At 45.5% G+C, this 55,781-nt stretch carries 41 protein-coding genes, 1 tRNA gene and 1 pseudogene; 20 read left to right on the top strand and 23 right to left on the bottom strand.

What is annotated here, in order from left to right:
• Positions 1-205: 205 nt before the first annotated feature.
• Positions 206-2,098, bottom strand: a complete 1,893-nt coding sequence (locus tag QT973_RS19965; RefSeq protein ID WP_333392035.1) for a PAS domain S-box protein — start codon at positions 2,096-2,098, stop codon at positions 206-208.
• Between the two features lie 474 nt (positions 2,099-2,572).
• Between QT973_RS19965 and purH the strand changes: the two genes are divergently transcribed.
• Both purH and QT973_RS19955 read left to right on the top strand, forming a co-directional pair.
• Entirely contained in the window at positions 2,573-4,120 is a 1,548-nt protein-coding gene (gene purH / locus QT973_RS19960) for a bifunctional phosphoribosylaminoimidazolecarboxamide formyltransferase/IMP cyclohydrolase (protein WP_333054049.1), read from the top strand.
• Positions 4,121-4,453: 333 nt separating this feature from the next.
• Positions 4,454-5,398 (top strand): 2OG-Fe(II) oxygenase, encoded by a 945-nt coding sequence (locus QT973_RS19955; RefSeq protein ID WP_333054048.1) that lies wholly within the window; start codon positions 4,454-4,456, stop codon positions 5,396-5,398.
• A 412-nt stretch (positions 5,399-5,810) separates the two neighbouring features.
• Here the strand turns inward: QT973_RS19955 and QT973_RS19950 are convergent, their stop codons facing one another.
• Complete coding sequence (locus QT973_RS19950) at positions 5,811-7,292, bottom strand: ankyrin repeat domain-containing protein (RefSeq protein ID WP_333054047.1); 1,482 nt, start codon at positions 7,290-7,292, stop codon at positions 5,811-5,813.
• 96 nt (positions 7,293-7,388) lie between these two features.
• On the opposite strand from QT973_RS19950, the gene QT973_RS19945 reads away from it, so the two are divergent.
• Positions 7,389-7,859 (top strand): DUF4079 domain-containing protein, encoded by a 471-nt coding sequence (locus QT973_RS19945; RefSeq protein ID WP_333054092.1) that lies wholly within the window; start codon positions 7,389-7,391, stop codon positions 7,857-7,859.
• Positions 7,860-8,139: 280 nt separating this feature from the next.
• Here QT973_RS19945 and QT973_RS19940 read toward each other — a convergent pair whose 3' ends face one another.
• Together QT973_RS19940 and gltD are read right to left on the bottom strand one after the other, a co-directional pair.
• Entirely contained in the window at positions 8,140-8,370 is a 231-nt protein-coding gene (locus QT973_RS19940; protein ID WP_333054046.1) for a transposase, read from the bottom strand.
• Between the two features lie 674 nt (positions 8,371-9,044).
• On the bottom strand, positions 9,045-10,529 hold the full coding sequence (gene gltD, locus QT973_RS19935; RefSeq protein WP_333054045.1) for a glutamate synthase small subunit: 1,485 nt from the start codon (positions 10,527-10,529) through the stop codon (positions 9,045-9,047).
• A 123-nt stretch (positions 10,530-10,652) separates the two neighbouring features.
• On the opposite strand from gltD, the gene QT973_RS19930 reads away from it, so the two are divergent.
• Positions 10,653-10,877, top strand: coding sequence for a hypothetical protein (locus tag QT973_RS19930; protein ID WP_333054044.1), 225 nt, complete (start codon positions 10,653-10,655; stop codon positions 10,875-10,877).
• Positions 10,878-11,049: 172 nt separating this feature from the next.
• A complete protein-coding gene (locus QT973_RS19925) occupies positions 11,050-12,081 on the top strand; it encodes a sulfate ABC transporter ATP-binding protein (RefSeq protein WP_333054043.1) in 1,032 nt (343 codons plus the stop codon).
• Positions 12,082-12,774: 693 nt separating this feature from the next.
• Here the strand turns inward: QT973_RS19925 and QT973_RS19920 are convergent.
• Complete coding sequence (locus QT973_RS19920; RefSeq protein WP_333054041.1) at positions 12,775-13,980, bottom strand: EAL domain-containing response regulator; 1,206 nt, start codon at positions 13,978-13,980, stop codon at positions 12,775-12,777.
• Between the two features lie 421 nt (positions 13,981-14,401).
• Here QT973_RS19920 and QT973_RS19915 point away from each other — a divergent pair, with 421 nt between their 5' ends.
• Positions 14,402-14,917: a heme-binding protein gene (locus QT973_RS19915; RefSeq protein WP_333054040.1), complete on the top strand. Its 516-nt coding sequence runs from the start codon at positions 14,402-14,404 to the stop codon at positions 14,915-14,917.
• On the opposite strand, the gene QT973_RS19910 is transcribed toward QT973_RS19915, so the two are convergent.
• The 3 genes from QT973_RS19910 to QT973_RS19900 form a co-directional block, all read right to left on the bottom strand.
• A complete protein-coding gene (locus QT973_RS19910; RefSeq protein WP_006631723.1) occupies positions 14,904-15,320 on the bottom strand; it encodes a secondary thiamine-phosphate synthase enzyme YjbQ in 417 nt (138 codons plus the stop codon). The two genes, QT973_RS19915 and QT973_RS19910, sit on opposite strands and share 14 nt — an antisense overlap.
• Before the next feature lie 110 nt (positions 15,321-15,430).
• The gene (locus tag QT973_RS19905; RefSeq protein WP_333392032.1) at positions 15,431-16,531 is read right to left on the bottom strand and encodes a glycosyl transferase; all 1,101 of its coding nucleotides are present in this window, start codon (positions 16,529-16,531) and stop codon (positions 15,431-15,433) included.
• A gap of 150 nt (positions 16,532-16,681) precedes the next feature.
• Positions 16,682-17,695, bottom strand: a complete 1,014-nt coding sequence (locus QT973_RS19900; protein WP_333054038.1) for a hypothetical protein — start codon at positions 17,693-17,695, stop codon at positions 16,682-16,684.
• A 122-nt stretch (positions 17,696-17,817) separates the two neighbouring features.
• On the opposite strand from QT973_RS19900, the gene QT973_RS19895 reads away from it, so the two are divergent.
• Positions 17,818-18,384: a hypothetical protein gene (locus QT973_RS19895; protein WP_333054037.1), complete on the top strand. Its 567-nt coding sequence runs from the start codon at positions 17,818-17,820 to the stop codon at positions 18,382-18,384.
• Positions 18,385-18,397: 13 nt separating this feature from the next.
• On the opposite strand, the gene QT973_RS19890 is transcribed toward QT973_RS19895, so the two are convergent.
• Positions 18,398-19,831: a transposase gene (locus tag QT973_RS19890; RefSeq protein WP_333209454.1), complete on the bottom strand. Its 1,434-nt coding sequence runs from the start codon at positions 19,829-19,831 to the stop codon at positions 18,398-18,400.
• A gap of 626 nt (positions 19,832-20,457) precedes the next feature.
• Here QT973_RS19890 and QT973_RS19885 point away from each other — a divergent pair.
• Positions 20,458-22,926: an ATP-dependent Clp protease ATP-binding subunit gene (locus tag QT973_RS19885; RefSeq protein ID WP_333054035.1), complete on the top strand. Its 2,469-nt coding sequence runs from the start codon at positions 20,458-20,460 to the stop codon at positions 22,924-22,926.
• Between the two features lie 301 nt (positions 22,927-23,227).
• Here the strand turns inward: QT973_RS19885 and QT973_RS19880 are convergent, their stop codons facing one another.
• From QT973_RS19880 to gshA, 8 genes are all read right to left on the bottom strand, one after another.
• Positions 23,228-23,788, bottom strand: a complete 561-nt coding sequence (locus tag QT973_RS19880; RefSeq protein ID WP_333054034.1) for a Uma2 family endonuclease — start codon at positions 23,786-23,788, stop codon at positions 23,228-23,230.
• A gap of 334 nt (positions 23,789-24,122) precedes the next feature.
• Entirely contained in the window at positions 24,123-28,196 is a 4,074-nt protein-coding gene (locus QT973_RS19875) for a hypothetical protein (RefSeq protein WP_333392031.1), read from the bottom strand.
• 333 nt (positions 28,197-28,529) lie between these two features.
• Entirely contained in the window at positions 28,530-29,087 is a 558-nt protein-coding gene (locus tag QT973_RS19870) for a redoxin domain-containing protein (RefSeq protein ID WP_333054032.1), read from the bottom strand.
• Between the two features lie 244 nt (positions 29,088-29,331).
• Complete coding sequence (locus tag QT973_RS19865; RefSeq protein ID WP_015178160.1) at positions 29,332-29,931, bottom strand: peroxiredoxin; 600 nt, start codon at positions 29,929-29,931, stop codon at positions 29,332-29,334.
• 126 nt (positions 29,932-30,057) lie between these two features.
• A tRNA-Met gene (locus tag QT973_RS19860) sits at positions 30,058-30,130 on the bottom strand.
• Positions 30,131-30,268: 138 nt separating this feature from the next.
• Complete coding sequence (locus QT973_RS19855; protein ID WP_333054031.1) at positions 30,269-32,740, bottom strand: peptidoglycan DD-metalloendopeptidase family protein; 2,472 nt, start codon at positions 32,738-32,740, stop codon at positions 30,269-30,271.
• 583 nt (positions 32,741-33,323) lie between these two features.
• Positions 33,324-33,785 (bottom strand): tRNA (cytidine(34)-2'-O)-methyltransferase, encoded by a 462-nt coding sequence (locus QT973_RS19850; protein WP_333054030.1) that lies wholly within the window; start codon positions 33,783-33,785, stop codon positions 33,324-33,326.
• Between the two features lie 393 nt (positions 33,786-34,178).
• Positions 34,179-35,330 carry a glutamate--cysteine ligase gene (gene gshA / locus QT973_RS19845; RefSeq protein ID WP_333054029.1) on the bottom strand — a complete coding sequence of 384 codons (1,152 nt, stop codon included), beginning with the start codon at positions 35,328-35,330 and terminating at the stop codon, positions 34,179-34,181.
• A gap of 416 nt (positions 35,331-35,746) precedes the next feature.
• Here gshA and QT973_RS19840 point away from each other — a divergent pair, with 416 nt between their 5' ends.
• Complete coding sequence (locus tag QT973_RS19840; protein WP_333054028.1) at positions 35,747-36,790, top strand: AI-2E family transporter; 1,044 nt, start codon at positions 35,747-35,749, stop codon at positions 36,788-36,790.
• 154 nt (positions 36,791-36,944) lie between these two features.
• Here the strand turns inward: QT973_RS19840 and QT973_RS19835 are convergent, their stop codons facing one another.
• Positions 36,945-37,760 (bottom strand): cobyrinic acid a,c-diamide synthase, encoded by an 816-nt coding sequence (locus QT973_RS19835; RefSeq protein ID WP_333054027.1) that lies wholly within the window; start codon positions 37,758-37,760, stop codon positions 36,945-36,947.
• A gap of 502 nt (positions 37,761-38,262) precedes the next feature.
• On the opposite strand from QT973_RS19835, the gene QT973_RS27095 reads away from it, so the two are divergent.
• Positions 38,263-38,421: a Mo-dependent nitrogenase C-terminal domain-containing protein gene (locus tag QT973_RS27095; protein WP_445243025.1), complete on the top strand. Its 159-nt coding sequence runs from the start codon at positions 38,263-38,265 to the stop codon at positions 38,419-38,421.
• A 330-nt stretch (positions 38,422-38,751) separates the two neighbouring features.
• The gene (locus tag QT973_RS19830) at positions 38,752-39,615 is read left to right on the top strand and encodes an Npun_R2479 family HD domain-containing metalloprotein (protein ID WP_333392029.1); all 864 of its coding nucleotides are present in this window, start codon (positions 38,752-38,754) and stop codon (positions 39,613-39,615) included.
• Positions 39,616-39,640: 25 nt separating this feature from the next.
• Here QT973_RS19830 and QT973_RS19825 read toward each other — a convergent pair whose 3' ends face one another.
• Positions 39,641-40,645: an MvdC/MvdD family ATP grasp protein gene (locus tag QT973_RS19825; protein ID WP_333054025.1), complete on the bottom strand. Its 1,005-nt coding sequence runs from the start codon at positions 40,643-40,645 to the stop codon at positions 39,641-39,643.
• A 216-nt stretch (positions 40,646-40,861) separates the two neighbouring features.
• A complete protein-coding gene (locus QT973_RS19820; RefSeq protein ID WP_333054024.1) occupies positions 40,862-41,083 on the bottom strand; it encodes a hypothetical protein in 222 nt (73 codons plus the stop codon).
• 199 nt (positions 41,084-41,282) lie between these two features.
• On the opposite strand from QT973_RS19820, the gene QT973_RS19815 reads away from it, so the two are divergent.
• The 3 genes and pseudogenes from QT973_RS19815 to QT973_RS19805 all read left to right on the top strand — a co-directional run bounded on the left by QT973_RS19815 (position 41,283) and on the right by QT973_RS19805 (position 44,942).
• On the top strand, positions 41,283-41,636 hold the full coding sequence (locus QT973_RS19815; protein ID WP_333271128.1) for a hypothetical protein: 354 nt from the start codon (positions 41,283-41,285) through the stop codon (positions 41,634-41,636).
• Positions 41,637-41,843: 207 nt separating this feature from the next.
• A pseudogene (locus QT973_RS19810) lies at positions 41,844-42,719 on the top strand (Rpn family recombination-promoting nuclease/putative transposase).
• Between the two features lie 297 nt (positions 42,720-43,016).
• Complete coding sequence (locus QT973_RS19805; protein ID WP_333054022.1) at positions 43,017-44,942, top strand: alpha-amylase family glycosyl hydrolase; 1,926 nt, start codon at positions 43,017-43,019, stop codon at positions 44,940-44,942.
• 125 nt (positions 44,943-45,067) lie between these two features.
• Here the strand turns inward: QT973_RS19805 and QT973_RS19800 are convergent, their stop codons facing one another.
• On the bottom strand, positions 45,068-46,120 hold the full coding sequence (locus QT973_RS19800; protein ID WP_333054021.1) for a glycosyltransferase family 4 protein: 1,053 nt from the start codon (positions 46,118-46,120) through the stop codon (positions 45,068-45,070).
• A 611-nt stretch (positions 46,121-46,731) separates the two neighbouring features.
• Between QT973_RS19800 and QT973_RS19795 the strand changes: the two genes are divergently transcribed.
• From QT973_RS19795 to QT973_RS19780, 4 genes are all read left to right on the top strand, one after another.
• A complete protein-coding gene (locus QT973_RS19795) occupies positions 46,732-47,592 on the top strand; it encodes an inositol monophosphatase family protein (RefSeq protein WP_333054020.1) in 861 nt (286 codons plus the stop codon).
• Between the two features lie 160 nt (positions 47,593-47,752).
• The gene (locus tag QT973_RS19790; RefSeq protein ID WP_333054019.1) at positions 47,753-48,433 is read left to right on the top strand and encodes a Crp/Fnr family transcriptional regulator; all 681 of its coding nucleotides are present in this window, start codon (positions 47,753-47,755) and stop codon (positions 48,431-48,433) included.
• On the top strand, positions 48,430-50,331 hold the full coding sequence (locus tag QT973_RS19785; RefSeq protein WP_333392028.1) for a M61 family metallopeptidase: 1,902 nt from the start codon (positions 48,430-48,432) through the stop codon (positions 50,329-50,331). The genes QT973_RS19790 and QT973_RS19785 overlap by 4 nt, the downstream gene beginning before the upstream one ends.
• A 228-nt stretch (positions 50,332-50,559) precedes the next feature.
• Positions 50,560-51,033 (top strand): TerB family tellurite resistance protein, encoded by a 474-nt coding sequence (locus QT973_RS19780; protein WP_333392026.1) that lies wholly within the window; start codon positions 50,560-50,562, stop codon positions 51,031-51,033.
• A 505-nt stretch (positions 51,034-51,538) separates the two neighbouring features.
• On the opposite strand, the gene QT973_RS19775 is transcribed toward QT973_RS19780, so the two are convergent.
• Both QT973_RS19775 and QT973_RS19770 read right to left on the bottom strand, forming a co-directional pair.
• The gene (locus QT973_RS19775) at positions 51,539-52,069 is read right to left on the bottom strand and encodes a peptidoglycan-binding protein (protein ID WP_333209438.1); all 531 of its coding nucleotides are present in this window, start codon (positions 52,067-52,069) and stop codon (positions 51,539-51,541) included.
• Positions 52,070-52,586: 517 nt separating this feature from the next.
• Positions 52,587-54,272, bottom strand: coding sequence for an NAD(P)H-hydrate dehydratase (locus tag QT973_RS19770; RefSeq protein ID WP_333054015.1), 1,686 nt, complete (start codon positions 54,270-54,272; stop codon positions 52,587-52,589).
• A gap of 114 nt (positions 54,273-54,386) precedes the next feature.
• Between QT973_RS19770 and mnmA the strand changes: the two genes are divergently transcribed.
• Positions 54,387-55,478, top strand: a complete 1,092-nt coding sequence (gene mnmA, locus QT973_RS19765; RefSeq protein WP_333231961.1) for a tRNA 2-thiouridine(34) synthase MnmA — start codon at positions 54,387-54,389, stop codon at positions 55,476-55,478.
• Positions 55,479-55,548: 70 nt separating this feature from the next.
• Positions 55,549-55,781 (top strand): hypothetical protein (locus tag QT973_RS19760; protein ID WP_333392024.1); only part of this gene is annotated, 233 nt, incomplete at its 3' end.

Below are 55,781 nucleotides of genomic sequence, written 5' to 3'. Positions count from 1 at the left end.
GCCCGTCCAAAAAGGACGGGCGGGACGCCCATCCCACAATAACAATTAAAATTGTAAGTTATTTAATTCGCGATCCTAAGTATGCGTTCCCAGCCAGAGTCTGGGAACGAGAAAAAACGATTTTTCTCGTTTTGTAGGAGTGCGAGTCCCCCTCGCTTGTTTGCCTATATATCAAGTTGGTAACGTGTAGATTGCACATTCCGCGCTAAGGTGCGATCGGAATTCTGATAGCAAATTCCGTGCCCTTGCCCAATTCCGAATTACAATATAATTCGCCTTTGTGTCTTTCTACAATAATTTGATAGCTAATTGACAAACCCATTCCCGTGCCTTTGCCAATGGGCTTGGTAGTAAAAAATGTATCGAATATCTGCTGTTTGACTTCCTCAGTTATTCCAGGGCCGTTGTCGGCAATTTTAATTTCTACAAAATTGCCGACAACTTCCGTACCAATCATAATCTGGCTGGGATTTTCTAGCATTTCTCGACAAGTTTGCCTACTGTTGGCATCTTCTAAAGCATCGATCGCATTGCTGAGGATATTCATAAAAACTTGATTGATCGGCCCAGCGAAACACTCAACGGTTGGCAATTTTCCGTAGTGTTTTACAATTTGAATTGGCTGCTTTTCTCCGTTCCCTTTCAAACGGTGATTGAGAATTAACAGCGTGCTGTCGATACCTTCGTGGAGGTTAACGGGTTTCATCTGTGAATCGTCATGCCGCGAAAAGTTCCGCAGCGACTGCACAATCTGGCAAATGCGATCGACACCAACGCTCATTGAAGATAGTATTTTAGGTAAATCTTCAGCTAAAAAATCTAGATCATTTTTTTCTCTTTGCTCTTGAATTTCTGCGACTGGATTAGGATAGTGTTGTTGATAGAGTTCGAGGTGATCGAACAAGTCTTGAGTATAATTGGTCAGATGAGCGAGATTGCCGTAAATGAAGCTGACTGGGTTGTTAATTTCGTGAGCGACGCCGGCAAGTAGCAATCCCAAACTAGACATTTTTTCGCTTTGAACTAATTGGGAATTAGTGGCTTTTAGTTGCTCCAGTGTGGCTCCTAGTTGAGCTGCTTGTTCTCGGCTTTGTGCTTCGGAATTATGCAAGGCTTCTTCGGCTTGTTTGCGCTCCGTGATGTCTCTCTGTACGCCAATAAAATGAGTTAATTGGCCCATTCGATCGCGCACGGGAGATATGGAGAAACAATTCCAGAAAGCGGTTCCGTCTTTGCGGTAATTCTTTAATATTACCTTGCATTCGCTTTCTGCTTGCAAGGCTTGGCGAATTATTTCTACTGCCGCCGGATCCGTATCGCTTCCGTGCAAAAATCGGCCGTTTTTTCCGATAATTTCCTGCCGCCGATAACCTGTCATGCTTTCAAATGCTGGATTGCAATAAATAATTGGATTTTCGGGGTCAGTGGCGTCAGAAATCGTAACTCCGGTGCTAGTAGCTGCGATAGCTCGATCGTACAACCAAAGCATTTCTTCTGCGCGCTTGCGATCGGTAATGTCCCGCAGCGTAGCTAAATAAGCCATTTCTCCGTCCCATTCCGTTTCCACCACCCGCATTTCTACTACAGCATTTGCTTTTTGCTTGCGAATAGCTTCAACTTCTGTTTGCACGACGCGAGTTCCTGGTGCTTCTGTTTTTCCAACTTGGGGAATAATATCCGTCGCCATCTCAAGGTCACAAGCGGAAACTTCTACTACTAAATTGCCAAAAAATGCTTGCCCTAAAAGTTCCTCTGCGGTGCAGTTAAACAGCGCTTCTGCTGACTGGTTGGCAAAACAGACAAGTCCTAGCTTGTTAACGATTGCGATGCCGTCGGCATTTTTTTCGATCACATTCCTAAACCGAGATTCGCTAGCTTTCAAATCCTGCTTTAGCTGTTCCATTGCTCGCTCCATCTGCTGCAATTCGCACAAACTAACACTATAAGCTTCGGAAATATTGGTCTCTGGTGAATTCTGGATTCTTTTTTTTGAAATCTGTTGGTAGCTTGTTCTATTAGTCAGATTGGGAGCAGTTTGTTTATGATTCCTGCTAATATTACTGAGCTTATTTTCTGGATCTGCTTCTTGAAAAAACATATGTTAACCCTACCAAATTATTGTTTAGATTAATGTGTGGCGATCGCCCTATTTTTCGGGAAATTTAGGGAGAGAGCAATTTACACCCGATGCTAGCACATTACTTTTAGAATTCATCATAAAACATCGTTAAAATTCAAGAGCGATCGCCCTATAATTATCTATTAAGTTTTATTAAGTAATTTCAACAACATTGACACTTACGTAGCGACACGAACTGTGGAAGCTGGATATGGCTTCAATCCCCCTCGCACTCACAAAATAATCAGTTCCACGCGCAAGTTCTAGATATCTAGAAACCACTGGTCAGTATAAAATATTATATAAATTTGACAAAAAATATGGTCACAAATAAGCGAACTCATCTTTGATTATTAAAAATAATCATAATTAGCCATGACCAAATCATCTCCCTGCGGGCCGATTTGGTATAGAATATAACCTATCTATTTTTGCGATCGCAACTTCAAACCAATGGCACGTCTAGCACTTCTGAGCACATCCAATAAAACCGGACTAATCGACTTAGCGCGCAGTCTAGTAGAAGAATTTGAATTTGACATAATTAGTAGTGGCGGGACAGCAACGGCTCTCAAAGAAGCAGGCATCCCAGTCACCAAAGTTGCAGAATATACTGGTTCCCCCGAAATTTTGGGAGGGCGAGTCAAAACACTTCACCCACGAATCCACGGTGGCATTTTAGCACGCCGCGACGTACCGGAAGACCTCGCAGATTTAACCGCAAATCAAATTCGGGCGATCGATCTAGTTGTAGTCAATCTGTATCCCTTTGAAGAGACAATTTCTAAACCAGGAGTTACTCTAGCAGACGCAATTGAGCAGATAGATATCGGCGGGCCGGCAATGTTGAGAGCTTCCGCCAAAAACCATGCTCATTTGACAGTTTTGTGCGACCCAGAACAGTACAATACTTATTTAAAAGAACTGCGGGAAAATGGTGGCGAAGCATCCTTAGAGTTTCGGCAAAAATGCGCTCTAGAAACCTTTAAACATACAGCCAACTACGATCGCGCGATCGCAACTTATCTCAGCAGCAGCCAATCCGCTGAAAAATCTTCGCTACCAGACGAGTTTAATTTATCAGGAAAAGAGTTGCAAACTCTCCGCTACGGCGAAAATCCCCATCAAGCCGCCACCTGGTATCAAAGCGGAACTACACCGACAGGCTGGACGACTAGCACCATCCTGCAAGGCAAAGAATTAAGCTACAATAATTTAGTAGATTTAGAAGCAGCAAGGCGGCTAATCGTAGAATTCCCCGACACACCTGCCGCCGCTATTCTGAAGCACACAAATCCTTGCGGTACAGCCTTGGGAACAACTATTTCTGAAGCTTATCAAAAAGCCTTCGACACCGATTCAGTCTCAGCTTTCGGCGGAATTGTCGCCCTCAATCGCCCGATTGATGCTGCTACCGCAACGGCGTTAACTCAAACATTTTTAGAATGTATTGTCGCGCCGGGGTGCGAGCCAGAAGCAGAAGAAATTATCAAAAAAAAGGCGAAAGTTCGAGTATTAATTTTGCCAGATTTGACTCAAGGGCCGCCACAAACTGTTAAAGTTATTGCAGGCGGTTTGCTGGTGCAAGACTCAGATAATATAGTAGAAGAAACTAGCAAATGGCGGGTTGTTACTGAGAAACAGCCGACGGCGGGAGAGTTGGAAGAATTGCTGTTTGCTTGGAAAGTAGCGAAACACGTCAAATCTAATGCGATCGTTGTGACGCGCGATCGCACTACAATCGGTGTCGGCGCCGGACAAATGAATCGCGTGGGTTCGGTTAAACTAGCATTGGAACAAGCAGGAGAAAAGAGCAAAGGAGCGATTTTGGCTAGCGACGGTTTCTTCCCCTTCGACGATTCCGTAAAAACGGCGGCTGAGGCGGGCATAATTGCGATCGTCCAACCGGGAGGAAGTATGCGCGATCGAGATTCCATTGAAGCCGCCAACCAACTCGGAATCACAATGGTTTTCACTGATATCCGCCACTTCTTGCATTAGGAATAAGACCTAAAGCAATTTTCAATTGTGTGCCATATTGTAGGGATACAATAGTGTTTATTGGTCTTAACTTAAGTCGGAAATTATTTGTATCTCTGGTTTTACTCTAAGTCTCGATCCCCCTAAATCCCCCTTAAGAAGGGGGACTTTGAGAAGAATCCTTTCCCGTCTTAAGACGGGAGACTTTGACACTCTTGTCTCCCCCTTAACAAGGGGAACTTTTACACTCTTGTCCCCCCCTTTTTAAGGGGGGTTAGGGGGGATCGGGAAGGCTATGACACCAATCAACACTGTTATGTCGTACCAAATTCCCAGTTGCGTCCTTCAAAAATTATGACTAGCACAATTCAACCGCAAATTAAACCCCAAGACATAAAAGTCAAAATCCTGCTCACCGGGGGACATCAATGCACCGTCACCCTCAAATCTGATACACCATTATTGCACAGCCTGATCAAAACATTAGTCGATCGCACCCAACAAACACTGGGTTTTTCGCCCTTATTTCAAATCCCCATAGACGACGGGCGTTCCGCCCTTTCTTTTCCCGGCGAACACCTAGTCGGATTAGTCACAGAACCCCCAATTTACTTGCAGCAACTGCAACCGCAGCAGCCTGCAACTCCTGTAGAAATTCCCGCCGAAATTCCCGCCGAAATTCCCGCCCCTGCGCCGCCTGTAAATGACGACTTAATATCTCGCTACGCCCAAATAGACAACTTTTTGACCCCTGCCGAAAAAAACAAACTCCTTAAATATGTCTTAGCAAAAGAATCAGAATTTGTGACAACCAGCACCTCAACTAATGCCGAAGACTACCGCCGTTCGATGGTACTCCACTCGTTCCCCGAATTTTCCGAACTGATGGTTAATCGCATCAAAGCAATTCTCCCCGACGTGCTGCAAAAATTAAATATTCCCTCATTTCCGCTTGGTGAAATAGAAGCTCAGTTAACCATGCACAATGACAACAACTTTTATAAGCTTCACAACGACAGCGGCTCTCCAGATACCGCCACCCGGTTTTTCACTTACGTTTACTATTTCTATCGAGAACCCAAAGCTTTTTCAGGTGGCGAATTGCAAATTTACGACAGCAAAATTGAGAACAATTTTTATGTTGCAGACAAGACATTCAGAACTGTTGAACCTCGCAATAACAGCATAGTATTTTTTCTGAGTCGCTATATGCACGAAGTTTTGCGAGTTAGCTGTCCCTCAAAAGCTTTTGCTGATAGCCGATTTACTATTAACGGCTGGGTACGTAAAGCAAATTGAGGTTAATATCATGTCGGGTCGAGCTACCGCGATTTTTGTAGGGGCGGGTTCCACCAACCATAATCGCCAATAATTGACAATCTCAAAAACCCGCCCCGACCGGGATATTATGGTTAATCGATCGGACATGATATAATTCATTGTCCGGGACGCACTAATCACCTAATTATGTCATTCTGAGTGAAGCGAAGAATCTCAAATTATTGCCACACCATTACAATGGGTAAGTCCCGATATCTGATACCAATTTCATAAAGTTATGCTACATAGAAAGTTTTACTCCCCCCCTTAATAAGGGGGGGTTGGGGGGGTAGATATGTAGCGCTATTTTATGAATTTGGTAGGAGATTCTTCACTTCCCAAAGCCTACCCTCAGAATGACAGAATTATCTTACTCAAAACTATTTCATTCTTACTCCAGTGCTCCAGCACTTTTGAGCAATTTTACCACACTGGAATAACCCTTAAACTCAGCCAGCATTAAAGCTGTATAATTTCCCGGATTTTTGTGGTTTAGTTCTGAACCAGCATCAATTAAAATCTTTACTGCATCAGGATAACCCCGATGTGCGGCCCACATTAAAGCAGTTGCGCCCGAATCATCCAGCACGTTGACATCGGCACCTTTTTCGACTAATAATTGGACGATCGCCATATAACCGCGATCGCACGCCTTCATTAAAGCCGTTTTCCCCAAATCCGCCGGGACATTCGGATCAGCACCGCCCTCAAGCAAAGCCTTCACAGTCTCGGTATGTCCGTGAAACGCAGCCAGCGTCAAAGCCGTCTCCCCAAAGTTTTTCGCATTCAGAAACTCATCCCGATTTGAGTTTACTTTTTGCAGCAAAGCCGATACGATCGCACTGTGGCCGTGAACAGCCGCCACCAGTAAAGGCGTATCGCCCAACCTATTTCTAGCACCGACACTAGCACCTCGGTTTAAGAGCAATTCCACCACATCTTCGCAGCCTTCAACCACCGCAAAATTCAAAGCAGTTTCATCATCTTTATCCTTAGCGTTGATATCCGCGCCAGCATCGAGTAAGATATGGGCGATCGGCGCATTTCCCCCAGCAGCAGCCGCCATCAAAGCCGTGCCCCCATCTCCATTTTTTACATTCGCATTAGCACCCGCACCAAGCAAAGTTTGCACCACATCAGTATTGCCAGAATCCGCAGCCAAAGTTAAAGCAGTTTCTCCGTTTTTGTCGGGAATTTCGACATCAGCACCAGCAGCCAACAGCGCCTCGACAACAGCCAAATTTCCCGCCGTCGCAGCCAGCATCAAAGCAGTTTTGCTCTCTAGATTTTTAACATTAGCATCCGCCCCACACTTGAGCAAAATTCGCACAATTTCAGCGCTACCTTGACGGACAGCTAAAAACAGCATAGAATTCTCAGCAACCGCACCCGCATCCACCAAAGCTTTGACAACAGCTTCGTGACCCGATAAAGCAGCTATTTTCAGAGCAGAATCTCCATCTTTATCTCGGACATTTACATCAGCATTAGCATCAAGTAACATCCGCACAACATTGATATCTCCTTTGAGAGAAGCCGCCATCAAAGCCGTACTTCCATCATCATTTTTAGCATTAACATCAGCACCCGCCGCCAGCAACAGTCGCACAGAGTCAGCCTGTTTGTGAGCCGCCGCCAGCATCAAAGCCGTTAGCCCAAAACGCCTGCTCACCTGGTTGACATTAGCGTCATTGTTTAGTAAACTACGCACGATTTCTGTATAGCCCTTTTGGGCAGCAAACATCAAAGCCGTCGTCCCCTCAGAGTCTTTGGCGTTAGCGTTAACACCCTTAGCGAGTAAAGCTTGGACGTGAATAATGTTGCCAGTCTTGGCGGCTTGAATCAATACAGCGTCTTGTTTAGTGGCAGCCATAATAGTCTCTCATACCGTATATTTTTACCGTCGCACGAGACGGCCTGACTGGTATGCTAAGTTTTATGAAGTATGTTTGCTAATCCTCAGAACACCATGAATCTCGAAATTCCTCAGTCAGTGAAAGTTTGGAGCCAATTCTTCCACCCAGTTTTAATGTGGGTACTGCTGGCCATCTCATTTTATGCTTTGTATCTCGGCTTGCAAATCCGCCGTACCAGAAGTGCGGAAGGCGAAGTCAAAAAAGAGTTAATTAAGGGTAAATTCAACATCAAGCATCACCAGATGGGTTCTTTGCTGCTAGCCTTGATGGTAACGGGTGCAGTCGGCGGAATGGCCGTCACCTACATCAACAACGGCAAACTATTTGTCGGCCCGCACTTGCTAGCAGGGTTGGGAATGACGGCAATAATTGCGATCGCAGCATCGCTGACTCCTTTGATGCAAAAAGGCAATGATTTGGCCAGAAACACTCACATCTTTCTGAATATTGTGCTCTTGGGGCTGTTTGGCTGGCAAGCGGTATCAGGCGTAGAAATCCTGCAAAGAATTATCAGCAAAATGTGATAATTTGAGTAAAATTGCTAATTGCTAATTGCTTTGGGGCGATTAGCGATTAGCAAGTAAATTATCTTATTTTAGTAGTTTAATAGCCCAAATTTTTTTGATATTTTAATATATTAAAATTAAATTTATCAAAAATTTATAAAATTAATTAGGTAATTTTTTGAATCCACAATAAGAAAACACCTGCTATTAAACCTGATAAAACGCTTTGTCTACCCAACAATAATCACGGCTATTTCATTATAAATAATTCCGGTTCTTCTTTACTTAGTATGCCAAACTAATAATTAAAATGCCAAGTAAGCAAACATCTATTTTTGTAGCTTGCAAAATTTATAAAGCGATAGGCAGAACGTTTTATTAACTTAAGCTTTTTGTTAATACCTTCAACAATACCACTTGTTGTCCTATTATCAAAGTAAGCAATTATCTCGTCAAACCAATTAGTAAGAGTCTTAACAGTATCTGGAAAATATTGTTGAGTTCTTTCCTGGCAGATACCAATTCTCAACAATGCCCTCAACCAATTTGTTTTTTTTACTCAAATATTTGTCGGAAATTTTCTTGTAATTTATGCCTTTCTGCAAGATTGGGACACATATTTTTAACCTCAATTTATTTGACTGATTTAGCTATTGATTTAGCATACCAAGTAAGGAAGAACCGTTTTTCATTTCTGACTCAAGTGAATTAGAATCAGACATCGATTTAAAAGTAAATTAGAATAGTTAAAGAGAAAAATCAGTTGTAAGTTGATCTCTGTAGGAGTAAAGATTGTAATCTTAAAATTTTTTCCTTATAACCGATAACTCATCAACTTATTTATTTTTGATTCCTAAGATACAAGGGGCGGGTTTCACCAACAATATTTGCCTAAAATCCATAATTTCGTAAACCCGCCCCCACCCAACGGTAAATCGCAATCTACCTATTTCAAGGTACAAAGGGCGGGTTTACAACATTTTGGGTTTTTAAATCAAAATCTTGGCGAATCCGCCCCTACGGGCTTAATACAGCGTATTCCAGGTTTATGAAGTACACCGCGCTCTCACGGGGTTTCTTTACAGTTCTCGCCTCATTACTGATTCTGTTGCTCGAAACCCGGTCGATCGCGATCTACATCTACATGGAATAAGCTGTAAATTATGGGAAATTAAACAATCTCGATCGACCCACACCTACCAACTAAGGCAAATCAGTGCTCCCCATCAGATAAAGGTCGCACTCCCGGGCCACGCCCCGCCCTTCGTTAATCGCCCAAACCACCAAACTTTGTCCCCGGCGACAATCACCAGCCGCGAAAACTCCCGGAATGCTGGTTGTATATTTTTCGTGCTCGGCTTTCACGTTGCTGCGGGCGTCACGTTCCAATCCCAAGTCATCCAGCAAGGGCTGTTCCGGGCCGAGGAAGCCCATCGCTAACAAAACAAGCTGTGCCGGCAACACTTTTTCGGTGCCGGGGATGTGGTTCGGAATAAACTGCCCTTTCTCGTTTTTCGCCCACTCCACCTCAACGGTGTGCACAGCTTTGACATTGCCGTTTTCGTCGCCCTCGAACTTTGTCGCCGTGGTGAGATAGCCGCGGGGGTCATCGCCGAATTTGGCTGCGGCTTCTTCTTGGCCGTAGTCGAGACGGTAGACTTTTGGCCATTCAGGCCAGGGATTGTTGGCCGCGCGTTCCGAGGGCGGTTTGGGCAGGATTTCTAGCTGTACGAGGCTTTTGCAGCCGTGGCGGATGGAGGTGCCCACGCAGTCGGTGCCGGTGTCGCCACCGCCGATGATCACGATATCTTTGCCTTCGGCGGAGATGAAGTTGCCGTTGGTGCTCTTGTCGAGAACTGCTTTGGTGTTCGCAGTCAGGAAGTCCATTGCGAAGTGGATGCCTTTTAATTCCCGGCCGGGGATGCCCAAGTCGCGGGGTTTTGTCGCGCCGGTACAGAGCACAACGGAGTCGTATTCTTTTAGCAGTTGTTCTGCTGGTAAGTCTTTGCCGACTTCGGTGTTGCAGACGAATGTCACGCCTTCGTCTTCGAGGACTTTGAGGCGGCGCATCACGACTTGTTCTTTGTCTAGCTTCATGTTGGGGATGCCATACATTAGCAGGCCGCCTGGTCGATCGGCTCTTTCGTATACTGTTACCCAATGACCGGCTTTATTTAGTTGCGCGGCGGCGGACAAACCGGCGGGCCCGGAACCGATGACGGCGATTTTTTTGCCGGTGCGTTTGGCGGGTGGTTCGGCGGCAATCCAGCCTTCATCCCAGCCTTTATCGATAATCGAGGCTTCGATGTTTTTAATCGTCACCGGCGGATTGTTGATGCCGAGCACGCAAGCGCCTTCGCAGGGGGCGGGACAGACGCGGCCGGTGAATTCAGGGAAGTTGTTGGTTTTGTGGAGTCTGTCAAGGGCTTCTTTCCACAGTCCGCGATATACTAGGTCGTTCCATTCCGGGATGAGGTTGTTAATCGGGCAGCCGCTTGCCATGCCGCTGATAATTGTCCCCGTGTGGCAAAACGGAATGCCGCAATCCATGCAGCGCGCTCCTTGGCTGCGGAGTTTGTCCTCATCCATCGGTAGGTGAAATTCGTCCCAGTTGTGGACTCTCTCGACTGGTGAGAGTTCGGAGGGCAGTTCGCGCAAGAATTCGATAAAGCCTGTTGGTTTTCCCATAGTGGTGTTCTGGTTAGAATTTACTATTCTGTCCGTTTCTCAAAGGTGAAGCTGGCGGGCTTCTGAATTAACTATTGTGATCTAAATTGTGTGCGATCGCACCTCAGATTGAGCAATTTGTACATGAAATCTTTAATATCGCCGGGAGTCGGGGAATTGTCGGCAGCGGTAAAATATAGATATATCGACAGCAAAGAAACCGGGTTTTTTACGGGAATTAAAGGTTTTAAAGGTTTTGATGCAGTATTTTCGTCCATCAAACCCGGTTTCTACGTAATTTCAGCATGGCTTATTCTGGGACGATCGCATTTACGGCTACAGCCACATCTGAAAACCCTCGCGGGTTAACTCAGACGGCCCGCCAGCGTCAACTTCCAAGCGCCGTCCCCATCAGGATGGCTCGAAATACAATACAAAAAGTTACAGACCTTGCAAAATATTAATTTCAGGATATACTACTGTAAATCGGTCAGATATATGGAGTTAATACCATCAACTCCTAAAATAGGTACACAAAGTCATGAGCATTACAATTGAGAACGTATCGAAACACTTCGGCTCCTTCCACGCGATTGACAACGTGAGTTTGAAAATAAAAAACGGCTCTCTAGTCGCGCTTTTAGGGCCTTCCGGTTCGGGGAAATCGACTCTGCTGAGGATGATTGCTGGACTAGAACCGCCGGACACGGGTCATATTTACCTGATCGGCGAGGATGCTACCCACCAGTCGGTGCAGGAACGGAATATTGGTTTTGTGTTTCAGCACTATGCTTTGTTCAAACACATGACTATTCGGAAAAATATTGCTTTTGCGATGGAAATTCGCAAAGTTCCTAAAGACTCTATTCGCAGGCGGGTTGATGAACTTTTGGATTTAGTTCAGTTGAAAGGTTTGGGCGATCGCTATCCTTCGCAACTTTCCGGCGGCCAGCGGCAGCGGGTGGCTTTAGCCAGATCTCTAGCAGTTCAACCGAAAGTGCTGCTGCTAGACGAACCTTTTGGAGCATTAGATGCTAAAGTTCGCAAAGAATTGCGATCGTGGCTGCACAACCTTCACAAAGAAGTTAACATCACCACAGTTTTTGTGACTCATGACCAAGAAGAAGCTATGGAAGTAGCCGATGAAATTGTGGTGATGAACCAAGGTAGAGTCGAACAAGTTGGCACTCCTGCTGAAATTTACGACAAACCGGCAACAGCTTTTGTGATGACTTTTATTGGGCCTGTCAATGTGTTGCCCAATGCTGCGGGTTTGTTCGCGAGCAACGGTACAACGCCTCAAAATAGTGGAGCGGCTCATTGTGAATTAGTATTTTGGCGCCCCCATGACGTGGAAATTCAAACTAAGCCGGAGTCTGGTTTTGCATTAGCAAAAGTCAGCCGCATCATTCATGTAGGACGCGAAATTCAAACCCAGTTATTGTTAGAATCGGGTCAGGTAGTAACAGCTTACGTAAGTCGCGATCGCTTCGATTATCTACAGCTCAAGCAAGATCAGCAAGTTTACGTCAAGGCCAAACACGCGATGACTTTCCCTGCTTATTCAGCTTAAATCCGTGGCTGCATCTTACTCAAAATACTATCGAGGATCTCCTACAAAACACTGTTGCCACATCGTTACCAGGCTTGTGCCTGGTAATGCTGTCTTGTGGATATAAATCGGAGGAGCGGTTCTTCCTTCCGTAGGTCAAAAAAATATCAACTCCGGCTTTAAGTTCTCCCCCTTAGTAATAATTTCTTCAGCCGTGTATTTGGCCATGACTCCTTTTAATACTTCTTCAACCGCCGGATATATAATGCGAGCAATGACTTATTCTTCGTCATCTATTTGTTTAAAAATAGCTGGGACTTCTTCTAATAGAATGTGCCTGTTGAGCGCTACATATGTGAAAAAATCTTGCAAATATTTTGAGGAAGCTTCAGCGGAACTTTCCTGTTTTTCCACCCTGACGCTCAACTTTTTTACAGTATAAACTGTGGGGGTTATTACGTGATTTTCTTCTCCTACTAACTGTTATTGCACTTTACCAAACTGCATCAGCACGCCCAGTTCTCCGAGGTTGACAATGACAAGCAATTTGGACAAAATAGCTAAAAATACTATCGAGCTAGTTTAACAGCTATGTAAACATCCTTATTGTATTGCTTGACTTGATTTACTCAACGTTACTGGTAGATTATAAAAACATATTTTACCCCAACTATGGCACTTAATTATCTGCTCTATATTGACTTTATAGATATTTTATTTTCCTGCCATTAACAACTGTTCAAAATCCGCTGCAGCCAAAGGAGGACTAAACAAATATCCTTGCATTATATCGCACTTATAGCGCCATAGAAAATCTTTTTCGGCTTCCGTTTCAACTCCTTCGGCAATTACCTCAAGACAGAGACTGTGCGCCATTTCAATAATAGCTTTCACAATCGCTGCATTTGTGCAACCATCGGTTATATTGCTGATAAAACATCGGTCTATTTTTAAAGTATCGAAGGGGTATTGCGTCAGATAGCTTAAAGAAGAATACCCAGTGCCGAAATCGTCAAGAGATATACAAACTCCCAAATTTTTCAAATGTTGCAAAGTCGCGATCGCACTTTCGGCATCCTCTACCATCAAACTTTCTGTCAGCTCTAATTCTAAACTGCTCGCTTCCAAACCAGTTTCTGCTAAAATTTGGGCAACTCTGCTGCTGAGATCCGGTTGGTGAAATTGGCGCGGCGACAGATTCACCGCTACCCGCAGCCCCGAAAAACCAGCATTTTGCCAAACTTGCATTTGCTTGCAAGCTGTCTGCAAAACCCACTCACCTAACTCTACAATGAACCCAGTTTCTTCGGCATGGGGAATAAATTCTGCGGGCGAAATCAGCCCTTTTTCTGGATGTACCCAGCGCACTAAAGCTTCTGCGCTCATAATTTTACCAGTCTGGACATTGACCTGCGGCTGATAGTAAACTTGGAATTCTTCTCGTTCCAGTGCGTTGCACAAACGAGTTTTGATCTGCTCTAGTTTGTCGGCAGTCTTTTGGATAAATTCGCTGCTTTGCGATCGCAAAGTATTGTACTGTTCAGCAACAGCTTCTTGTTTTTTCAAGCGGCTCGATATCGCGCCCACAAGTTCAGCTTTACTAAAAGGTTTAGTCAGGTAATCATCTGCCCCCAATTCCATACCTTGCCGCATTTCAGAGCGATCGGCTTTACCGGTGAGAAAAACAAAAGGTACTGTAGCAGTAACAGGATTAGAGCGCAAGGCCATCAGCACCCCATACCCGTCAAGTTCTGGCATCATCACGTCGCAAATAATCACGTCGGGAAGATTTGACACCGCCGCATATAAACCTTGCGATCCATTTTCTGCACCCGTCACGTCGAAACCTTCAGCTTTGAGGAGTTTGAGAATATTCTCCCGAATTACTTGCTCGTCCTCAATCACTAGAATCTTTTTCATACGTCATTCCCTGAAAGCGGTATAATTGATAGGCGTTACTGAACGCGATAAGCGTCCCAATAACTGAGAACGCACAGATCGATGGGCCCAACAGCCGAATATTTTCCGACACAAATAGCAAACACCTGAAAAACGCTAATTTTTCAAGCACAACTAGATTAATGTTTCTCTGCTTAGTCAGTGCCGTCCGTATTATTACGAGGTTAATTAATAATCTCTCAACTAATTCTAGGCGATCGATAGTTAGCAGCGCCTTAAATAACTGCTAAACTAATTGTGCCACCTGAACGATTGTCTGCAAACAATCTCAGCCTATTTATATCAGTTGCCAAAAACCATGCAACTGCAAGCAAGTTCCAAACCCTTGCGGAGTCAGTCTTTCCCCATTCTTCAATGTAAAATCTCAACTTTTAAATCTCAAATGGTATTACCTACTGGATTCCCTGAACCCGCACAGATTGGGGTGATAGAAGTGAAGCAATATCCTCAGTACCGCGCTGTCACCTACACCCACGCGGGCGATTTGCGACAAGCAACTGGCATCGCCTTCAATCCCTTATTTCAACACATCAGCAACAACCAAATTGCGATGACAACGCCAGTAGAAGCGCGCTATACGGAAACTTCCGAGGCAATCGATGCTGTTCCCCAAGCTGAAGTTTCGTTCCTCTATCCCACACCAAATATCGCCCCCAGCAGCGTTAACTCCGCTGTAGAAATCACGGATACTTCGCCGATGACGGTTGTCAGCATTGGCGTGGGCGGGGCCTACACTTGGGAAAGCTACGAAAATAACCTCCAGAAACTCAAAGATTGGCTTCAAGAACATCCTGAATACGAAATAGTCGGGCCGCCGCGCCGTTTTTTTTACAATTCCCCGATGACGCCGGAAGCAACTAAAATCAGCGAGGTACAAATTCCGATCAAGTGCCGCTGACGTGAACAACTAATTCGCGAATGTGACCCCGCTGGCGGTGTTCCCACAGGTAAATTCCCTGCCAAGTTCCTAACAGCAACCTGCCGCGATCGATCGGGATTTGTTCAGAAGTATGAGTCAGCGCAGTGCGAATGTGCGCCGGCATATCGTCTGGGCCTTCGGCATCGTGAATGTAGCGATCGTCCTCCGGTACCAGTTTAGCCAAAAAGTTAGCCAAATCCTTAAGTACATCCGGGTCAGCATTTTCTTGAATCACCAAACTAGCAGAAGTATGGCGCAAAAATAAGCTGCAAAGTCCCGTTTTAATACCTGAATTCGCCACCGCATCTTCTATCTTAGGAGTGATTTTGGACAGAGATTTCCCGGTAGTTTGAATCTTGAGTATCTGTTGATAGTGATTCATTCGATTTTAGATTTTAGATTTTAGATTTTAGATTTTGGATGAGACTGATGCCAAACTCTTCTGTTGGCGGAGGTAGACTTTGTTTGTGTAAGATCGATTTCTAATCGGACTTATGAAAAATAGTCTACAACAGCTTGGGCGATCGCCTCCGTACCATTTTTATCCAATTTATCCGACAAACGCGGCGGATGCAGCGGTTGTCGCAAAAACTCCCAATCCCCCTCAAAAAACTCCGCCGCCGTCACAATTTGATGTTCCGCATAATTTTGAAGCCATTCCAGCAACACCGCAGCTTCTGCAAAACCTTCTCTCATGATAGAAACAACAGGTATTTCCAAGCGAAAAGCTTCCGCAAAAGTGCTGTATCCGGGTTTAGAAACTAAGCGCCCGCAGACAGGCATAATATCAACCGGACGCGGTAAAATCGGGAAAGATTGTGTAAACTCTTCATTTTTGACATAAATCAAATTTGGCAAATCGGGTGCTCCCGCATCAAAAGTAATAAATTGCCAGTCGCTAAATTGCTGTAAATTTTGATAAGGAATTTCCTCTAAACCCAATCCGCCGAACGTCAGCAATACAGTTTTTTCCAGCGGTGTTTCGATGCCGAATGCTTCCCGAACTTTATCGTTACTGTAGCGAGGATTGCCGCCAGTCAAGCCCACATCTTGAATATTTGGGAAAGCTGCCATCGGTTCGTGCAAAGGAAGACGAAAAAGCCGATCGCACATTCCGAAACACTCACCAATCCAATCTGCCATTTCTACAAATTCCCCGCCCCAATCGCGATAGATAAAATCCCACCCAAAATTGCTCATCATCCAGCAAGGAACCCCAGCCGCTGCCGCCATTCGCGTTGCCAAAGGAGGAATATCTGCCAGCACCAAACCCACCCGATTTTGCTTGATAAAATTAACTTCGCTGGCAATTAGGGAATTTTGCTTTTTCCGAATTTCCCGCAATTTTTCCAGCGTCGCGTCTTTATCCATATTCAAACTGTCAGCTTGCACGACTCCGACATCAAAAGCGCGGGGACGGTGGATAAAGTCGCCACCAATGTAAGATTCTAGCAGCCAGCGAGGTGCTGTTGTTGTGATAATTAGTAAGATATCTGGATTTAATTCTTGAATTTTTGCAGCTACCGAGGAGACTCGGACAGCGTGGCCGAATCCGTGATTTGTGATGGCAATATATAATGTTGGTCGAGACATTGATAATAGGGAATTGGGAATTGGGAATTGGGAATTGGGAATTGCGAATTGGAGGTAGAGACTGGAAGGCAACAAGGCCAAGCTTCAAGCAACGCACAACCAACAATGACACAATTAATAACTAATGACTATCGAATACGCAAGAATTTATCAATCAGACGCGCCCTCAGACCAAACAGGCAATTGATTAATCTTGTCCAGGGTTATATCTACATACTTTTTGCCGTCCGCTGCTAGATTTTCCCCAAAATATCCCTCATCGCCGTCGTGCTTGTGAGGGCCGCTCAAAGCTGCTGCATAGCGGCCTTGCAAACGAGCTTGGTTGAAAGGAGAAGTCGCGTACCAGTACCAGCGACTGGGAAAAACTATGCCGCCAATATCCTCAACTGAATCGCGAGTGCCGCGAAAGTGGAAAATGCGATCGGCTTCTGCAAAACCATTTTCTCCCGAAAACACGCCCCCAACCGAAACAACCGTAATTTCTGCCTTCAGCCATTCTTTAAGATAGCGAGTAGCACCCAAAGCAACTTGTGCTCCGCCGCTAGTGCCAATTAAAATAACTTTCACAGGTTTTTGAGAATTAACTGAAATGGGAGATTGAGCATTCATGCGATCGATAATTGCCTTAGCCAATCCCTGATTATATGCAAAGCCGTAGCGATAATCTAGAGAAATTGCAAATCTCCAGAGATTGCGAATTTTAATTAATATATCTCCCGCAATCGGCCCGCTTTTTGCCTGTTCTGCAAACCGCCAAAAAGGAGCTAGCCAGCGCTCTCCTCCTAAACTTTTGTTAGAAGCTGAATAAGGAAAAACATCGCCCACTGCTACGCACTGCGGGTGACTTTTAACTAAACGCTTGAGAAACAACTCTTCACCTGGGGTTAATTCGTCCCCGGAAAAATCGCCAACTCCCGATAAAAAGATGATATAACAATTGAGTGGCGAAGACTTGCGGGCTTCTAGATTGCCCTTGTTTGAGGGCAGTATCTCCGGCGGATTTTTCTTGATACCAAAAGTTTCAGCACTTTGATTCAGCCACCATATAACAGTTCCCACCGGCGAAAGAATGCCCCAAATTATCAGGATTACACCTGCGATGAGCAACAAATTTAAACTTCCCCCGCGCAGCCATGCAAGTATCCGTAAAATCAATCTTAGCATTTAATAAAATCTGGTAGAATGCCAATTAATTACTTAATTACCTAGAAATACTTCGGTGATTCTGCTGTATTAGAGCTTATTTTGTAAAAGTTGTCAACTATCTTGAGGAGCAGGAGTTCAACGTGAAGGGAGAAGATTCAATTGCAAGTTTGGGGGCAACCCTTTGGAACGCACTTTCATTGAACGGCAATTTTTACGAAAAAACTCCCTACACTCGCAGAACTAAGCGAATAGCTTTAACAATTGTAATTTTAGCTGCGCTGTCCCGCGTGTTGGGCAGTGCTGCGATCTTGTTAATCAACCGAACTGAGCCATCAGTATTATTTCTAGGACTTTTGATAGAGGGTTTGGCAGTCGCGGGGGGTTATTATTTTTGGACTTTCACTATCTTTAAAATCGGGGAGTGGCTGAAGCCGGGACACGTAACTTATGGGGAGTTGCTGGTTCCGATCGGCTTTGCCTACGCCCCCCAAGTGCTGAATTTCTTAACGTTGATTCCTTTGCTGGGAGAAGGAATTGAGCGGATATTAGCTGTGTGGAGTTTGCTAGCTGTAATTGTGGCGGTTCGCCAAGGTTTGGATATTAAAACTCGCTGGGCGGTGTTAATTTGTTTGGTGGGTTGGCCATTGATCCAAATTGCGATCGGCTTTGTGGAAGTAATTGAACAGTTGCTTTCACGATGGCTGTGAACTAACCTGACGGTCAACTGGGTACAGTTAGACCGCAGGCTTCTTTTTCCTTTTTTGCAAAGGCTTTTTTGAGTGACGGAGTTCCCCCGCCACTTTTGTAACTCAGACCAATCTTTCTAATAAGTTTAGCTGAATTTTCATCTCGATCCAAAGATTCTCCGCACTGACAGGAATGCCAGCGTTCCGATAATTCTTTCGGGACTTTATTGATACATTTCCAGCAATGTTGAGAAGTTCCTTTCGGGTCAACAAACAAAACGCTTTTACCTAGCTTCCAGGCGACATATTTTAGGACGCTAGCAAATTGCCCGTGAGCAGCATCAAGCATTGATTTATTCAAACCGCTCTTAGCTGACTGACCGTTCGGCAAGTAAACCAAATTACCATCCTCAATATCGGTCTTGGGCTTGGCACGTCTAGTTAGATTTTTGACGCTCAAGTCTTCAACAACTAAAACATCGCATTTACTGAATAGCTCATGTGCTGTTTTGAACTGAAAATCTAATCTAGTTCTAGCTACAAACTGATGGAGTCTGGAAATCTTGCCCTTGATAATCTTCCAAGGTTTAGAACCCTTTACTCTACCAGCTAACTTCGCTTGAAGCCTTGCTAACTTCTGGGCCGACTTCCTCAAGAATCTAGGATTCTCAACTCTTCTGCCATTGGAAAGATAGACGTAATGGGTTATCCCCATATCTATACCAACAGTATTTTCGACCGTCGGTTGAATTTCTGTAACCGTTACGGGAACCGTCTTATCTTCTAGCGTCAAGGAAATATACCACCCATCTGCTTCTCTGATAACACTGCCCGTCTTAACTTTGAACCCTGTTGGTATTGGACGATGGAATACCATCGGCACTTGACCTATCTTTGCTAGGTCAATACAAATCCTGTTTTGCTCGTCCTTAACGATATGTAAATTATCTAGTTGAGGGTATGTGAAGGATTTGTAGTAATGAAGCCCCTTGAATTTGGGCTTACCTCTACGATTACCATTCTTGTCGGGCGTGGTAAAGTTTGAAAAGGAAGTTTCAACTCTGTTAACGACATCTTGTAAGACCTGAGAATCTAACACTTTATAATCAGGAAACAGCTTCTTAGTGTTTTTCAGGTCGGCAAGTTGTATCGTCTGCCACTGTACATATCCGCCTTCAAGGTTCGAGAAAACGTCGCCTTTCCTGGTTAAAGGATTGCCTAATTCATCCTTCTTCCTACCATCCCTAGTCTGCACTCTCGTCAAAGGAATATTTCGATAAATCTCCTCCACAGGGACTATCGAAACAATCAAAGGGCAGGCGTTGACGGGCGTTCTCGTGGCTTCCCACCATCTAAATCTTTCGCTGAGTCGGTAGTTGTACTGCCGACGACAAAGCTCTAGATGAGCCACAATTGTTGTTAGTTGGGCTTTTGTGGGTTTGAGGCGGTATTTATAAGTTAGCTGCATTTTTAAGCTTCCTTTTTTCGACCTTTGGATAGTATAGTTTATGTGTGTCCAAAATGCCATACCAAAAATTACTATTTCAATACTTGGAAGGTACATCAAAAAATCAAGATGCTCCCGAAGATTGATTCATAGTAGCCAAATGTGAACAAACCTGACGGTCAACTGAGTACAGTTAGACCGCAGGCTTCTTTTTCCTTTTTTTTCTCATGCTTTTTATAGTGAGGTAGTTCCACCCCCACTTGCTAATTTAGTATCAGAGTATTTCCCGATCATCTTGGGGTATAAAAGAATAATTGTCGGTTTCGGTACCGAAACCCGACGAGCCTTTCATCCCAAGGAGTAATTTATTCGGGGTACGGGGCGCAGCGCTCAGATGCGTCCCCTTTGAATATACCGAGGGACTTCCCGGCTGGTAGTTAATTTACACTGCCATTTGTCGATCGTACTGCGAGACGGCAACCACACCTATAGTATTCGGGTCTCCCCACTGTCCCTACCCCTTTAGCAAGATACATTGTTATAGAAGGAAATACACAAAAATTTACATCTATAATTTGTGTAGTGTTCCAAATCGCTCCTCACCAGCAGCGATACAGCCCTCGCCAAGACAGTAGGATAGAAAAAATATGTTTGAACGCTTTACAGAACAAGCCATTAAAGCAATCATGCTAGCCCAAGAGGAAGCGCGACGCCTCGGTCACAATTTTGTAGGCACCGAGCAAATTCTTCTGGGACTCGTCGGCGAAGGCACTGGCATCGCTGCAAAAGTATTACTGGATATGGGCCTCAACTTGAAAGAGGCGCGCAATGAAATCGAAAATATCATCGGCAGAGGTTCTGGGTTCCTCCCGCCAGAAATTCCTTTTACGCCCCGCGTTAAGCGCATTTTTGAGACGGCCCTGAACGAAGCGCGGCAGTTAGGCCACAATTACATCGGCACCGAGCACATCCTGCTGGGGCTGATTCAGGACGATGAAGGGGTGGCGGCGAAGGTGCTGCAAAACTTGGGGATCGATCGCCAGAGAGTCCGCACGCAGGTAATTCGTGCCGTGGGAGAAGTCGCGGCGGTACCCGGAGGCAGGGGAGATAGCGGCGATCGCAAAATCCCGACTTTAGAAGAATTCGGCACAAACCTGACCAAGTTAGCCGCAGCCGGCAAACTCGACCCCGTAGTGGGCCGCGAAAATGAAATCGAGCGCGTGATCCAAGTGCTCGGCCGCCGCACGAAGAACAATCCAGTGTTAGTAGGCGAACCGGGAGTCGGCAAAACAGCCCTCGCCGAAGGCCTAGCCCAGCGAATTGTTAACAGAAACGTCCCGGAAATTTTAGAAGACAAACAAGTAATCAGCCTCGATATGGGTTCGCTGATTGCTGGTACAAAGTTCCGAGGCGAATTTGAAGAACGGCTGACGAAAATCATGGCCGAAATTCGCGCTGCAGGCAACATCATTCTGGTAATCGATGAAATTCACACCTTAGTCGGTGCAGGCGCAATTCAAGGTAGCATGGACGCCTCCAATATGCTCAAACCCGCCCTTGCTAGAGGCGAATTGCAGTGTGTCGGCGCCACTACCTTGGACGAATATCGCAAACACATCGAGCGCGACGCTGCCTTAGAACGGCGCTTCCAACCGATAAAAGTCGGTGAACCGAGCGTGGCTGAAACAATAGAAATATTGTACGGGTTGCGATCGGCTTACGAACAGCATCACAGACTGACAATTTCCGACGCAGCTTTAGAAGCAGCGGCCACACTGTCAGACAGGTACATTAACGATCGGTTTTTGCCAGACAAGGCGATCGACTTAATTGACGAAGCAGGTTCCCGCGTCCGCGTGATGAATTCGCAAACCCCGCCCGAAGTTAAAGAGCTCAAAAAGCAACTGCCCGCAGTAACAAAAGAAAAAGATGCAGCAGTGCGCGAGCAAGACTTCGACAAAGCTGGAAAATTGCGCGATCGCGAATTAGAAATAGAAGCCGAAATCGCCGAAGCTACGATCAACAAAAGCCAACTCAAAACTTCTCCCATTGTCACCGAAGAAGACATCGCCCACATCGTGGCTAATTGGACGGGAGTACCAGTCAGCAAGCTGACAGAATCCGAATCGGAATTGCTGCTGCACATGGAAGACACGCTGCACCAGCGCTTGATCGGTCAAGAAGAAGCTGTCAGCGCAGTTTCTAGGGCTATCCGTCGCGCGCGGGTAGGCTTGAAAAATCCGAATCGCCCGATCGCCAGTTTCATCTTTTCCGGGCCCACAGGCGTCGGCAAAACCGAACTTACAAAAGCCCTAGCAACATATTTCTTCGGTTCCGAAGAAGCCATGATTCGGTTAGATATGTCCGAATTCATGGAACGCCACACGGTTTCCAAACTCATCGGTTCGCCTCCGGGTTACGTTGGCTACGACGAAGGTGGCCAACTAACAGAAGCAGTCCGGCGCCGTCCTTACACAGTCATCTTGTTCGACGAAATCGAAAAAGCTCACCCAGATGTCTTCAACATGATGCTGCAAATCTTAGAAGACGGCCGCTTAACTGATGCTAAAGGTCGGACAGTAGACTTTAAGAATACACTGCTGATCATGACATCAAACATCGGTTCGCGAGTAATTGAAAAAGGCGGCGGCGGCCTCGGTTTCGAGTTTGCTGACAGTGCAGCAGACGTTCAGTACAACCGCGTTCGCAGCTTGGTAAACGAAGAACTGAAACAGTTTTTCCGTCCCGAATTTATCAACCGCTTGGATGAGATTATCGTCTTCCGCCAGTTGAACAGGGAAGAAGTGAAGCAGATTGCGGACATTATGTTGCAGCAAGTCTTCAGCCGCTTAACCGAACAGGGTATTACTTTGTCGGTGACAGACCGGTTCAAGGACTTGTTAGTTACAGAAGGCTACAATCCCAGCTACGGTGCTCGACCTTTGCGCCGCGCAATCATGCGGTTGTTGGAAGATGTACTGGCTGAGGAAATGCTGTCTGGGAAGCTAAAAGACGGCCAAAAGGCGATCGTTGATGTGGATGAAAACGGTCAGGTTAAGATAGTGCCCGATGGCCCATCTGAGCCGAAATTGCCCGAATTCGCATTAAGCCATTAATCGGCTCTAACAACGGATAAATACATTTAATTAAAAACCCGGTTTCTCGGAGAAACCGGGTTTTTAATTAAATGAAACCAGTTGAAAAAAAGCAACTTTAGGCAAGCTCCAAATCCTTATATAATCAGTCATATCAAATTCGGTAGCATCGGACATTATTCCTCTCTGTATTCTCTCCCTCTGCGTTCTCTGCGCCCTCTGCGGTTAAATCATTCCGATACAACCGGAAACGATATGATTCCCAATTCTAAAATCTAAAATCTAAAATCTAAAATCTAAAATGGTATGAGTTATGACTCTATTATCCCAACACATTATCTACAGCAATTTCTATGTCTGGAAAAGCTAGAATAGATAAAACCTGACCCCGCTGAAATCTTTGAATATTTTGATATCCCGAAGGAGAAGGTTCGCGATAAACTACTACACATTGCTCGTTAATATCTACCAGCCAAACTTCTACAATATTGTCTTCCGCATAAAGAGGAATTTTGATATTTCTGTCAGTTTCAGCGGTTGCATCCGCTACTTCCACAATTAGTAAAATATCCTCAGACTGAGGATGTCCCGATTCGTAAAAATCATCGCGCCGCCGCAGTAAAGAAATATCCGGTTCAGGTTCCGAGCGATCGTCCAATTCTACCGGATCTTGAACTCCAATGGTTACTCTCGATAATAAACGGATATAGAATAACTCTGTCAGACGCTTGACATGAGATGTATGCCTTCTACCAACGGCGGCCATTTGAACGATTTCTCCTCGAATCAATTCAACTTTATCATCTTTTGTCAAGATGCCAGATTCAATCATCTGATGATATTCTTTTACTGTGAACAGGCGCTTCATAAACTGAGTTGTCATAATTTATTTATTTGGCGCTCCTTTTAGTTGCCCTTTTTCTGTTTCATCGCCTTTGCTGCTTTCACAATCTCAAATCGCGGCGCAAAAAAAGGAATTTTTACCTATTGATCTTAGTTTGCTTTTAAGGTATATTTTAGATAATGGGAGTAGTAACTTAAATTTTAAAATTGCCACTATTCCCATTATTAAATAATACATTGTCAAGCTAACAGTGTCAAGCTTTTTACCAAAAAAAAAAAGGCGATTTTTCAAAACTTCATCAACAAATAATCATAGGGTTAGGGTTTTGGTAAACCCACCCTAACCACCCAACAAAAGTTGATTAAGGGAAAATTTAATCCCACGATTGCAATTGTACAACCCAATGCTGCACGACAGCGGAAATGCGATCGCGCCGCGTTTCAAAAGTAGCAGCAATCCAGATAAACACAATCCCAAAAGCCAAACCAATCGCCCATTTAATCAGCGGATAATCGAATATCAGAACCACCAACTGATAGAAAACATTGATTAAAAATACAGCCGTTCCCACAAACAAAAACGCCCGAACTCGCAGCGCCAAACCTGCGGCAATAGCCGCCAAACTAAAAGCCCCCGCAACTAAACCGTGGCTTTGCTGAGTCAAAAGAGGCATCCCGCAAATCAGCGCAGTTGCAAGCATTCGCAGATTGTGGCGCAGCGGTTTTTGTGCGGGTAATTTGAGAGTACGATTCCCTACGGGATAGCTACGCTTCACGAACTGAGTAATGTAAAGTAAAGAAAGTCCTAAAGGAGTAACATAAAACTCTGGCTGAGTCAATCCTATTTGCCAGAACCACCGCAGAATTATCCAGTCAATTATCGCCACACTCACATAGGTAAAACGGACTTCCTCCTTTTCCCAAGCTAGGAAAAAATAGAAGGTAGCAGCTATCAGCAAGCTAATCGGATAAAACTTAGCCGGACTTTCCAAAATAGTCACTATTGGAATCAGCGAAGCAATTACCTGCCAAGGTTTTTTTGACCAACCCCAGTTTTCCCAAGGCAAAATGTAAATGAAATAGGCAAATAGAGAAGCGAGGGCAACTTTCCACGGCCCCAGCGGCCCGGAAATATACTTAACTAAAGGCGTATTGATCCAATAAAGCCGGATGCCAAAGGCTTCTAGCCAGCCCAAGTAAATCCAAATTTCTGCCCATTGGCGATCGAGATTATTTCGCCCTTGCAAGAAAGCATATTGAACTAATAAAGCACCAGTGACTAATCCTAAACTTATACCGGACTTAATATCATTCGCAGAAGCCCAAATCAGCAGCCAACTGCTCAAAACCCAGTGCAGGTGAGCAAATATTTTTAACTCTGCGTTAGTTAAATGTAAATAATTGCTGAGCCAAGGAGATAAAATGCGATAGATATATGTTAAACTTGTGCCGAGAGTGGCCAGGACAATTAAGCCGTCGCCAAAAGCTCCTCCTGGTGTTTGAAAAATTTGATATAGTAGCGATTCGCAAGCAGCAACGGAAACGCCAATTAATCCTAAATAAACCAAAGGTTTGAATTCTGGTTCCCGCCTACCAATGCCGATCGCAATTAAAGACGCCCCCAACACAGTTAAACCAGTCCAATTCGTCAAAGTGTGCGATCGGAAAGTTAAACCCAATACCCCGTAAACCAAAGGTATAACATGAATGCTCGGTAAAATTGTTTGCTCGCGGTGACGGCGCCGCCACACATCACCCAATAATTGAGTAAACAATCCGAGAGCGATATTAGCAACTGCCAAATTAATCGTCGTGCGATCGACAAAACTTAAACCGACTGCTGTCAACAACTCCAAACTCCAAGCCAAGGCATAAATTGCCAGAGGGGAAAGTTGGCGTAAACTTCGGAAAATTATCGCAGCCATTATCACCAAAATAGCAGCCAAAACTTCAGCAGAGGGCGGAAAACTCAAGCTACTGGCTGCGTAGAGTTCATAGGAATAAAAAGTAATAGTTGTTAACAGTAAGCCGGTGAGTAAGATTGCCCACCCATCTACAGCTCGATCGTAAATTTCAGCTAATTGAGAAGGCTCAGGTAAACGGCTGGAAAAACGAACAATCATGCTGCGAAGCAACCACAGAGACAAAAGTGCGATCGCCCCGGCAATTCCCCAATCCCAACCCGAAACAAAACCTAATTCATAAATCACCGCAGCTACGAAACTCAAGCCAAATCCAACTCCAATCGCCGCCGCTGGTATCTCGACTAAATAGTAAGTATTGACCAACATTAATCCGGCGGCAACCCCCAAACCAATTAACCGATATCCCGGAAAACTAAAAATTAGAAATTGTGCAAATATTAGGGCGATCTTACTAAAGGTACTGGCAACTCGTTTGTGAGGAACCTCAGTATATTTAGCAACAGCAGTCAAAGCCAAAGGAGTCGCCAGCCAGAGCAAACTCCACTGAGGGCGATGAGTGGCAGTACCCACAATCAAATAATTTTGCAACAAGACAAAGCTGACCCCTGCTAATACTAAGCCCAAATACCACGAATTTTGAAACCATGCAGGATGGCAGCGAAAAAATGCAGAGTTTTCTCGGAAATTTGCCGCTTTCATTCCCACAAAAAATACCCATTCACTCGCCATGAATATTAATAATATTGCAGACCAAATATTGGGTGTCAGGTTTGGGAAGAATAAGTCAATTGCAGATGCGATCGCGCCTAAACCCATAATGTGAGTTATGGGAACCAAAATTGCCGGATTTCCCGGTTTTTCAGCCGCAGAATCCGGCCTCGCAACTCGCCGGGAATTATCGGGAATTACGTATTTCCAAGCGATCCAACCTAAAATTAAAGTAGAGAATAATAAATTGAGCGATCGCCAAAACGGATTGACAAAACTAATAACAGTTAAAACGCTCCCCAAACCGAGAGCAACCTTTTCCCCAAAACTGGCTAGTTGAAACTTTCGCTTGCGGTAGAGCCACTGCGCCGCAGTTACCATTAAAATTAAATAAGGCAACAGCAGAACACCCCAAAAACCCCAAGGAGTTTCCTGAGAGTTGGTAAGCTGAGTTAAAAATGCCACAACTTGTGTTTTAATCCCTAAAGGAAGCAGTCGCCAAAACAGCCAAATACTCTGAAGTCCCACCGCCTCCAGTATTAGCAAATCAAACTCTTGCCAAAACCGCACTAAACGGTTATAAAAAAACCAAACAGCCAATCCGCTAACGGCGATCGCCTGTAGCGGAATGTCGCGAAAACAAACCAGGTAGCCCAAACCCAACAAACCCATTCCCGCTAATTGCCAGTGAAAAAAGTTGCTGGGATTTGGCGGGTCGGATATATTGTTTTCAATAGTCCCAGAGGCGAGGGGGTGCTGCCAATCTAGCCATCCTAAAAGCACGCCACAAATCGCCAAAGCTAAACCCATTTCAGCGATATTTACATCCTTGACAAATATCGCTCGACCCAGTAAAATTCCTAACGAATAAGCTACTAAAGCTGCTTTTTTGTAAGTCAGAAAATCTCTGCTAAAACTGAAACCAGCGGGGAATGTTTCAGTATTTCCCCCACCTTGGATAGATTGCAATCGTTGTTGCTGAACTTGATAAACTGTAGTAGCAGCAGTTCCCACTGTACCCAAATAAACAGCAGCGAGGGAAAAGCCTGCAAATGCCCACCAAGAGTGCAAATAACTCAATCCCAAGTGATTTAGGGCGATCGATCGAGTGATGTTTTTTCCTGAACCGCTTTGATATTGATATTTGATAATCCGGGCAGTTATCCAAGTCAAAATAAGTGCCGCTGCGATTGCTACCGCCCAATCCCAAGGATACCGCCACAATCCAAAAGTATCCATTGCCCAAAAATTGATCGGCACTAGCAACAGCGTCACTTCTTGCAAAGTTTGAGCAGTCAAGTGCAAATTCTGCTGTCTGTTTGCCCAACTGCTAATCGCCCAAAAGGTTAAAGTATAAGCTAATAAAACTCCATATTGTCCGGCGGCAGGAAATCTTTCCCACTGACTGGCAGCTAAGACTCCAGAGGAGACAACTACCATGAACACTCCTAAAAACAACAGCCACATCACGCTAATTTCTGCCATTAGCGAGTGCAAAATTTGAGCGATAAAATTAGGGGTTTGAGTAGTTTCTGTGGGTCTAGCAACGCTTTCACGGCTGCTAGGTACTGCTTTTTGTGTTGATAAGGCAGGTACTTTTGGATCGGCAATAGGAGCTCGCGGGTTCTCAATTTCAGAAAAATCTACAGCGGGATCTCTGAGTGGGCAGACTAAATACTGTCGGCACAATTCCTCAACTTCAGCGGGCGAAAGTAAACCTAGCCGCAGCCACGCATCTAAACCTGTCAACAACTCAGGATGCGACGCTAAGATGCTCAATTCAATTTTGCTCGATCGATCTTTGGGAGACGACATTGGCTTAAACTTGTACTAAGTACCTTCAAGCTATAGCCTAGATTAATGTCGAGCGAACATGGCAACATTCCGCCATCGAAATTGGCACAATAAGTATTTATTACTAAAGACCTGTCGCAGCCAGTGTCAATCGATTTTAGATTTTAGATTTTAGATTTTAGATTGACTTGCGCGAGATAAAGGCGGGGGCTTGAGGATTTTAGATTTTAGATTTTGGATTGATTCCACGGATAAATCCGGGGGCTTGTACTATCAAGAAATTCTTGGTCAACCGCTGAAAAAATCCCGCTGATGAGCCTAAACCAGCGTACATCAGCGGTGAAAAACTCCAAATTAGGACACAGCAGCGGTTTCCTTACCGACATATTTCAGCAAAGTGTCCACACTAGCATTGTGGTCTATGAAAGAAAACAAATGTTTGAAGAGGAGTTTTCCATCTGCAGCCAAAACAAACTGAGCGGGCAAAGGAGCACCTAAAGCCTGACCGACTTGATAAGCCCGAAAAACTTGACAGCCCGGATCGGAAAGCAGAGGCATTTTCAAGCCTAAATCTCTAACCACAATTTGGCTTTGGCGATCGTCGGTACTGGCAACCATCAATAATTCTATATTGCGATCGGCAAATTTTTCCCAGTTTTCATTCAAAGCTTTAATGTGAGGAAAACAGAAAGGGCAATATTGCTTTTCTGTAAAAATCCGCGTAAAAGCCAGAACCACCGGTCTATCGCCCCGATAATTCGACAGCCGCACTAATTTGCCATTATTAATATCCGGCAATTCAAAATCTGGCGTCATCTGTCCCAGCTTCAGAACATTACTCGCCGGAACAGGCAATAAATTTTGGAAAAACCGCTCATTTAACAAGCCGCTAAAATTAGTAGAAGTCAGCATATTTCCTAATTGGGTAATTGCTAATTGCTAATTTAAAAATCCGGTTAAACTGAGATATTGCAGCATTCTCAATTAGCCGTAGGGGCGGGTTCGCCAACAGCCTTAAAGCTTGCAAATAGGTTCTATAAACCCGCCCGACCCCACGAAAAATCCTCTTATTGATATTGCTGCAAGATGTCAGGTTAAAGGAATACCTCTGCGGGTAGGGACACGACACTGCCGTGTCCCTACCAATATAATCTGCTTAAACCGCAGCAAAGAATACCTTAGACTTGACAGGATCGGGAGTCATGGTCTTGTCACCGGGCTGCCAGCCGGCGGGACAAACTTCATCGGGATGAGACTGGACGTGTTGGATAGCTTGCAGAGTACGGAGAGTTTCGTCCACGTTGCGGCCGAAGGCAAGATTGTTGATAGTAGAGTGTTGGATGATGCCTTCTTTGTCGATGATGAACAGACCTCTGAGGGCAATGCCTGCTTCTGGGTCGAGGACGTTGTAGGCCGAACTAATTGTTTTTTTGAGGTCAGCAACTAAGGGATAGTTGAGGTCGCCAACACCGCCAGATTTACGGTCTGTTTGTATCCAAGCGAGGTGAGAGAATTCACTGTCCACGGATACGCCGAGGATTTCGGTATCGATTTTCTTGAAGTCCTCGAAGCGATCGCTAAATGCTGTAATCTCAGTCGGGCACACAAAGGTGAAGTCCAAGGGGTAGAAGAACAGGACTACATACTTTTTGCCTTTATAGTCGGACAGTTTCACTGTCTTGAATTCCTGATCCACTACGGCTGTTGCTGCGAAGTCGGGTGCAGCTTGACCAACCCGGAGGCATTCACTGGTCATAGATTTTGTTTCCTTTTTTACGAACTGTTACAAATATATCATACTCATAACGACTACAAGTATCTTCTCGATCGATCAAAAAAATACGCTCTCAAATTTGAGAGCGCAGTTTTTTTGATTAAATAATGGCTCAGGCGGGATTTGAACCTGCGACCTTGGGCTTATGAGTCCCCTGCGCTAACCACTGCGCCACTGAGCCAAATCTACTTCACGATTTACTATCGTAGCACGGTAGGGCTAGCTATGTCTGCTTTTGAAACAACACTATTTCTAATGACTTCTAGTAAAAGTTATGAGTTTTGGTAATCATTCAAAACCCATAACTTTCGACCAGTCGTTACCGAGAAGCGCTGGACGCATCGTCGGGCAGTAAAGCCATTGGGTTGATAGCACCCTGTCCGGCGGGATGAATTTCAAAGTGCAAGTGCGGCCCGGTACTAAAGCCGGTACTCCCCATTTCTGAAATCTGTTCCCCTTGAGCGACTCTCTGACCCTTTTGCACCAAAATCCGGCTGTTGTGGGCATAGATAGTCTCAGTGCCGTCAGGATGGGTAATTTCCACCAGATACCCGTAGCCGCCGTCGTTCCACTGAGCATAGGTAACCACCCCGTCTGATGCTGCCACAATTGGCGTGCCGATCGGCCCTGCAATATCAATTCCCCTGTGCATCCGTCCCCACCGCCAGCCGTAGCCAGAAGTCAGAACGCCCTTAGACGGCCAAATAAACCGGCTAGCAGACTGTTGTTTGCCGTTAGGCAGATAAGTGTCAGGGCTCGACAGCGGAGGCAGTTCTGGAGAAACCATGCGTCCCAAAGACGGGTTGCTTAGGGGGTCGTAAGCCTCAGATCCCAAAGGAGCAGTTGCCACGACCGGCTGATCCTGAGTGCTTTTTGGCGTCAGGTTGATCGGTTGCAGTTCCGCTGCGCGAGCGGGGTCTAAACGCTCTTGCTGCTGCTTCTGAACCTGCTCAGACCAAGCTCTTGATGGCGGTCTGCTGATTTCATTCTGCACCGCCTCAGTATAGTCGGGGGTGTAGAGATATGGATTGACACTTGGCATATCCTCAGACTGGTTGACCGAGGGCCCGTCATTTGGAGCCAGGGACACCGCATTGGCGCCGATCGAATTGCGCGAGGCACGATATTCCTCTCGCAGTCTGACAACTTCTGCCCTCAAGCGTTCGGAATAAGGGTTGAGAGCTTCTGCGGTAGTCCGAGCCTCCGAATTCGATTCTGGTAAAGCGCTAGTTGGATCGGCATTTGAACCCTGGGCGCTAGTATTTGGCACGAACCCGATCGGCTGCGGGTATTCTCCCGTAGCGATGGCGGTAGCAGTTGCACTGGCTGGCGAGGGCAGGGAACTGGTGTCAACAGCACCTGTAAATGTTGGTTCCCCTTGAAGATCCAGCTTCCGTGGATCGCTAATGGTTTGGGAAACTTGAGTCAGCGAAATGCTGTTAATTTGGGGAACCATCGGCGCTGAAATATTGTTCAGACCTTCCAGGTTCTCCAGGGGAGAGACAAGAGGCACTGTGGCCGCCGGTGCTGCAACGCCAGCACCGACTATTTCCGAAGTAGACGAACTGGGGTTCAAAGATGCGGGAACCGAATTCGCCGCCCAGACAGATGTAGAGTTGGAGGCAGAATAAGAGGCTGCCGCCTGCACCCCTGGATTTTTAAACCCAACTTGGGGTATTTTGAGCCGTTGATTGACATTCAGCAAGTTGGGGTTGCCGAGCTTGTTGACGGAGATCAGATCTTTGGGCGATACGCCGTGACCTTTGGCGATCGCATCTACTGTATCTCCCGGACGCACGCTGTAGAGAACCTCAGCCGGCGCGGCGGTACTTCCTGCAGGGGGGACTAGCACAGCCGTGGGCAAACTGGGTGTTGCTAAAGACTGTTCAATTGACTCGAATGCTCGATCGGGCGATGCTGCTTGACCTCCCCCGGAATTGGGAATTACAGGTGTGGCATCGAGGTCAGGAATAGTTGTCCCAGTTGCATATTCGGGGGAGGTCAGCGTCGGTGCTGACTCGGGCAAAAATGCCGCAGATGTAGATAAATTTGCTCCCCCCTCCGACCCGAACATCGTTCGACCCGATTCTGTGGTGCGGTTTTCCTGTTTCTTCAAACTGTCGATCGCCCCGTCTGCATTCGGGATCTCGATCGAACTTTGTTCCGGTACCGTCGTGACCAGCGGGGTCGCTGCGGTTGATGGCAGCCCTGTCATGGCTGCACTATCCAATGGCTCGGAGCCAGTCAGATTTAACTCTTGTTCTGGATTGACCGTCGCTGCGATATCTAGCGAAGCCGATGTGCTATAGCCGGCGTTCTGTTGTGGTGTGGCTTCCGTCGCAGTCGGAATTCTGAGCTGTTGGCCAACTTGGAGTATGGTATCGGGTTGGATCTCGTTGGCAGTTGCTAGTACCAACGGTTCAACTTGATAATCCCGAGAAAGCTCCCAAAGGCTTTGCCCTTCCTGCACCTTAACCGTCACCGACTCAGAAGGTGTTCCGGGCTGTTGGGCCCTGGAACCGTCAACTTGTGCGGACGTAGCCGGCCCGTTGGCCGATACTGGCTGTACAGCGGTGGATTCTGATGTCGGTGCGAGTTCAGACGCGCGAGCGCTGTCTCCATTTCTCGGTAGCAGGATGCCAGAAGCACCTACCGATATTGCCAGCCCGATCGTGGCGAGAGAGCGAACTCTGCCTGTGCTGAGCGTTGTCTGTTTGGATGGTTCCGCAGAACCCTCTCTGTCGATTTCACTAGCCTGAACAGGCTTAATTTGGGGATATGTTCGTTTCAAAAAAACGACCTCCTACTGAGAAGCGCTAACTGTCCTTGGAAACACTCAAGGGGATCGCATGAAGCTGAGTTTAAATCAACAAGCAAAAATATTCTGATTGTTGACAGCTATCATGCTTAGGCCAGATTACCTTGCTTTTTTAATTTAGACAAGCTCAAACCGTCAGAAATTTTAAAATTCTCGGTCAAACCTGCTGCAATTAACCCCACAAGCCTTACACCGCAATAGCTGGAACGAATAGATAAAATCTTCGTTCCCGCACAGGCTCTGAACTCTTACCTATTATCTGACTTTAGGCTAATTTCCGGACAGCCTACAACCGTATATTTACTAGATATAGTGTTCAGACCCAAGCTGGTACTCGCTCGCGCCCTAAATCGCTAAAATCCTCTGTTTTTGTTGCTGAATCATCTTGGGAGTAATTTGGTGTTGCTGATAACAATCTGTTTTTGAATGAATAAAATATATTAATGTCGGCTATCGAGATTTTCACCCCTTTGATACAAATTTCTTATATGAAAATGGAGACTTGGCAGCCTCCACCAGCTATTAAATATCTATATATTTATGTGTTGATAATGATTTATCCCAGCTCCCCCAACTGTCGTTTAGCCTCAAATAAACCTACAGCGGCACTGACGGAGAGGTTCAAACTCCTGACTCCAGGCTGGCTCATCGGAATGAAAACTGTGGCGTCGCAGGCATCCAAGACGTATTGGGGAATGCCTACAGTTTCCGAGCCAAACATCAGCCAGTCGCTGGGCTGAAATTGGAATTGCGCGTAATTGTATCGCCCGCCAGTGCTGAATCCGATCGAGCGTCCCCCCCGCTGCTCCCGATAGGCCAAAAAAGCCGCTAAGTCTTCGTGGCACTGGAGGTTGACGTAGGGCCAGTAATCTAAGCCGGCCCGTTTCAGGTAGCGATCGCTAATTTCAAACCCCAGCGGGCCGACTAAATGCAGTTCCGTGCCTGTGGCAGCGCAAGTGCGGGCGATATTGCCAGTATTCGGGGGGATTTGCGGGTGAATCAAGACAAGTTGGGGCATGAAGCTAATTAAAAGCGAAAAATACAGCTATTGGGAAATTTATAAAACTACCCACAGGTAGATATACCTTATAGCTTTTATTTATAACCTTTGTCGAGATCCATTGATTAAATATTCTGATTGGTTTTTGGGAGGTGCTCTGCAACTTTTGACAATTCCCGCATCCAGGATACCCGCCACGTGATTCATTCCAAAAGCAGACTCAGGACCGGTGAAATAAAAAACCTGTATCCGATGAAACTTGCCGAACGTATTTATCTCGCGCAAGTCAATCTAAAATCTAAAATCTCAAATCTAAAATCGATTGACCGGGAGGTTCGGGCTATTTGTATTCGCTGAGTACGCATAGCCAGGGGGCTAGTGAAAGCCCCCGTTATCATAACGGCGGGTACTTCAGGCAACTAACTGGGCGCACAAGTTGTCTTCTAGCTCCAATTCTTGGTGAGCCATGCCATCAATCCCTTGCAGAATAATACTGCGGGTGTCCGAACCTCCCTCGTGCAGTTTCAACCACTGCTGGGCCGTGTTGCCTTCCCGGAGAATCTTTTTGAGTGGCGAGAGAAAGCAACTAAAGCCGCGTTTTTTGGCTATAGGCCAGACTTCTCGGTAAATTTCCTCAATCCAATCTCGTGCCAGAATAGTTCTGCCGTCTTGCCAGTGGGTAAGTTCGGCATCCAAACTTTGCTCGGATGCAGCAATTTCGTTGGCGTCTGTGAGGGCAACTAAGTCTTGGTTGCGCGTGGCCTCCGGTAAGGTGCTGAGTTCTAAGGGGTCTAAGCTGGGGTCTTCCATCATCTGCCAAATGCGAGCTTCTAGTAAGGCAGTGATGGCTAACAAAGCCAGAGGATTGACTTCGAGGTCGCAAATTCTCAGTTCGAGGCGGTTGAGACAGTAGGGGCGACGATCGCCATTGGGTCGCACTGCAGACCACAAATGGCGGACGTTTTGCATAGTACCGAGTTCTAGCTGTTCTTCAGTCCACTGGATGTAATGTCTGTGACTTTCAAACAGGGGGACGATGGCGGGAGTTTTGGGAAACAAACCCCACCGAGTCGAATGATAGCCCGTCACTTCGCCGTCGAGGAAGGGGGAAGAGGCGCTCAAGGCAAGGTACAGTGGTGCTTCGACGCGGGCGAGGCGGATGGCGCGCATCAGCATTTCTGGTTGGGAGATGCCGATGTTGATGTGAATGCTGGCGGTGACGACTTTGGTGCCGTAGGTTTGCTCGATGTAGGTGTGGTAGGGGTTGTTGGGATCGGAGCGGTAAAATCGATCGCTCCCTCCGAGAGACAAGGTACTTCCCGGCAGCAAGGTATAGTCGCCCAATTGTTTTAAATACTCGCGCAGCCGAACTCGTGGCTTGACTAAGGCGCACAGCAGGCGATCGTAGCTGCACAGCGGGGCGGTCGTGTACTCCACATTGCGGCTATCAGGCTCCCGGACAAATCCCTCTAGATCGGCGACTATGCGATCGGAGAGACCGACAACCTCACCTTCGGGAGTGCCGGTATACATTTCTACTTCAAAGCCTTTTGATAGCAGCACGTTTATTCCTCAGCTAAGTTGAGTGCTAGTTTCTAGTATCCCAAAAATTGACCTGTTCATACTATCTCCCACGAGGCAGAGTTGACTTTTTTCGCGACTGGCACTGAAACGGGGTTTTTCTGCGCCAGCTTGTTTGAGCATTTGTTTCCTAGTTGGGGGCCTGCCACGACAAATACTGCCATGACAAAGAGTTTCCGAGGCGGTTTTAGACTCAGAAAGGCTGTTTGTTCGATCGCGCTTGTGTTTGATTCGGTATTGGGGGCGATCGAACTTATGGTGAATAGAACCCACTCCTGCCTCAGTTCGACATCTGTTTTCTGCCTTGAGGGGGATAGCCGCAGATATATATTGGGTGCGATTCTAAAAGAGAGCTCTGCAATATTTTTGAGCTATAATATTAACCCCTAAAAATCCCTGTGAAAGAGCAAGACAGAACTCCTCCCAATTTTTGGAATATGCTAAGCAATTTAGCCTTAGTCCGGTTTTTGCTTTTATTTGCTTCTGGTTGGGCTGGACTGCAACTTTTAGCTTACTTTGAAACAGCAGTCGCGGTTTTCACCATTGCTGCACTCGTGGCTTTTTTGCTCAACTATCCGGTGCGAACTCTCCAGAGATTTTTACCGCGAAGTTTAGCTGTCGCCTTCGTTGTCTTGCTCACCATTTTAGTTTTTGGCGGTCTCACCGTCACTGTAGGCGTCACTCTTTTATCTCAAGGACAGCAATTAATTGACAGCCTGACTGAATTTGTGAATGCTCTGGCGCCTCTGTCCGAGCGCCTCGAAGCATTCCTGCGGGCGAGAAACCTGCAAGTTAACCTGCGAGTTATTGAGGAACAACTGCGAAATCAAGCTTTATCTGGAGTTGTTTGGAGTATTGCTTTCTTACAAGTATTTTTAACCAATTTATTAAATTTAATATTAATTATGGTGGTAGCTTCTTTCATGTTACTTGATGGAGAGAGGCTGTGGCTGTTAGTTCTCAAGTTTATACCTCGACACCTGCACAGGCGTTTAAGTATAACAATAGAGAAAAACTTTTTAGGATTTTTTCAGGCACAAATTCTGTTAATGTTATTTTTGACAACAGCTAGTTTTGGAATTTTCCTACTGTTAGATGTGAGATTTCCTTTAATTTTAGCATTTATTATCGGATTGTTTGATTTAGTTCCAGGGATTGGAGCCACGCTGGGGATTAGCTTAGTTTGTTTTATTGTATTGTCTCAAAATGTGTGGCTAGCTTTAAAAGTATTGGCAGCTTGCATTGTTTTGCAGCAAATTCAAGACAACTTTATTCATCCCAGACTGATGCAAAATTCCCTTAACCTCAATCCGGTAGTGGTATTTTTTGCACTGTTAGTGGGGGCAAGATCAGCAGGACTTTTAGGCATATTTCTAGCAATTCCGCTAGCGGGAGTGATAGTTAGCTGGTTTGACATTGAAGAAATGCAAGCGGAAGGTTAATGGATACAGCCATCCTATTTTATAAAATCAGGCTGCAACATCCGATTTTAACCGGCCGACTAGAAGTCCCATGCTTCAAAAACTCTCCTGTGCCCAAAGCGCCAATAAAAGTAAATAGAAAACAGCAACTTAGGATACACCTTACTGCGTACAGTTAATGAATAAATTGCAAGTCAGTAGGAAATCTTTCTTCTTCTGGTTCTGGATCATAAATGTAATCGCAGTCAAAACGCAGAGCTTGAGAGTGGCGACTGATAGAAAATCCGCAATTACTCACCATTTCTGTAGTAAAAGTTGCCATGACTAACTCAATAAGTCTTCTATAGGAAATGTTAGGTAGTTGAACGTAATAGGTGCGTCTGGCAAAAAATATTCTCTCATCTTTCGGGAGAATTATGCCATTAATTCTGTGTGCGTGTTGAATCGGCTTGATATAGGCCTCAATAAACTGCGACTGATTTTTTTGGAGTCTCGCTAATCTTTCGTGTTGCAACCAGCTCATTTGAAACACAATTTTAATAAATTCAAAGCCCAAAATGTAGTTAAAAACATTATTGCGTTCTTCTGTACTCAAGACGAAGCGGAGTGCAGATTCTAAATATTGGTCAGTTTCTCGGAGCGATTGTTGAGCTGAGTGGATATAAAATTGTTTGATGTAGCTTCTTAAATCTGATTCGTTTAATTGTTTTTTGACCCTAAATCTGATTAAATACTCTTTGACTCGGTGTAGAGTATCTACATCTTCAAACATTTTTGAAACTAAACCGTCGGCTGTATAATTATCTAAAAATTCTGCTTGCAAGTCGGGAGTAGATGCACACAATATGTAGCAGAGAGACAAGACATAGCGCCGTTGGTTCCAAGGCAAGCTTTGGGCCCATTCTTTAACTTCTACAGGGAGTTTTTGGAGCACGGTATCTGTGTGGGGGAGTTGAGCAAGGTCGGCATATTTATGTTTTTGTTTAATCATTGCCTGAAACCTTATATTAGTAAGTATACAGAGTCGTCGATCGCAGATGATGGGAGAGGGGATATGCGAGGGAGGCGGCTAGTTATTCTGTCTTATTTTATTGCCATCTATCTAAATATACATTCTGGAGGGAACAGAGGGCGTGATCTGTCTCACACTTTAGCGACTTTTAAATCACAAATGCTAGCTTTTCGCATCACATTTTGCGACTGTGAGTGTCACCCATAAAACTTATTCACGTCACTGGAGCAACAGTGGGTTTCGTTGAGGATTAAGTCGGGTGATTCATAAGTTTTTGTTAGTAATGATTACTGAGATCGATCGTGAAGTTGACTACAAGTATTTTCCCGGAAAATCAGTGCCAAGACTTAACTTTTTGCGAGATCCTCGTGCAACAAATGCGACAGTGGCTCGATAGCATTGCAGTGGGAAAGCCACCAGTAACTCAGTGGTGTGCTAACTTATACTCGCACGGTGTTCTTGTCAGAGATATATCTAGTTATTGGGACACTATTTTTTCCACGTACTGCCTATGTGCAAGCTTAATCCTGTCCATGAGGAATTAATGGGGTTACGCTTTCGCTCGCTCTGGTTGTTGGGCGGGGTCAGCCATAACAGATACAAGTTTCCGACAACAGTAGTGAGCAACCCAAAATTTTAGATATTAGTTCCCGCCCCCAGATGTATCTGTGGAGTAAATCTAAAATCTAAAATCTACTGAGGTATGCGCCGAAGATGTAACCCTGTACTACTGATTGAGGGGTGTCATACCTCGATCGCCCCTTGATATCAATTATTTATGGGGTATGTCGCTCTGGTAGTTGCGAGAGCCATAATTTAAGCCATAATTGTTGATAATATCAATGGATGCCTCTCGATAGGAGTGGGTATCCATCGTGGCGCTTAAGCCAAAAATAACATCAAACGGTAGCAGCAAAAACAATAACTATAAAAATAATTTAATAATCTACGTGGGCTCAGGGAAGTGAATATGTTTAACGCAACTGAACTGCTGATTAAGGCTTTTGTCAATCGCCTGATTGAAGGCTACCGCCACACTTATGGCGGGTTTAAATCTGACTATGGTGAGATTATTGCTTGGGTGGCGAGTATGGCTTTAGAAAATATTGCTAATAGCGATGCTCTTTACCATAATGTCGAACACACTATTTTAGTGACCTTGGTGGGACAAGCAATTCTGGGGGGGAAGCACATCCGCGAAGGGGGTGTTTCCTGCGAAGATTGGCTGCACTTCCACATTGCTTTGCTATGTCACGATATCGGGTATGTTAAAGGTGTTTGCAGGCAAGATAGAACAGATTTGGGACTGTATGCGACGGGAATAGGCGACCTGAAATTAACGCTGCCTCCGGGGGCCACGGATGCTAGTTTGATGCTTTATCATGTCGATCGCGGAAAAATGTTTATTGACGAGCGTTTTGGCGGTCACAAACTGATTGACGCTGAGCTGGTTAAGCATAATATTGAGCTGACTCGTTTCCCAGTTCCTACAGATGAAGATTATCAAGATACTGTAAATTATCCGGGTTTAGTTCGGGCTGCTGATTTAATTGGTCAATTGAGCGATCCGCGATATTTGCAAAAGATTGCGGCGCTGTTTTACGAGTTTGAGGAGACTGGGCAAAATCGGGTTTTGGGCTATCAGAATCCGGGGGAGTTGCGGGATGGTTATCCGAAGTTTTATTGGAATGTGGTTTATCGGTATGTGAAGGATGCGATCGGCTATTTGGAACTGACGCAGCAGGGAAAACAAGTTGTTGCTAATCTGAGCGCGAATGTTTTTCGGGTGGAGCATTCTCAGGTTCCAGAGTCTGCGGTGGCTGTAGTTAGCTAGGGTTGGGGTGGATGTCGGGCGATATTCAGCAATCCTGTTGATATTGAAGCGCTAAATCTTCGATGAGTTCCACCATTGCGCGAACCATAGGCATTTTAGTGAGAATTTCGATCCAATACCACTGTCCGTTAGGATTGAGTTCGATAAAATAGAGCGTGTCGTCCTCATCGCGAATGATATCGAATGCACCAAAATTCAAACCAAATTCGTCAAGCATTTGATGAAGTTTGTTGAGATAGTCGATCGGCAAATTGTCGGGAACGTGAACGAGTTTATCCGGTTCGGTGACGCGCCAATCTAAAGTCACATCTGAATCGTTGATATGTTTGGCATCAATGCGACAGACAAAATCATGCTTGCCGATTAATGTAACGCGATATTCTGCCTTCTTTTGAATGCGTTTTTGAATAAAAACAGGCGCTAATCGAATGCTCTCTCGAAATGCTTCAAGTGTTTCTACATCAATGGGGCGAGTATAGCAAGCATACTGCTTTTCATCATGTAGGAATCCAGAGTAGCGCATCGGTTTGACAATGCACTTACCCTGTTGTGTCACAAAGTTGCAAGCAGCATCGTAGGAATTGGTTACGAGTGTTGGAGGGATAGTAATTCCCAGTTTTTGAGCAATTGGAATCTGATTGATGCGATGGGAAGGCAATCTAATTTTGTAGTAGTTATTGACCCACCTCGCTTTGGGATATAAGCCAGACAGAGAGTACATTAAAGATTCTGTTTCTTCTTGACAATACTTGATTGCCCAAGCATCATCAACTTCTGGAAACACTTGATAATCTTCTGGTTTTCGCCACCAAATCACGCCAACATCTTGAACTTCTCTCAAAGAGTCTTCAAAAGACAAAAAACTTTGACTGGGATTGCCCGAAGCTTGCCACGAGTAAGCATATTTGCTTTTTTTTATAAAACTTTCTGAATTCAATCGAATTGCTCGAATATTTGATTTTTGCAATTCGTTGATAACGACATCTGCATGAATGTCTGTCTCGGAAGTCACGATTAAAAGGTCTGTCATACTATTTTATATTTTAGATTTGAGATTTGAGATGAAAAATTACGGATTCTGTATGGGTTTGGATCTTATAGGGGATTGCATTATTTTTGGAAACGGGTATCACAACCAAACCAATTGAAATAAAATTGACAGTGAAAGACCTGTCATGCAAAAATTCATGCAGGTCTTTCAAGAAATCAGATGGCAAGCAAAAGACGACCTTAGCCAGAGCAAATTCTAGTCGTCCTCTTGCTGGTCATCATCATTCTCGTCAAACTGCCTAACAGTGGAGCCACTGCGATTACACCAGGAGCCACTCATGGAGGTGATGTTGGAGGTCTGCGTGGTGGGATCGTAGCTAAAAGTCTCCTCGGCGGTGATGCCGTACTTGGGCAAGATGCTCAGGTGCATCATCAAAGGATTTGCTTTTTTGTCTAGAGCGAGTTGGGTAGTCGTCATAAGTTAGTCTTTTTGAGCGATTGTTTTACTTTCACAATGCTACAGCTTGCCAATTAATTTGTATAGTCGAAAAAGGTCGGATAAAGTCGTATAATATAAAAAGTTTTGATAAAGCTTTAATCGTTTTTGTATTCAAGGCGAAAATAGTCGGATCTAGACGGTTTTAGTTCGATCGCTCGGATATTGTGAGGAGGCGCGGGTGAACGTTAAGGAAGCACTGGCTTTTGCAGATGAAGTGGTCTTTGCGAAAACTGGCAAGCATTTAGATGATATGCAAGTTGGTGTGATTGAGGGCGTTTTGAAGCGGCAAAAGTATGGCGATATTGCCCAAGCGCTGAATTGTACTGAGGGTTATGCTAAAGATGTGGGCTACGAGCTATGGGAGTTGTTCTCTGATGCTTTTGGAGAAGAGGTTAATAAGTTAAATTTGCGATCGGCACTGATTCGGAAGTCGATGATTAGCAATGTTACTGGAAGCGTCATTAGTGGCAATCATGTTGCTCGTGGTCATTTAATCGGAGCGCTGAATGTCTGCACATCGCAGGAAGAGTAGCCTGAGTTTTTGCGGGGAAAGCAGCGGGCGAAAATGGAGGCGATTAAACGCTTGCAAGCCGTCGGTTTGAGCGACGAGCAGATCGCGCAATGCTTGGATATGACGCTAGAAGAGATTCGACAAGTCGATTTGACAGAATAAGAATGTTTTGCTCCTGATTACCAGATAGATTGAATCGTTAAAAAGCTCAGAAAACGAAAAATCACCATGAGATTCATTAACCCCAAAATCGAGTTTGCATTCAAAAAAATATTCGGATCCAATCAAAGCAAACCAATCTTAATCAGCTTTCTCAATGCCATGATTTATGATGGTAATCCCACCATCGCTGACTTATAAATTATCGACCCGTATTTAGCATCAAGAGTACAGTATCTCAAAGACTCTTACCTGGATGTCAAAGCCCGGCTTGAAGGCGGCGCAACTGTAATTATCGAGATGCAAGTTTTAAATGTAGAATCTTTTGCGAAACGGGTGGTTTACAATACTGCGAAAACTTACTCAACTCAACTGATTCGCGGTCAAGGTTACTTTAAGTTAAAACCTGTAATTGCTTTGACAATTACTGATTTTGAAATGTTTAACAATGACCCAGAAATAATTTCTCATTTTGTGTTCAAGGAGAAAAAGCGTTTATTTGATTATGTCGATCCAGAGATAGAACTGATATTTATCGAGTTGCCGAAATTCAATAAACAATTGGATGAATTAGAAACTTTGACTGACAAGTGGGTTTATTTTATGAAAAATGCTCCCTGTTTGGAAGTGGTACCGCAAACAATGGAAACAGTCTCGGAAATACAGCAAGCCTTTGCGATTGCCAATGAAACTAACTTGAATCCAGAGGAGTTGGCAGATTTAGAAGAACGCGAAATGTTTATTCTCGATCAGCAGGGTGTCTTGCTCAAGGGAATTGAAAAAGGAATCGCAAAGGGTATAGAAGAAGGCAGAGAAGAAGGAGTCGCGCTAGGAATGAGAGAAAAGGCTCTAGAAATTGCTAGGCAACTTCTCAATGTCCTTGACAATCAAACAATTAGTCAAACAACTGGTTTGAGTGTTGAAGATATCCAAAACTTGCGATAGGAATGAAAGAAAGAAAGGGAAAAAGTACGATCGCACAATTAGTACACCTTTTCTCGCTACTAGGATCGGCCTGGTAGCGCTGGTTTTTGAGTCTCTGCCTCTTTGATTGAGAATGAAACCAAATATTAACTCTCATCCACATAATCCTCAAGGATGAGTCTGCCCTCTCTCTAAAGGAAGATTTCATTAAACCAGTAAATTCCGTATGATGCTGTAAAAGTCAGTCAGATGGGAAAGCTATCTCCGACTCTAGCTCCGAATAACTGACCAATCTTACAATAAAAAAAAATACATCTCATGACATCAGTCACTCCCAATCAAACTTCTTCTCAATACGAAGTTAGCGAACCAGAAGAAAAAATTGAGTCTCTGGTAGAAGAAGTTAAGCCAGAAAGCGAAATCGATTTAGAGTTTCTCTACACCAGAGACATTGAATTCCGACAAGAAACAATTTATTTCATTGTAGTCGATCGCTTTTACGACGGCGACCCCGAAAATAACGAAGGCCCCAACCCAGAACTTTACGATCCAGAAGGGAAAGATTGGGGCAAATATTGGGGCGGCGACTTGCAGGGAGTTATCGACAAACTCGATTACTTAAAAGATATGGGAGTTACTGCAGTTTGGCTGACTCCACTGTTCGAGCAAGTGGAAGCATTATTTGTCGAACAAGCTGCAATTCACGGATACTGGACTAAAGATTTTAAGCGATTAAATCCCCGCTTTATTGCCACAGGCGACAATCCTTCTATCAACCAAACACAAGAAACTAAAGATACCGTATTTGACAAATTAGTACACGAGTTGCACCAGCGAAACATGAAACTCGTACTTGATATTGTCTGCAATCACAGCAACCCAGATTTTAGCGGTAAAAAAGGGGAACTCTACGATGATGGCGTAAAAATAGCTGACTTTAACGACGATGAAGATGACTGGTATCACCACTACGGCGAAGTCACAAACTGGGAAGATGAATGGCAAGTCCAAAACTGCGAACTTTCTGGTTTAGCAACTTTTAACGAAAACAATATTGCCTACCGCAATTACATTAAGTCAGCAATTAAACAATGGCTGGACAGAGGTGTTGATGCTTTGCGGGTTGATACAGTCAAGCATATGCCTATTTGGTTTTGGCAGGAATTTAATGCTGACATTTTAACACACAGACCTGATGTTTTCATTTTTGGCGAATGGATTTACAGCGACCCTAGAAACGATCGTTCTGTGGAATTTGCCAACGAGTCGGGGATGACTATTTTAGATTTTGGTCTGTGCGTGGCAATTCGAGAAGTATTGGGGAAGGGTGCGGGCGCGGGATTTAAGTTAGTCCAAGATGTCCTGAATTTGGATCACCGCTACTACGGGGCGACGGAGTTAATTACTTTTATTGACAACCACGATATGCCGAGGTTTCAGTCGTTGAATCCCGATCCAGAAATGCTGCATTTGGCGATATGTTTAATTATGACGACTCGCGGTATTCCCTGCATTTATTACGGCACTGAACAGTATCTGCACGATGATACAGATGGGGGGAATGACCCTTACAACCGCCCGATGATGGAAAAGTGGGATAATGATGCGCCGATTTACCGAGATGTGCGTTTGCTGTCGGGATTGCGACGGCTGAATCCAGCTATTTCGATGGGGAGTCAGTGGCAAAAGTATCTAACTCCTGATGTTTATTGTTACGTGCGCCGCTATCGCGATTCTGTGGTGTTTGTAGCGATGAATCGTGGCAATTCTGTGACACTTAAAGAGGTGGATACTGAGTTGCCTGATGGAGAGCATACGGAGGTTTTATCGCGCCGCAAGTTTGAAGTTAAAGACGGGATGCTGTATAATTTAGAGTTGGGTTCGCGGGAAGTAATGATTTTTAGTCGCGTCGGAGAACGAGTTAAGGCGAAAACTATTGTGCGGGCGCAGCTTAACAGCGTTAGAACTCAGCCTGGGGAAAGAATTGTGGTGATTGGAGATTGCCCTGAGTTGGGGAATTGGGATATTAGTAAGGGCTACCCCTTGGAGTATATCAATACTAATACTTGGTTTGGGGAAATTCCTTTTAATGAAAGTGCGGGGAAGTTGATTTCTTATAAGTATGCGCTGCTACGGGAAGGACTGTCGCCGCTGCGAGAAAACCTGGTTTGTCGCCGCTGGGTTTTAGTTTCGGAAGGGACTGTGAAATGGCGGGATAAGTGGGCGAGTGGACGCGAGTCGTGATTTTTAATCAACAGGCTTTCCGGCTTGTTTTACCAGTTTTTAATCAACAGGCTCTCCGGTCTGTTCCACAACCAAGTTTCTGTTTTGTGGAACGGGCCGGAGATCCCGTTGCTGATATTACGAGTTTAAAGCGATCGCAGCTTCTGGGCTAAAACATCGACATAAGGTTCGCTGCTGTGCTGGTTCACAACCATTTCGTACCCCCGCTGCGCTTGAGATTCAGCTTCTTGAGGATTTGAAAGCAAATGGACGATCGCCTCGCGCAAACCTGCTGCATCTCCCACATCTACCACTTTGGCAATATCCGGGGTGGCTAAATAATCGACCATACCTTGAGTCCGAGTAATGACGACCGGCCGCTTGCAGGCCATTGCTTCTAGCAAACCCTGCACTCCAGCAGCATATTTATTTTCCGCCAAACAAACTGCAATTACGTCTGCATCGCGATAAAGCTGCACTAAATCCGGCCATTCGTAGAACTTGCGGGACATATTTTCTGGCATAGTATCGGGGAAAGCTTGCGATAAAGCTTTGGCATCTTTAGAAAAACCGCTAATTTTTACGTCAACATCTAAGTCAGCAGTTGCTGCTGCTAGGAGTCGGTAGTCGCGCTTTTCTAACCCGACGCTAACAATCGTTTGTCGCTTTTTATCGCCAGAAACGGGGCCGGGTGTGAAAAACTTAGTGTCTGTCTGGTCTAGATGCACTAAAATCTGGGATTCAGGTAAAGCTAAATAACTGCGGAGGAAGTCAGTTTGAGGGCTGGCGCAAGCCATGAACACGTCAATTTTGTCAGCCAAACCAAATAGTTTCAGGGCGACGCGGCCGCGCAGCCGATCGATATTGTGGAAATGTACAACAATTTTCGGGCGATCGGGCTTAGCCCCGCAAACCGCCGCCACTGGAATGCCAATGTCCTCGCCGTTACAAAATATCACGTCGTCGCTGCTGACTTGCTCGGACAATTTGCGCGCGGCGGCCCAATGTTCGGGTTTAGAAGAAATTTTCGATCGCAGCTTGTCGCTCAACGAGATCGCTTCGCCATCCGGGGCGTGAACGGTGGCATTTAAGCTCTCTCTGAGGGCCCGCAGGACGTGGCGAGGACATTTGCCTAGTTGTGCATCGCGGTCAATTCCATCTAGGTCTATTTTGCGACCTAATGCCAAATGGTATTTCAAAGTATTCTCCTTATATTTATTCTGGTGCTGGCACAAATTATCTAACCTCTGAAGATTCTATCCTCTGCTGTTGAAAGTGCTGGTACGATCGATCTGTCGATTTTAGATTTTAGATTTTAGATTTTAGATTTTAGAAAAATCTGGGGGGTTCTCCCTCATGTGTAAATTTTTTTGATTTCCATCAATCTCACATCTTGCACCATTCTCAAGAACGGGCTCTGGGGCCCGTTCTACAAAAGATAAATTTCTTGTGGAACAGGCCGGAAAGCCTGTTTGTAAAAGGATTATTGACAATGGTGCAGCACATCAGATCGATCCTGTCTGGGGCTTGTATCGCAACCGCGCTGACGGTTAGGAAACCGGGTTTATCGACACCCGCGCCCAAATCCTGTACGAATCAAAAACAGTGACCAAGAATTTCTAGATGGTACCGCCACGTGATTTATCTCGCGCAAATCAATCCAAAATCTAAAATCTCAAATCCTTGCGTCCCCCGAATTGATCTCGCGCAAGTCAATCCAAAATCTAAAATCTAAAATCTAAAATCGAATGACACGCGCTGATCGATTCCAAGGACTTAAGCTTTTATGCTGAAGTTAGCTAAAAAATTTATGTTTAACCTCATGTATATTTCTCCAGAGCAAGACCAAAAAATTCGCTACACCCTGCGCGAGTGCGGTCAAGAAGCTTACAAGCTAGCAGCCGAACCTTTTGAAGTTTCCGAGAAAGGGCCCAACGACTACGTGACGAGTATCGATCAATACCTAGACCGACAACTATCGGCAGCATTTAGCGCTTTGTTTCCTGAAGACGGCAGGATCACCGAGGAAAACGTCGCCTCCAGAACAGCTTACTGCGCCAATTACCAGCGCCTCTGGTGCATCGATCCCCTCGACGGGACTGAAGAATTTATTCGGGGAAAACTGCACTACGCTTCCATGGTGGGGCTGCTGCTGGAAGGGAACCCGGTGGCCGGCTGGCTCTACGCCCCGGCTTTTGACCAAATGTATTTTGGCGGCAAAGATTGGGGATTGTTCCAAAGTGTCGGAACCGAAGCGCCACAGCCGATCGCCCTATGCAAACCCCCGGCTCCGACAGCGGAAAATTGTAAAATTATTCTCGGAGACAAAGACCAGAAAAACTACGCCCTGGCGATCGCCCAAAGCATCCCCGGCGCAGAATTTTACTCGCTGGGCAGCTTTGGCTTAAAAGTGATGGAAGTTATCTTCGGTCGAGCTGGTTTGTACCTGTATCTCAACGGCAGAGTTAAAGTGTGGGATACCGCCGGCCCTTTGGCTTTAGCAAAAGCAGCCGGATTGGTTTGTTGCGACTTGCAAGGTCAACCGCTGAGGTGGAGTAAAGATGCGATCGAGCCGGAAACTCTGGCCCACAGGCAGTCAATCGCGATCGGCTGGCCGGAATACATAGAACCTCTGTTGGGTAAAGTTCAAAAGGCAGTGGCAGGCTTGTAAACCCGTTTAAGATTAAAGAATCTGCCAATTTTACGTGAACCGGGCCTGTCCACCCTTATGATCAATTAAAGGAGCAACGGATTGTTTGTGTTCCCAAACATCGATCGTTCCCTAGCTGTTGGGTGTCGCCTAATCATATTTCCCACCTCCGCGAGTTTGCATGAAGACAGAAGCTTTCAGTGAGCTATTCCCTCTATTTAAGGGTGCTAACCCAGAAACCTTGGGAGGGCTGCTATCAAATGCCGTCAAGCATGAGTATCCCCCGGGCCGAGCTGTGGTGATGGAGGATTCTTGGGGCAACGCGATTTACTTTGTCGTGTCTGGCTGGGTAAAAGTCCGCCGCTTGTCAAACGATCGAGCTGTATCAATGGCTATTTTAGGACGGGGTGCCTTCTTCGGCGAAATGGCCATTCTGGACGAATCTCCCCGATCGAATGACGTACTTGCTCTATCGCCCGTGCGACTTCTCAGCGTCACAGCTCAGCGATTTATCCAAACCCTGTTTAAAGACCCGCAATTGCACCACCGGATGCTGCAACTGATGGTGCGGCGACTCCGCCAAACCAATCTCCGCTATCAACTCCGAAACCGCCAGCCTGCGGTTAAACTAGCAAATACTTTAGTCGAGCTGGCAGAAAACTACGGTCAGAAAACTGCTGAGGGCAAAGATATCTTCAATATTCCTTATGAAGACTTAGCTGATGTCACAGATATCACCCTAGATGAAACCAGCAAAATTATGGAAAAACTCGATAGTAAAGGTTGGATCAAAATCGATCCAGACCACCAAACTATCCATTTGCTCAACCTCAAGCACTTGATTAATTTGGCAAGTCAATGACTGATGTTACTTCTTTGGATACCTCGTCCGCTGCCGGCAACCGTGAGGGGCAACTAACAGCACCGACAATTCAATATTCGGTGGCGATGCCCAATCCTGAATCCCATCTCTTTGAAGTAACTTTGCGCGTGCAAGGTTGGTCGGAGTCGGTTCTGGATTTAAAAATGCCTGTCTGGACTCCCGGTTCTTACTTGGTTCGAGAGTACGCCCGCCACCTGCAAGATTTTAGCTCGCTATCGGGCGATCGAGCTTTACCTTGGCGCAAGCTCAGCAAAAATCACTGGCAAATCGAGACCAATTCGGTGTCAGATATCACGGTTCGCTACCGCATTTTTGCCAACGAACTGACAGTGCGAACCAATCATTTAGACTCGACTCACGGTTATTTCAATCCGGCGGCTTTGTGCTTTTTCTTGCCCGGTTTTGAGAGCAACTGCTACACCGTAACCGTTGTGCCGCCGCAGCCGGAATGGCGCACCGTTACTACTTTGCCGCCTGTTTCTGGCCAAAATCTTACTTTCGCTGCTGCGGATTTTGATACCCTTGTCGATAGTCCTTTTGAGATTGGCTGTCACGAAGTGTACGAGTTTGAAGTGATGGGAAAACCCCACCAGCTAGTTGTTTGGGGGAAAGGCAATTTAGAACCCGATCGCACGATTCGAGACATCCAAAAAGTGATCGAAGTTGAGGCAAAAATGTTCGGCGGTTTGCCTTACGAACGCTATGTGTTTTTCCTACATTTGTCCGGCTCTGGTTTTGGCGGTTTGGAACACAAGGAGAGTTGCACTCTCAACTATCCGCGTTTTGGTTTTCGGGCTAAGGAAAAGTATGAACGCTTTATTCAGTTGGTAGCTCACGAGTTTTTTCACCTGTGGAATGTCAAGCGCATTCGACCGAAAGCTCTCGAAGTATTTGACTACGAAAAAGAGAATTATACTCCTTCTTTATGGTTCTCTGAAGGCACTACAAGTTATTACGATTTGGTGATTCCTTTTCGCTCAGGTCTCTACAGCGTGAAAGGTTTTTTCCAAGGTATGGCTAAGGAAATTACTCGCTTGCAGACGACTCCGGGGCGGAGTGTACAGCCTGTGAGCGAGTCGAGCTGGGATGCTTGGATTAAACTTTATCGCCGGGATTCTAACAGCGACAACTCGCAGATTTCCTATTATTTGAAAGGGGAAGTTGTTTCGTTTTTGCTCGATTTGTTGATTCGCGCCAAACACGGCAATGAGCGATCGCTCGACGACGTGATGCGTTTGATGTGGCAGAAGTTTGGCAATGCTAATTCTGCCCAAAACGGCGATTTTGACCTGAAGTCGGAAACAGACGGCAAATCGGCGCATTTAACCTCAAACGGACACTTAAATTCTCCTTCGCTACCCGCAGAAATAGGCTTTACTCCAGAACAGTTGCAAAGTGCGATCGAGTCCGTCGCCGGCATCGATTTGAGCGACTTTTTCGCGCGCTATATAGACGGCACAGAAGAGTTGCCTTACAACAAATATCTGGAACCTTTCGGGCTGGAACTCACCGCAACTGAAACTAGCGAAATACCTCGCATCGGTTGGACGTTGGGAACGGAAAACGGGCGGGAAATGGTTAAATTTGTCGAAGTAGGATCTCCGGCACAATTGGCCGGAATTGATGCTGGGGACGAGTTGCTGGCGATCGAAGGTTTTCGTGTAAATTCTGAACAAGCGGGCGAGAGACTAAAAGATTTCAAGCCTGGGGATATCGTCTCGGTGACAGTTTTTCACCAAGACGAACTGCGGACTTGTCCTGTTACTCTCGCCCCGCCGCGCCCGATGCGTTACTCGATCGTGCCGGTGGAACAGCCCACTGCTATTCAGAAACAAAACTTTACTGGATGGCTGGGAGTTCCTTTATCGAAATTGTGACCTAACAGAAGGTGAACGGGAAAGAAAAGACCAGAAGAAATCAAGCTCAATTCCCAATTCCCAATTCCGCTAGCATCCTCCTGGTAAAATTGAATCACCCGTCAATACTCAACTATCATTCAGTTTTTCGACTGACAGTTAACAGTCAACAGTCAACAGTCAACAGTCAACAGTCAACAATAATTCCGGTTGCACCGGAATTAATATTACCAATTACCCATTTTGATTATGCAAACCCCACCTCCTCCATCAATTACGCCCCGCCAAATGAATCTGCTGAGAATTGTTGCTTCTATGGCCTGGGCTGACGGCGAACTCGCCACAGAAGAAGTTAATTTAATGCTCGATCGCTTTTGTCGTTTGTTTGCCCCAGATACCGACGGACAACAAATGCAACAAGAATTGCGGGATTACATCATGCAAAATATCCCCCTTGACGAGTTGATCTGCCAACTAGAAACTCAAGATGAAAAGGAATTAGTGTTGCAACTCGGCTATGAAGTTATTTCCTCTAGTTCTCGTACTCCCGATGAACCAAAAATTAACGCTGAAGAAGCCGCAGCTTATCAAAAATTAGTGCAGTTGCTGAATCTTTCAGAGGATGTGGTCAAGCGTATTGAAGCTGAATCATCGGCTGCAGATACTTCAGAGGGAATTGTCGAGAAGATGGCTCAAAAATTAGAAAAGTTCATCAAAGGCTAGTTCGGGACTTGCGTGCGCTTGGCTTAAAAACCCGGTTGATTTCTAGATTTCTCGTTACTCAACCTGGAATTTTTCGTAGAAACCGGGAATAAGCCTGCCATCGGTAAGTCTTGTTAGGTAAGTATCGAAATAATATTTTTCTGAGTGCAACTATTTACAACTAAATCAGAAGGGAAATAAACCGGATTGTGGCTCCCAATTTCCTAAGATATACTAACAAAAAAACACGGAAAAGTCGAGAATATTTTTCATCGCCTGGAACGGTAACAGAATTTGCGTGAAGCGAAGCTATCCCGCAGGGAATCAATCGCCATTCCCGCGCGCTGCCTTACCCTTAACGAGAATTAGGGACTTAGGCAAAGCCTAAATCCCTAATTGATCTACAGATTTTTTGCGATTACTGAAAGTGATATCGTTTCCGGTTGCATCAGAATAATAAAATCGAGTCAACAGTCAACAGTCATTTCGCTCGTACAACCGGAATTGATATGAATCCAACCAGTCATTAGTGCGGTAACTTGCTGAGGGCGTGCCAAGTTCTGTAGCCGACAATTCCATCTTGCGGTAAAGCCATGCTCAGTTGCAATTGTCGCACTGCTACATTTGTCATCGGCCCGAATAATCCGTCAATGAATCCGAAATAGTATCCATTGATTTTCAAGACATTCTGAACAATTTTAACAGCATTACCAGAACTGCCCTTCATGACGATCGGCATATTCACAGGTGCACCAGAGTATAGTGCTTCCCAAGTGAGAGGGCCGACAATCCCATCTTCTTTTAAAAAGACGCGGTGTTGATAGCCTATGACCCCGTTGTAAACTTGGACGCCGAAAATACCGTCAATCGACCCGAAATAATAACCCCAATGAAATAGAAGCTGTTGTAGTTCCTTGACAGCTTGACCTGTTGAACCCCTTTGCAAAGTCGGTTTGTTTACTCCAGTGGTTTCAGCAAATGCAAGAGTTGATTGAGCAGTAGTATCGGCGACGAGAGCCATAGTTTCATTGTTCAAGCTTCTTTCTTCGGTGTACATAATGTGGTTCCTCTCAATATTTAAGTTTTGGTGTTTGATATTTCAGGTATAACTGGTGGGATTTGTGGATGCACAGTCACTTTTTAGAGTGTCACTCATGTGAGTGTCGCTCGTTTGAGTTACCCGTTGGTTTGTCGTAACTGAGATATTGCACCATTCTCAATTAGCCCTAGGGGCGGGTTCGCCAACAGCCTTAAAGCTTGCAAATAGGTTCTATAAACCCGCCCGACCCCACGAAAAATCCTCTTATTGATATTGCTGCAAGATGTCAGTCGTAAGGAATGCAAGTTGTAATATCTTTATGAGGACTTCCGTTGTCAATACAAACCAAGGGCTAAGGTGCGCGGTGCACACCTACCCAATACAAAGATGGGGGGTACGCACTCTACCAACTCATGTCGATTGTTTACTTAGGAATGAGAATTAAATAACTTGCATTTTTTGTAGGTTGGGCCCGTGGAACGAACCCTCCGTTTCACTCCACCCAACGCCACGCTTGATTGTTGGGTTTCGTTCCTCAACCCAACCTACGGAAGTTATTTAATCCACGATCCTTAGCAAATTCTCGCAATGTTGGAATTAAATACTGTGTCAAAGTAAAGGCATCTACTCCTAATTCCGTCCGTTCTTTAGCAGCCATGATTCCGGCTTGAGCGTGCCACCAAGCTGCTGTTACAGCAACTGATTTGGGGGGGGATTTGCGGGCGATCGCACTTGCTAATAGTCCCCCTAACAAGCCTGTGAGAACGTCGCCGCTGCCCCCTCTGGCGAGGGCTGGGGTGCTTTCGGGATTGAGGTAGGTGATGGTACGTGAAGCGTCGCTACCCTGTAGGGAATCGTCCTCATCCTTCCAACTTATGCAAACTCTGGCTCCTTTGAGCAATACCGTTGCGCCGCAAAGCTGAGCTGCTGCTTGAGTGGCGGCAATTCGATCGTCGCCGGTTTCGTCGGCTAATTCGGGAAATAAACGCTTGAATTCGCCCGGATGAGGCGTGATAATTGTCAGTGCTGAGCGTTCGGACAAAATCGGGACTGTGCCGAGTTGAGCGAGGATATTTAAACCGTCAGCATCTAAAACCAGAGGTCGATCGCTCTCCAGTACAGATTCTACAGCTATTGCCGCTTCCAATGTCAGACCTGGCCCTGCGGCGATCGCATCATAAGAACTCAAATCAATTGCTACTGGTAACTCGCTAATTGCACCGCTTTGGGTTTCGGGACATCCTATAACTAATGCCTCTGGCAACTGACAGCTCAACATCGGTTTAAGCGACTCAGGAACAGCAATGGATAGCATTCCGATGCCGCTTGCTCTTGCTCCCAAGGCTGCCAAAATTGCTGCTCCGCTGTAGCGGCGGGAACCTGCAATAATTAGTATGTTACCGTTGGTATATTTGTGCGAAATTGGCGATCGGGGTAACGGCAAATGCTGAGTTGCCGAGGCTTTTGTAATGCGTTGTATTGCTGGCGTTTCGCCCAATATTGCTGCAATATCTGCTGTGGGAATATCAAAATCAATTAATTCGGAAATGCCGATATATTCTAACGCTCTGTCTTGCAGAAATGCCATTTTCCACAATCCCAAACATAATGTATGTTTTGCCCTAATTGCCGTTCCCAAAACTTCTCCTGTATCTGTATGAATTCCCGAAGGAATGTCTATACTTAAAATTGGTATATTTAAATTATTTATTTCGTCAATAGCTGCTGCGCTAGCGTTAGTAATTTCTCGTTCTAATCCAAATCCAAATAAACCATCTACGAGCAACTCACAGTTTTTCAGCCCTTCAACTTTATCAATAAATGGAATATTTAAAGAACGCGCATAATCAGCGTGAGTTTTCGTGAGTTCCTTAAGTTTAGAAAACGGGCAGTAAATAACTACTTGGAACCCTTGAAAGTGCAATTCGCGGGCAACAACCAAAGCATCGCCGCCGTTGTGTCCGGGCCCAACCAATACGCCGATAACTGGCAATAGAGAATTAACAAGCTTTTTCCCTTCTTCCCTTTTCCTTCTATCCGTTAAATCCCGTACACTGCTAGTTGCCGAACTTCCTTCCGCTTTCAAAAGCTGCTGAATGCGTCTAGCAATCAGTCCCGCGACTTTTTCCATTAAAGCTGCGACTGGCATTCCCGCAGCAAAAATTCTCGTTTCTATTTGCCGCATTTGGTCGGCGGTGACAACAAATTTTTGAATGGTCATATTAATGCTAAAATTTCAGCTAACAGCAGCAGTGGCAATTTGTAGTATACTTGTGGTATAATAAATTAGCTCGATCGAACAAAGTAACAGTAAAATAGCAATTTCTCCCCAACCATGAACAAGATTGTTGTAGGCCTCTCCGGCGGGGTCGATAGTTCCGCAGCAGCCGCAATTTTACACCATCAAGGATATGAAGTGGTGGGTTTAACGCTGTGGTTGATGAAGGGCAAAGGCCAGTGCTGCTCTGAGGGAATGGTCGATGCCGCTAAAATTTGCGAAGATTTGGGCGTTCCCCACCACATTGTTGACAGCCGCGAGGTCTTTCAGGCAAGTATTATTGATTATTTGGTGGAGGGTTACAGTGCAGGAGTTACACCTCTGCCTTGTTCGCAGTGCAATAAAACTGTGAAGTTCGGGCCGATGCTTAAGTTTGCTCGCGAAGAACTCGGAATTGAAAAAATCGCTACAGGCCACTACGCTAGGATTACTTACGATGCTGCTACTGGTCGCTATCAGTTGCTGCGGGCGATCGACCCTGCGAAAGATCAGTCTTATTTCCTGTACGATCTAACACAGGATTTGTTGGCGGGTACGGAGTTTCCTTTGGGGGAAATTACCAAGACAGAAACTCGCAGAATCGCGGCAGAATTTGGCTTGACAACTGCGGATAAGCCGGAAAGTCAGGATTTGTGCTTGGTGGAAAGTAACGGTTCGATGCGGGCTTTTCTGGATAAGTACATTGCGCCACAAAAGGGTGACATTGTGGACAAGTCAGGGCGGGTGCTCGGACAGCATGACGGTGTTCACCACTACACCATCGGCCAGCGGAAAGGACTTGGGATTGCTGCACCGGAACCGCTGTATGTGATTGAACTTGATGCTGCTGGCAATCGGGTAATTGTGGGCGATCGACAGTTGGCAGTAGAATCTGAATGTACAGTCCAGAAAGTGAATTGGGTTTCTGTAGCTGCACCGACGACTCCGATTCGGGCTCAGGTACAGATTCGATATCGATCGCAACCCGTCCCGGCTACAATTATTCCTGTAGAATCCTCCCAAGCAGAGGAAAAAGTCGGCGGTACAAGAGTTAAGTTGATTTTTGACGAACCGCAGTTGAGCATTACCCCCGGACAAGCGGCTGTTTGGTATGACGGCGATGTGCTGTTGGGCGGTGGCATTATCGAAAGAAACCAAGTCCCAAATTAAGGCAAGGGGCGGGCTAGAAGCCCAACCCCTACTCCCCACAAGAAACTTCCCACAAGAAAATTCACTCTTTGTGGAACAGGCCGAAAAGCCTGTTCCCAGAAGCCCACAAGAAACTTCACTCTTTGTGGAACAGGCCGAAAAGCCTGCTTGTGATACCCACCTACAAAAAAACTCACTCTTTGTGGAACAGGCCGAAAAGCCTGTTCCCAGAAGCCCACAAGAAAATTCACTCTTTGTGGAACAGGCCGAAAAGCCTGTTCCCAGAAGCCCACAAGAAAATTCACTCTTTGTGGAACAGGCCGA

This window comes from Microcoleus sp. Z1_A1 (genome assembly GCF_036700305.1).
GTDB lineage: Bacteria > Cyanobacteriota > Cyanobacteriia > Cyanobacteriales > Microcoleaceae > Microcoleus.
This window is presented reverse-complemented; position numbering and strand designations above follow the sequence as displayed.

Excerpts from the sequence above, each read along its gene's own strand:
- QT973_RS19965 (WP_333392035.1), bottom strand. The coding sequence starts at position 2,098 with ATGTTTTTTCAAGAAGCAGATCCAGAAAATAAGCTCAGTAATATTAGC.
- purH (WP_333054049.1), top strand. The coding sequence starts at position 2,573 with ATGGCACGTCTAGCACTTCTGAGCACATCCAATAAAACCGGACTAATC.
- QT973_RS19955 (WP_333054048.1), top strand. The coding sequence starts at position 4,454 with ATGACTAGCACAATTCAACCGCAAATTAAACCCCAAGACATAAAAGTC.
- QT973_RS19950 (WP_333054047.1), bottom strand. The coding sequence starts at position 7,292 with ATGGCTGCCACTAAACAAGACGCTGTATTGATTCAAGCCGCCAAGACT.
- QT973_RS19945 (WP_333054092.1), top strand. The coding sequence starts at position 7,389 with ATGAATCTCGAAATTCCTCAGTCAGTGAAAGTTTGGAGCCAATTCTTC.
- gltD (WP_333054045.1), bottom strand. The coding sequence starts at position 10,529 with ATGGGAAAACCAACAGGCTTTATCGAATTCTTGCGCGAACTGCCCTCC.
- QT973_RS19930 (WP_333054044.1), top strand. The coding sequence starts at position 10,653 with ATGAAATCTTTAATATCGCCGGGAGTCGGGGAATTGTCGGCAGCGGTA.
- QT973_RS19925 (WP_333054043.1), top strand. The coding sequence starts at position 11,050 with ATGAGCATTACAATTGAGAACGTATCGAAACACTTCGGCTCCTTCCAC.
- QT973_RS19920 (WP_333054041.1), bottom strand. The coding sequence starts at position 13,980 with ATGAAAAAGATTCTAGTGATTGAGGACGAGCAAGTAATTCGGGAGAAT.
- QT973_RS19915 (WP_333054040.1), top strand. The coding sequence starts at position 14,402 with ATGGTATTACCTACTGGATTCCCTGAACCCGCACAGATTGGGGTGATA.
- QT973_RS19910 (WP_006631723.1), bottom strand. The coding sequence starts at position 15,320 with ATGAATCACTATCAACAGATACTCAAGATTCAAACTACCGGGAAATCT.
- QT973_RS19905 (WP_333392032.1), bottom strand. The coding sequence starts at position 16,531 with ATGTCTCGACCAACATTATATATTGCCATCACAAATCACGGATTCGGC.
- QT973_RS19900 (WP_333054038.1), bottom strand. The coding sequence starts at position 17,695 with ATGCTAAGATTGATTTTACGGATACTTGCATGGCTGCGCGGGGGAAGT.
- QT973_RS19890 (WP_333209454.1), bottom strand. The coding sequence starts at position 19,831 with ATGCAGCTAACTTATAAATACCGCCTCAAACCCACAAAAGCCCAACTA.
- QT973_RS19885 (WP_333054035.1), top strand. The coding sequence starts at position 20,458 with ATGTTTGAACGCTTTACAGAACAAGCCATTAAAGCAATCATGCTAGCC.
- QT973_RS19880 (WP_333054034.1), bottom strand. The coding sequence starts at position 23,788 with ATGACAACTCAGTTTATGAAGCGCCTGTTCACAGTAAAAGAATATCAT.
- QT973_RS19875 (WP_333392031.1), bottom strand. The coding sequence starts at position 28,196 with ATGTCGTCTCCCAAAGATCGATCGAGCAAAATTGAATTGAGCATCTTA.
- QT973_RS19870 (WP_333054032.1), bottom strand. The coding sequence starts at position 29,087 with ATGCTGACTTCTACTAATTTTAGCGGCTTGTTAAATGAGCGGTTTTTC.
- QT973_RS19865 (WP_015178160.1), bottom strand. The coding sequence starts at position 29,931 with ATGACCAGTGAATGCCTCCGGGTTGGTCAAGCTGCACCCGACTTCGCA.
- QT973_RS19850 (WP_333054030.1), bottom strand. The coding sequence starts at position 33,785 with ATGCCCCAACTTGTCTTGATTCACCCGCAAATCCCCCCGAATACTGGC.
- QT973_RS19835 (WP_333054027.1), bottom strand. The coding sequence starts at position 37,760 with ATGATTAAACAAAAACATAAATATGCCGACCTTGCTCAACTCCCCCAC.
- QT973_RS19830 (WP_333392029.1), top strand. The coding sequence starts at position 38,752 with ATGTTTAACGCAACTGAACTGCTGATTAAGGCTTTTGTCAATCGCCTG.
- QT973_RS19825 (WP_333054025.1), bottom strand. The coding sequence starts at position 40,645 with ATGACAGACCTTTTAATCGTGACTTCCGAGACAGACATTCATGCAGAT.
- QT973_RS19820 (WP_333054024.1), bottom strand. The coding sequence starts at position 41,083 with ATGACGACTACCCAACTCGCTCTAGACAAAAAAGCAAATCCTTTGATG.
- QT973_RS19805 (WP_333054022.1), top strand. The coding sequence starts at position 43,017 with ATGACATCAGTCACTCCCAATCAAACTTCTTCTCAATACGAAGTTAGC.
- QT973_RS19795 (WP_333054020.1), top strand. The coding sequence starts at position 46,732 with ATGTTTAACCTCATGTATATTTCTCCAGAGCAAGACCAAAAAATTCGC.
- QT973_RS19790 (WP_333054019.1), top strand. The coding sequence starts at position 47,753 with ATGAAGACAGAAGCTTTCAGTGAGCTATTCCCTCTATTTAAGGGTGCT.
- QT973_RS19785 (WP_333392028.1), top strand. The coding sequence starts at position 48,430 with ATGACTGATGTTACTTCTTTGGATACCTCGTCCGCTGCCGGCAACCGT.
- QT973_RS19780 (WP_333392026.1), top strand. The coding sequence starts at position 50,560 with ATGCAAACCCCACCTCCTCCATCAATTACGCCCCGCCAAATGAATCTG.
- QT973_RS19775 (WP_333209438.1), bottom strand. The coding sequence starts at position 52,069 with ATGTACACCGAAGAAAGAAGCTTGAACAATGAAACTATGGCTCTCGTC.
- QT973_RS19770 (WP_333054015.1), bottom strand. The coding sequence starts at position 54,272 with ATGACCATTCAAAAATTTGTTGTCACCGCCGACCAAATGCGGCAAATA.
- mnmA (WP_333231961.1), top strand. The coding sequence starts at position 54,387 with ATGAACAAGATTGTTGTAGGCCTCTCCGGCGGGGTCGATAGTTCCGCA.